This is a genomic window from Nocardia flavorosea, from assembly GCF_015477805.1.
Taxonomy (GTDB): Bacteria; Actinomycetota; Actinomycetes; order Mycobacteriales; family Mycobacteriaceae; genus Nocardia; species Nocardia flavorosea_A.
Genome location: NZ_JADLQL010000001.1, coordinates 1 through 57,319 on the forward strand (window position 1 = coordinate 1; position 57,319 = coordinate 57,319).

General features: G+C 67.4%; 53 protein-coding genes and 2 pseudogenes. 28 read left to right on the forward strand and 27 right to left on the reverse strand.

From position 1 onward, the window contains the following. Positions 1-447: 447 nt before the first annotated feature. Entirely contained in the window at positions 448-573 is a 126-nt protein-coding gene (locus tag IU448_RS28640) for a helix-turn-helix domain-containing protein (protein ID WP_324188469.1), read from the reverse strand. Next, positions 570-845, reverse strand: a pseudogene (locus IU448_RS00010) (recombinase family protein); the annotation flags it as partial. The pseudogene IU448_RS00010 and the gene IU448_RS28640, both read right to left, overlap by 4 nt. Positions 846-855: 10 nt before the next feature. Here IU448_RS00010 and IU448_RS00015 point away from each other — a divergent pair. Further along, on the forward strand, positions 856-1,674 hold the full coding sequence (locus IU448_RS00015) for an RNA-guided endonuclease InsQ/TnpB family protein (RefSeq protein ID WP_228811965.1): 819 nt from the start codon (positions 856-858) through the stop codon (positions 1,672-1,674). 217 nt (positions 1,675-1,891) lie between these two features. Here the strand turns inward: IU448_RS00015 and IU448_RS00020 are convergent, their stop codons facing one another. Beyond that, the gene (locus IU448_RS00020) at positions 1,892-2,335 is read right to left on the reverse strand and encodes a hypothetical protein (RefSeq protein WP_195053430.1); all 444 of its coding nucleotides are present in this window, start codon (positions 2,333-2,335) and stop codon (positions 1,892-1,894) included. 133 nt (positions 2,336-2,468) lie between these two features. Between IU448_RS00020 and IU448_RS00025 the strand changes: the two genes are divergently transcribed. After that, complete coding sequence (locus IU448_RS00025) at positions 2,469-3,272, forward strand: helix-turn-helix domain-containing protein (RefSeq protein WP_195053431.1); 804 nt, start codon at positions 2,469-2,471, stop codon at positions 3,270-3,272. 287 nt (positions 3,273-3,559) lie between these two features. On the opposite strand, the gene IU448_RS00030 is transcribed toward IU448_RS00025, so the two are convergent. Further along, a complete protein-coding gene (locus IU448_RS00030) occupies positions 3,560-3,745 on the reverse strand; it encodes a hypothetical protein (protein ID WP_195053432.1) in 186 nt (61 codons plus the stop codon). A 701-nt stretch (positions 3,746-4,446) separates the two neighbouring features. Between IU448_RS00030 and IU448_RS00035 the strand changes: the two genes are divergently transcribed. From IU448_RS00035 to IU448_RS00050, 4 genes are all read left to right on the forward strand, one after another. Then, the gene (locus IU448_RS00035; protein ID WP_228811966.1) at positions 4,447-4,866 is read left to right on the forward strand and encodes a phage holin family protein; all 420 of its coding nucleotides are present in this window, start codon (positions 4,447-4,449) and stop codon (positions 4,864-4,866) included. Next, the gene (locus IU448_RS00040; RefSeq protein WP_195053433.1) at positions 4,863-5,249 is read left to right on the forward strand and encodes a DUF3618 domain-containing protein; all 387 of its coding nucleotides are present in this window, start codon (positions 4,863-4,865) and stop codon (positions 5,247-5,249) included. The genes IU448_RS00035 and IU448_RS00040 overlap by 4 nt, the downstream gene beginning before the upstream one ends. Then, positions 5,246-5,503 carry a DUF4235 domain-containing protein gene (locus tag IU448_RS00045; protein WP_195053434.1) on the forward strand — a complete coding sequence of 86 codons (258 nt, stop codon included), beginning with the start codon at positions 5,246-5,248 and terminating at the stop codon, positions 5,501-5,503. The genes IU448_RS00040 and IU448_RS00045 overlap by 4 nt, the downstream gene beginning before the upstream one ends. Positions 5,504-5,970: 467 nt before the next feature. Then, entirely contained in the window at positions 5,971-7,461 is a 1,491-nt protein-coding gene (locus IU448_RS00050) for an MFS transporter (protein WP_228811967.1), read from the forward strand. On the opposite strand, the gene IU448_RS00055 is transcribed toward IU448_RS00050, so the two are convergent. Further along, complete coding sequence (locus tag IU448_RS00055) at positions 7,436-8,140, reverse strand: TetR/AcrR family transcriptional regulator (protein WP_195053435.1); 705 nt, start codon at positions 8,138-8,140, stop codon at positions 7,436-7,438. The two genes, IU448_RS00050 and IU448_RS00055, sit on opposite strands and share 26 nt — an antisense overlap. Before the next feature lie 512 nt (positions 8,141-8,652). On the opposite strand from IU448_RS00055, the gene IU448_RS00060 reads away from it, so the two are divergent. After that, entirely contained in the window at positions 8,653-10,149 is a 1,497-nt protein-coding gene (locus tag IU448_RS00060) for an acyl-CoA carboxylase subunit beta (RefSeq protein ID WP_195053436.1), read from the forward strand. A 280-nt stretch (positions 10,150-10,429) separates the two neighbouring features. On the opposite strand, the gene IU448_RS00065 is transcribed toward IU448_RS00060, so the two are convergent. Continuing rightward, entirely contained in the window at positions 10,430-11,101 is a 672-nt protein-coding gene (locus IU448_RS00065; RefSeq protein WP_195053437.1) for a TetR family transcriptional regulator, read from the reverse strand. 193 nt (positions 11,102-11,294) lie between these two features. On the opposite strand from IU448_RS00065, the gene IU448_RS00070 reads away from it, so the two are divergent. The 3 genes from IU448_RS00070 (at position 11,295) to IU448_RS00080 (ending at position 15,875) form a co-directional block, all read left to right on the forward strand. Next, positions 11,295-12,632, forward strand: a complete 1,338-nt coding sequence (locus IU448_RS00070) for a lipase family protein (protein WP_195053438.1) — start codon at positions 11,295-11,297, stop codon at positions 12,630-12,632. A gap of 149 nt (positions 12,633-12,781) precedes the next feature. Next, positions 12,782-14,377 (forward strand): GMC oxidoreductase, encoded by a 1,596-nt coding sequence (locus IU448_RS00075; RefSeq protein ID WP_195053439.1) that lies wholly within the window; start codon positions 12,782-12,784, stop codon positions 14,375-14,377. A gap of 238 nt (positions 14,378-14,615) precedes the next feature. Then, the gene (locus tag IU448_RS00080; protein ID WP_195054933.1) at positions 14,616-15,875 is read left to right on the forward strand and encodes a cytochrome P450; all 1,260 of its coding nucleotides are present in this window, start codon (positions 14,616-14,618) and stop codon (positions 15,873-15,875) included. Between the two features lie 136 nt (positions 15,876-16,011). Here IU448_RS00080 and IU448_RS00085 read toward each other — a convergent pair whose 3' ends face one another. Further along, positions 16,012-16,422: a DUF5997 family protein gene (locus IU448_RS00085; RefSeq protein ID WP_280457491.1), complete on the reverse strand. Its 411-nt coding sequence runs from the start codon at positions 16,420-16,422 to the stop codon at positions 16,012-16,014. A 61-nt stretch (positions 16,423-16,483) separates the two neighbouring features. Between IU448_RS00085 and IU448_RS00090 the strand changes: the two genes are divergently transcribed. After that, on the forward strand, positions 16,484-17,419 hold the full coding sequence (locus tag IU448_RS00090; protein ID WP_195053440.1) for a LysR family transcriptional regulator: 936 nt from the start codon (positions 16,484-16,486) through the stop codon (positions 17,417-17,419). 5 nt (positions 17,420-17,424) lie between these two features. Here the strand turns inward: IU448_RS00090 and IU448_RS00095 are convergent, their stop codons facing one another. The 4 genes from IU448_RS00095 to IU448_RS00110 all read right to left on the reverse strand — a co-directional run bounded on the left by IU448_RS00095 (position 17,425) and on the right by IU448_RS00110 (position 22,266). Next, on the reverse strand, positions 17,425-18,960 hold the full coding sequence (locus tag IU448_RS00095; protein ID WP_195053441.1) for an ATP-dependent DNA ligase: 1,536 nt from the start codon (positions 18,958-18,960) through the stop codon (positions 17,425-17,427). A gap of 76 nt (positions 18,961-19,036) precedes the next feature. Next, positions 19,037-20,449 carry a lipase family protein gene (locus tag IU448_RS00100; protein ID WP_195053442.1) on the reverse strand — a complete coding sequence of 471 codons (1,413 nt, stop codon included), beginning with the start codon at positions 20,447-20,449 and terminating at the stop codon, positions 19,037-19,039. Between the two features lie 244 nt (positions 20,450-20,693). Continuing rightward, complete coding sequence (locus IU448_RS00105; protein WP_228811968.1) at positions 20,694-21,686, reverse strand: Acg family FMN-binding oxidoreductase; 993 nt, start codon at positions 21,684-21,686, stop codon at positions 20,694-20,696. 94 nt (positions 21,687-21,780) lie between these two features. Beyond that, complete coding sequence (locus tag IU448_RS00110; RefSeq protein ID WP_195053444.1) at positions 21,781-22,266, reverse strand: DUF4383 domain-containing protein; 486 nt, start codon at positions 22,264-22,266, stop codon at positions 21,781-21,783. A 207-nt stretch (positions 22,267-22,473) separates the two neighbouring features. On the opposite strand from IU448_RS00110, the gene IU448_RS00115 reads away from it, so the two are divergent. The 4 genes from IU448_RS00115 to IU448_RS00130 all read left to right on the forward strand — a co-directional run bounded on the left by IU448_RS00115 (position 22,474) and on the right by IU448_RS00130 (position 25,845). Then, the gene (locus IU448_RS00115; protein WP_195053445.1) at positions 22,474-23,382 is read left to right on the forward strand and encodes an SDR family oxidoreductase; all 909 of its coding nucleotides are present in this window, start codon (positions 22,474-22,476) and stop codon (positions 23,380-23,382) included. Positions 23,383-23,746: 364 nt separating this feature from the next. Then, positions 23,747-24,997, forward strand: coding sequence for an oxygenase MpaB family protein (locus IU448_RS00120; RefSeq protein ID WP_195053446.1), 1,251 nt, complete (start codon positions 23,747-23,749; stop codon positions 24,995-24,997). A gap of 22 nt (positions 24,998-25,019) precedes the next feature. Then, the gene (locus IU448_RS00125) at positions 25,020-25,424 is read left to right on the forward strand and encodes a group I truncated hemoglobin (RefSeq protein WP_195053447.1); all 405 of its coding nucleotides are present in this window, start codon (positions 25,020-25,022) and stop codon (positions 25,422-25,424) included. Between the two features lie 70 nt (positions 25,425-25,494). Continuing rightward, entirely contained in the window at positions 25,495-25,845 is a 351-nt protein-coding gene (locus tag IU448_RS00130) for a hypothetical protein (protein WP_195053448.1), read from the forward strand. A gap of 137 nt (positions 25,846-25,982) precedes the next feature. On the opposite strand, the pseudogene IU448_RS00135 reads toward IU448_RS00130, so the two are convergent. The 3 genes and pseudogenes from IU448_RS00135 to IU448_RS00145 all read right to left on the reverse strand — a co-directional run bounded on the left by IU448_RS00135 (position 25,983) and on the right by IU448_RS00145 (position 29,426). Further along, a pseudogene (locus IU448_RS00135) lies at positions 25,983-27,061 on the reverse strand (hypothetical protein). Between the two features lie 747 nt (positions 27,062-27,808). Beyond that, entirely contained in the window at positions 27,809-29,011 is a 1,203-nt protein-coding gene (locus IU448_RS00140; RefSeq protein WP_195053449.1) for a lipid-transfer protein, read from the reverse strand. Continuing rightward, positions 29,004-29,426, reverse strand: coding sequence for a Zn-ribbon domain-containing OB-fold protein (locus IU448_RS00145; RefSeq protein WP_062980267.1), 423 nt, complete (start codon positions 29,424-29,426; stop codon positions 29,004-29,006). The genes IU448_RS00140 and IU448_RS00145 overlap by 8 nt, the downstream gene beginning before the upstream one ends. Before the next feature lie 154 nt (positions 29,427-29,580). Here IU448_RS00145 and IU448_RS00150 point away from each other — a divergent pair, with 154 nt between their 5' ends. After that, a complete protein-coding gene (locus IU448_RS00150; RefSeq protein WP_195053450.1) occupies positions 29,581-30,369 on the forward strand; it encodes a hypothetical protein in 789 nt (262 codons plus the stop codon). A gap of 260 nt (positions 30,370-30,629) precedes the next feature. Here IU448_RS00150 and IU448_RS00155 read toward each other — a convergent pair whose 3' ends face one another. Beyond that, positions 30,630-31,430 carry an SAM-dependent methyltransferase gene (locus tag IU448_RS00155; protein WP_324188471.1) on the reverse strand — a complete coding sequence of 267 codons (801 nt, stop codon included), beginning with the start codon at positions 31,428-31,430 and terminating at the stop codon, positions 30,630-30,632. A gap of 191 nt (positions 31,431-31,621) precedes the next feature. On the opposite strand from IU448_RS00155, the gene IU448_RS00160 reads away from it, so the two are divergent. Continuing rightward, positions 31,622-32,422, forward strand: a complete 801-nt coding sequence (locus IU448_RS00160; RefSeq protein ID WP_195053452.1) for an inositol monophosphatase family protein — start codon at positions 31,622-31,624, stop codon at positions 32,420-32,422. A gap of 76 nt (positions 32,423-32,498) precedes the next feature. On the opposite strand, the gene IU448_RS00165 is transcribed toward IU448_RS00160, so the two are convergent. Together IU448_RS00165 and IU448_RS29295 are read right to left on the reverse strand one after the other, a co-directional pair. Beyond that, the gene (locus IU448_RS00165; protein WP_195053453.1) at positions 32,499-33,428 is read right to left on the reverse strand and encodes an alpha/beta fold hydrolase; all 930 of its coding nucleotides are present in this window, start codon (positions 33,426-33,428) and stop codon (positions 32,499-32,501) included. Positions 33,429-33,529: 101 nt separating this feature from the next. Continuing rightward, a complete protein-coding gene (locus IU448_RS29295) occupies positions 33,530-33,658 on the reverse strand; it encodes a hypothetical protein (protein WP_267466981.1) in 129 nt (42 codons plus the stop codon). Between the two features lie 135 nt (positions 33,659-33,793). Here IU448_RS29295 and IU448_RS00170 point away from each other — a divergent pair, with 135 nt between their 5' ends. From IU448_RS00170 to IU448_RS00180, 3 genes are all read left to right on the forward strand, one after another. Next, positions 33,794-34,378 (forward strand): TetR/AcrR family transcriptional regulator, encoded by a 585-nt coding sequence (locus IU448_RS00170; RefSeq protein WP_324188472.1) that lies wholly within the window; start codon positions 33,794-33,796, stop codon positions 34,376-34,378. Positions 34,379-34,607: 229 nt separating this feature from the next. After that, complete coding sequence (locus IU448_RS00175) at positions 34,608-35,450, forward strand: mycofactocin-coupled SDR family oxidoreductase (RefSeq protein ID WP_195053455.1); 843 nt, start codon at positions 34,608-34,610, stop codon at positions 35,448-35,450. Positions 35,451-35,457: 7 nt separating this feature from the next. After that, entirely contained in the window at positions 35,458-36,429 is a 972-nt protein-coding gene (locus IU448_RS00180) for an NAD-dependent epimerase/dehydratase family protein (protein WP_195053456.1), read from the forward strand. A gap of 348 nt (positions 36,430-36,777) precedes the next feature. On the opposite strand, the gene IU448_RS00185 is transcribed toward IU448_RS00180, so the two are convergent. Both IU448_RS00185 and IU448_RS00190 read right to left on the reverse strand, forming a co-directional pair. Next, entirely contained in the window at positions 36,778-38,892 is a 2,115-nt protein-coding gene (locus IU448_RS00185) for an FAD-dependent oxidoreductase (RefSeq protein ID WP_195053457.1), read from the reverse strand. Between the two features lie 159 nt (positions 38,893-39,051). Next, positions 39,052-39,729 (reverse strand): DUF3592 domain-containing protein, encoded by a 678-nt coding sequence (locus IU448_RS00190; RefSeq protein WP_195053458.1) that lies wholly within the window; start codon positions 39,727-39,729, stop codon positions 39,052-39,054. A 348-nt stretch (positions 39,730-40,077) separates the two neighbouring features. Here IU448_RS00190 and IU448_RS00195 point away from each other — a divergent pair, with 348 nt between their 5' ends. Further along, entirely contained in the window at positions 40,078-41,268 is a 1,191-nt protein-coding gene (locus IU448_RS00195; RefSeq protein ID WP_228812091.1) for a cytochrome P450, read from the forward strand. A gap of 3 nt (positions 41,269-41,271) precedes the next feature. Here the strand turns inward: IU448_RS00195 and IU448_RS00200 are convergent, their stop codons facing one another. From IU448_RS00200 to IU448_RS00215, 4 genes are all read right to left on the reverse strand, one after another. Beyond that, positions 41,272-41,937: a TetR/AcrR family transcriptional regulator gene (locus IU448_RS00200; RefSeq protein ID WP_280458564.1), complete on the reverse strand. Its 666-nt coding sequence runs from the start codon at positions 41,935-41,937 to the stop codon at positions 41,272-41,274. Then, a complete protein-coding gene (locus IU448_RS00205; protein ID WP_195053459.1) occupies positions 41,934-43,541 on the reverse strand; it encodes a class I adenylate-forming enzyme family protein in 1,608 nt (535 codons plus the stop codon). The genes IU448_RS00200 and IU448_RS00205 overlap by 4 nt, the downstream gene beginning before the upstream one ends. Further along, positions 43,538-44,449, reverse strand: a complete 912-nt coding sequence (locus tag IU448_RS00210; protein ID WP_195053460.1) for a crotonase/enoyl-CoA hydratase family protein — start codon at positions 44,447-44,449, stop codon at positions 43,538-43,540. The genes IU448_RS00205 and IU448_RS00210 overlap by 4 nt, the downstream gene beginning before the upstream one ends. Before the next feature lie 72 nt (positions 44,450-44,521). Then, the gene (locus IU448_RS00215; protein ID WP_195053461.1) at positions 44,522-44,974 is read right to left on the reverse strand and encodes a nuclear transport factor 2 family protein; all 453 of its coding nucleotides are present in this window, start codon (positions 44,972-44,974) and stop codon (positions 44,522-44,524) included. A gap of 117 nt (positions 44,975-45,091) precedes the next feature. Between IU448_RS00215 and IU448_RS00220 the strand changes: the two genes are divergently transcribed. The 3 genes from IU448_RS00220 to IU448_RS00230 all read left to right on the forward strand — a co-directional run bounded on the left by IU448_RS00220 (position 45,092) and on the right by IU448_RS00230 (position 48,611). Further along, on the forward strand, positions 45,092-45,880 hold the full coding sequence (locus IU448_RS00220; protein WP_195053462.1) for an SDR family NAD(P)-dependent oxidoreductase: 789 nt from the start codon (positions 45,092-45,094) through the stop codon (positions 45,878-45,880). A 105-nt stretch (positions 45,881-45,985) separates the two neighbouring features. Beyond that, on the forward strand, positions 45,986-47,683 hold the full coding sequence (locus tag IU448_RS00225; RefSeq protein WP_228811969.1) for an AMP-binding protein: 1,698 nt from the start codon (positions 45,986-45,988) through the stop codon (positions 47,681-47,683). A 52-nt stretch (positions 47,684-47,735) separates the two neighbouring features. Beyond that, on the forward strand, positions 47,736-48,611 hold the full coding sequence (locus tag IU448_RS00230; RefSeq protein WP_195053464.1) for an LLM class F420-dependent oxidoreductase: 876 nt from the start codon (positions 47,736-47,738) through the stop codon (positions 48,609-48,611). A gap of 9 nt (positions 48,612-48,620) precedes the next feature. Here IU448_RS00230 and IU448_RS00235 read toward each other — a convergent pair whose 3' ends face one another. Both IU448_RS00235 and IU448_RS00240 read right to left on the reverse strand, forming a co-directional pair. Then, positions 48,621-49,643 (reverse strand): zinc-binding dehydrogenase, encoded by a 1,023-nt coding sequence (locus IU448_RS00235; RefSeq protein ID WP_195053465.1) that lies wholly within the window; start codon positions 49,641-49,643, stop codon positions 48,621-48,623. Next, on the reverse strand, positions 49,644-50,387 hold the full coding sequence (locus IU448_RS00240) for an SDR family NAD(P)-dependent oxidoreductase (RefSeq protein ID WP_195053466.1): 744 nt from the start codon (positions 50,385-50,387) through the stop codon (positions 49,644-49,646). It lies immediately after the preceding gene. 309 nt (positions 50,388-50,696) lie between these two features. Here IU448_RS00240 and IU448_RS00245 point away from each other — a divergent pair, with 309 nt between their 5' ends. Together IU448_RS00245 and IU448_RS00250 are read left to right on the forward strand one after the other, a co-directional pair. Then, a complete protein-coding gene (locus IU448_RS00245) occupies positions 50,697-51,503 on the forward strand; it encodes an SDR family oxidoreductase (protein ID WP_195053467.1) in 807 nt (268 codons plus the stop codon). Between the two features lie 118 nt (positions 51,504-51,621). Beyond that, positions 51,622-52,263: a LysE family translocator gene (locus tag IU448_RS00250; protein ID WP_195053468.1), complete on the forward strand. Its 642-nt coding sequence runs from the start codon at positions 51,622-51,624 to the stop codon at positions 52,261-52,263. 100 nt (positions 52,264-52,363) lie between these two features. On the opposite strand, the gene IU448_RS00255 is transcribed toward IU448_RS00250, so the two are convergent. Together IU448_RS00255 and IU448_RS00260 are read right to left on the reverse strand one after the other, a co-directional pair. Further along, positions 52,364-53,725, reverse strand: coding sequence for an LLM class flavin-dependent oxidoreductase (locus tag IU448_RS00255; protein ID WP_195053469.1), 1,362 nt, complete (start codon positions 53,723-53,725; stop codon positions 52,364-52,366). Positions 53,726-54,126: 401 nt separating this feature from the next. Next, complete coding sequence (locus IU448_RS00260) at positions 54,127-54,744, reverse strand: TetR/AcrR family transcriptional regulator (RefSeq protein WP_195053470.1); 618 nt, start codon at positions 54,742-54,744, stop codon at positions 54,127-54,129. 156 nt (positions 54,745-54,900) lie between these two features. Between IU448_RS00260 and IU448_RS00265 the strand changes: the two genes are divergently transcribed. Together IU448_RS00265 and IU448_RS00270 are read left to right on the forward strand one after the other, a co-directional pair. Beyond that, a complete protein-coding gene (locus IU448_RS00265) occupies positions 54,901-55,953 on the forward strand; it encodes a Rieske 2Fe-2S domain-containing protein (RefSeq protein ID WP_195053471.1) in 1,053 nt (350 codons plus the stop codon). A 40-nt stretch (positions 55,954-55,993) separates the two neighbouring features. Next, positions 55,994-57,076: a dihydrodipicolinate reductase gene (locus tag IU448_RS00270; RefSeq protein WP_195053472.1), complete on the forward strand. Its 1,083-nt coding sequence runs from the start codon at positions 55,994-55,996 to the stop codon at positions 57,074-57,076. Positions 57,077-57,319 lie beyond the last annotated feature (243 nt).

The following is a 57,319-nucleotide window of genomic DNA, read 5'->3' on the forward strand; positions in this document are numbered from 1 at the left end:
TACAACAGCCAGCGCATCCAGAAGAAGCTGGGTTGGCGATCACCGGACGAGTTCGAAGCGAGCTACCATCACCCGGTTCCGTCCGGAACCTGATTACTCCGCCCTCCAGCAATGCGGGGGAACCTCACTTCCTGGTCGAACGCTTGGATTTGAACGACGGAAACCCGACACGACGACCTTGACGTTTACCTTTGCCGCTCTCATCCCAGTTCTTCAACGCCGCCGCGAGATTCTTGCAAGCGTTCGCGTACGCCTCTTTCGAGTTCTCGGGCCACCACGGCGTCCCGTCTTCACGCACCGCCACCTGATGTTTACGGCGGTTGAAGTCATTACGCAGGGACTGGAACGACCACGACAGGCGCGGGGTGAGGTCAGCGGTGTCGATACCGTACGAGCGTTCGGCTCACGTTGGGACAGGTTGGCTTTCACCGCCCGCAGCATCGTGTTTTACGCGAACCTCGCGCCACCGGCATGCGACTCCAACGCGGCACGCTGAGCCGGAGTCGGGTCGAGCGCATACTGGTACGCCTGCAACACCCACCCGTCAGCAACCTCGAACTTCCCGGCCGTCACGCCGCCCCGGTTTCGGCCTTGGTCGCGGTGACCGCCCGCATCGCGCGGTTACGCGCGCCGCGCCGCCCGTAGAGGCGCGCGCACATCGAGGTCAGCACCTCGAGCATGTCCCGGACAAGATCGTCCTCGGTCTCGCCCTTGTCGGCCACCACGATCCGCCGACCCTGCGCCGACAGGGCAGCCTCCAACTGCTCGACACCGAAACGAGCCAGCCGGTCACGATGCTCCACAATCACCACCCTCGCAGAGGGGTCCGACAAAACTCGCCGGACGCCGACATCGATGCCGACTATCCGCGCGACGCGCTTCACGTGGGCGGGCCTTTGCGCTGCGCGTTCGACGACACAGGTGAAACTCACCAGCCAGCACCCGCGTTCGCACCGCACCGTCGCCTTCAACACCCGCGCGGTGCCCTGTTCTAGCCGCCGGGCGAGTTTACGAGTCGACTCATGCACCCGCAACGCCCCCAGCCGGGCACTGCAGCGCACGGCAGCCCGTCGGCGAGGCCCGTGGGACGTGCTGAGCAAGACTCGGCGCGAGCCCTCGGCCGGGTGGCTGCGTACGCAGCAGGCCATCGCGAAGCAGCATGTGCGGGTGGCGAATCTGCGCCGCGACCGACTACACAAGCTGACGACGGTGTTGGCGCAGTCTTTCGACGTGATCGGCACCGAGACCCTTGCGGTGAAGAACATGATGGCCTCGGGTGGTGCCCGCAAGAAAGGGTTGAACCGCTCGATCGCTGATGCCGGTTTGGGTGAGTTCTCCCGCCAGCTCGACTACAAAACCATCTGGTACAACTCCGTGCGTGTGCGGGCCGGCCGGTGGTCTCCGAGTTCGAAGACGTGTTCCGGCTGCGGTTGTGTGAAAGCCAAACTCACCCTGGCAGAACGGCTCTACGTCTGCGATAACAACGACTGCGGGTTGCAGATCGATCGTGATCTCAACGCCGCGATCAACCTCGCGCGTATGGCGCGGGCGGAGCAGAGTGCCTGCTTCGATAGTGGTGGAGCCGACCGTAAGACGACCGCTCCGGCGGTGCTGGTGGCTGCGAAACCTGAATCCAGCAATGGAAGCGCCTCACCGCAAGGCGAGGCTGCCTAATGGAACAGAGCACTCACGTTTGCTCACCAGAAGGCAACGGCTGCTACGCAAACCCGGCGCGTTGACCGGGGCGACCGCGCTCGAGCAGGCCCGGCTGGCGGGCAAGTTCACCCCGGTCCACGAGTTCCGCGTCGACGAATCGCGAGCCGCCGTCGGCGGTGTGCACGATCCGGGTATTACCGCAACGCTTTCGTCAACTCTCGCATGCTCGACACACTCACCGCACACCCTCGATGAACTGGTGGTCGAAGCTGATGCGGCCGTCGGCGTCGAGGCCGATGACCTCGTAGCCGCCACCAGCGACAGCGCCATCGGCGCGCGCGACCATCGACCACGGCAGGCCGATGAGGCCGGCGGGCAGTTCGGCGGCCTCGCCGACCTCGAAGACGTACTCGCCGGGTGCGACGAACATCTCGTAGGCGCGGGTCACCCGCGCCTGCATCGCGTCGTGGCCGCGCACTTCCAGTGCGGGCACGGCGAAGCTCAGTTGCGCGGCCGCCTGCCGGATCTCCACCGGCGGATCGACCAGGGTCTGCGCACCGGACGACGCCCAGATCTCGTGGATCAGCTTGCGGCGCAGCTCCGGGTCTGCCTCGTTCCACTGGGCCATGTAGCGCTCGGCGAAGGCGGTCAGGTCGTTGTCATCGAATCGCTTGCTCATGGCTCAGAGTTTTGCGAGCATAACGCCGCGGCGCGACTCCCTCCAGGGAATAACCCCGCTGTCGTGCCGATGCGTTTCGGTCATTCCCCGCGGGGAATGGCGCGGACGCGTCGGATCGGATATCACTGGAGTCATGACTACGGTGGTAGTGCCAAGTCCGTTCGCGCAGCAGTTGCGGCACTGGCGAACCCAACGGCACGTGAGCCAGCTCGAGCTGGCCATTCGCGCCGCCACCAGCCAGCGCTATCTGAGCTTCCTGGAGCAGGGACGCTCCCGACCGGGTCGCACCATGGTGGTGCGGCTGGCCGAATCGCTCGAACTGTCGCTACGCGAGCGAAACGCGCTGCTGCTCGCTGCGGGCTATGCCCCGATCTTCCCCGAATCCGACCTGGATACGCCGGAATTGGGTCCGGTCCGCACAGCGCTGGAGCGCATTCTCGACGGACATCTGCCCTACCCCGCGGTCGTCACCCGGCCCTACGGCCGACTGGTCGCCGCCAATGCCGCGATCGACCTCCTCACCGAAGGGAGCGCGGCGGAGCTGATCACCCCCCCGATCAATGTGCTCCGCTTGGCCCTGCATCCCGATGGGCTGGCCCGGCGCGTGCATAATCTGCCCGAGTGGGGCCGCCACGTCACCGAAAGCCTGCGCGGTAAGGCGCTGCGCAGCCCCGACACCCGCCTCGACGAGTTCATTGCCGAACTCGAGAGCTACCTTCCCGAGGCAGACCTGGGTCCCGACCACCTCGGCTTCGCCGTCCCCCTACGCCTGAGCAGCCCCGATGGCGAACTCCGACTGATCACCACGATCACCAGCTTCGCCACCGCCGTCGACATCACCCTCTCCGAACTCAGCCTCGAGGCCTTTCTCCCGGCCGACGACCAAACCGCCGAAATCCTACGCAGCCGCGCCGAGCAGCGCCGGACACGGGAGTAGAGGCTCATCAGGGTTGAGGGATATCTCTGCGAAAAGTGGCGTAAGGATTTATGGCAGATAGTCGACCACTATCTGCCATAACTCGTTACCGCCGGGTTTCTGGCGGATGAGCCTCTACCCCAGATCCGCCCGCGCGATGCGGCAAGGACCGTGCGCGGGCGGACACCTTCCGGTGGGTCTGGGTCCGGGCGGTGCGGAGTTCGTACTCGGACTGATCAGTTGGAGCCGTTGCGAACCGGCGCGCTGCTGCGGCCCTCGCGCGATAAGGATCCGGACCCGGAAAGCGACTAGTGCGGGAAAGACGTTGTAGCGAAGCGCACTTCGCTTCGACGCCGGGCGGTGGTGGCGATCGTGGTGTGTTCGGGGCCGTGCCATTCACTGATCCACAGGCCGCCGAACAAAGAGACCTGTGGCGTGGTTCCTTCGGAGAGGGTGACGGTGACTATTTCGCCGACGTATTCGCCCCAGACCATCCACCATCTCGTCTGCGGATCGGTCGTGAGAGCACCGGAGAGCCCTACTGCCAGGTCACCTCGCGCCGACCAGCGCTGCCATAGCGGTTCATGCTCGGAGTCCCCGGTTGCAGTGCTTGCGGGCTCCGGTCGCCGGATCCGGAAACACCGGTCTGCCGCGCGCCACTGCAGTTGGATCCGCGAGAGCGGCAACAGCTTCTGCACGACCCTCGCCTGGGTTGCGTGGGCCGACACCACGTACCTCCGGTTTCTGTCAGGCTTGGTTTTCGCTGCGCGGACGCAAGCGGGTATCGGTACAGACATTCCCGAAGACCTCGTTGCTAAACCGTGACCGGATAGCGGCGCCGATGTGACACGCGCTCCGTCGCCCGGAATCACACCGTAGACGGTGCGCTCCGGCACTGCGGCAGCTCCCGACGGCCGGGCCGGAATTCCCGTGCCGAATTCGACGAACTGGCCGATGCCGGCGCCCTCCCGGCCGGTCGGCGTCGTTTACCCCGCACAGCGACGGGTAGCCGACCGCCGGGCAGAAAGTCGGTCCGGCGGTGTGCCGGCCCGGTGCCCGGCGCAAAACCCTCCTGCCGGGGCGTGCGCGACCCATGGGCAGGAAGCGGCCGCGGGTGTCCGTGGCGTCGTCGCCGGCGGCCCGGGCACGGCGGAGCACTGCCGCACCGCGACGGACATGAATGAGGAGGTAGCAGATGACTGCGACGGCACAACCACGCATGCGAGAACCCGCGGAGCGGTCGGTTGGTGAACTCGTCGATGTGGCCACCATTCAGATGAGTCGGCTGATTCGTGACGAGATGCGGCTGGCACGGTTGGAAATGCAGGAGAAGTCGAGCGCGGCGGTCAAAGGCGCCGGTGCGGCGGGGATCGGCGGTCTGCTGGTGTTCTATGGTGGCGCGGCGTTGATGGTGGCTGCGGTGCTGGCGGTGGCGATCGTGTTGCCCGGCTGGGCCGCGGCTCTGGTGGTGGGGGCAGTGCTGATCGTGGCCGGCGCCGCGCTGACGATGGTGGGTAAGAAGACCATTACGGCGAACTCGCCGCCGGTGCCCGAAGACGCCGTGGCCGGGGCACGGGCCGATATCGACGCAGTGACTCACAGGAGGCAGCAGTGACCGAGGGAAACCGAGGAGCAGCCGACCGGGATGCGGTGCGCGAAGATCGCGACCGGGTGCGCGAAGAGTTGCGTGACACCGTGGACGCGCTGGCGGGAAAGCTCGATGTGCGGGCGCGGGCTACCGGTACCGCGCAGGCGGCAGCGGAGACGGTGAGCCGGAAGACCGGCGAGGTCGAACAGAAGGTGCACGGCCGTGTCGAACAAGCCCAGGACCACGCACACCAGGCGATCGAGCGGGTCAGGGCCGAGGCTCCGGGCCGGATGGCCGACCGCGGCCGGGATGTTGTGGAGTATGTGCGGCGGAATCCGGTGCCGGCGGTCAGCGCTGCCGCGGTTGCTGCAGTGGCGGCGTGGCTGCTTGTTCGCAGGAGTTCAGTATGAGCTTGCTGTACAAGCCATTCGGTACCGTGGCCGGTGCGCTGGGCGGTATCGCGGCGCACGCAGTGTTCCGGCAGGTGTGGCGACGTGTCGGCGGCGAGGAACATGCCCCGCGGGCGACCTCGCGCGATTACGGCTGGCGGGAAGTATTGATGGCTGCCGCGTTGCAGGGCGCAGTTTTCGGGGTGGTGAAAGCCGCGGTCGATCGCGCCGGTGCGGTGGCCTACCAGCGGGCCACCGGCCACTGGCCGGACTGACCCGTGCGGTCCGCAGGACCGGAGGAGAACGGCCGAAGCCTGCTGCCATTACACCGAACTGACCGTCCGGACGCATTACGGGCCGGTCCGGGTTCGACTCTCGCCGCAGCAGGACTGTTCATGAAGAGCACGGTGGGAGCGGTGCGGCCCGAGGCCGGCCGCGACTCGGGCGGCTGTGTTCGATGATCGGTGCGTCTGCCGACCGGGTATCGCCCCGGATCGACCGTATCGGGCCGGGGGTTGCGTCAGAATTCGCCAGCTCTCGACATGACAGTAGTGCTAACTATAATAAAAACACGCGTCATTAAATGTTGGGATCGTGCGGCCCGCAACCGATGCCGCTGTGGTCGGTATCAGGCCGGCCAGTGCCGAGGGCAGGGGTGAGTCCGTAGGTCGGTTCGTCAGGCGGGCCTCGGTCCTGCGTAAAACAGTGAAGCGCAGACGTTTTGCTGATTGTGGAGAAGTAGATGTCGCAAACGAACGAACCGGGCGCAGTGCCGGCGGCCGGCGATCCGCTCATGAAACCGCCGACGCTCGAGCCCGCCGCAGGCCGGGGACCGAACAAACCGGCCGCGGTGCTGGCGACTGTGGTGATCGTGCAGTTCATGGTCTCCTTGGACCTGTCCGTAGTGAACGTCGCGCTACCGGCGATCCAGTCCGAGTTCGCGATGTCGGCTACCGCGCTGCAGTGGATCGTCAACGCCTATGCCGTGGTCTTCGGCGGCTTCCTCTTGCTCGGGGGCAGGCTCGGCGATGTGATCGGCCGCCGCCGCACCATGCTGGCCGGTCTCGCGATCTTCGGCATCGCCAGTCTCGTGGGTGGCCTGGCCACCGATCCCGCGCTGCTCATCGGTGCGCGTGCGATCCAGGGGCTGGGCGCCGCCGCGCTGTCGCCGCTGTCCCTGGCGTTGATAACGGTGACGTTCGAGGAAGGTCCGGCCCGGAACAAGGCGGTGGGCCTGTGGGCCGGGGCAACCATGCTGGGTGGCGCCCTCGGTGTGGTGGCCGGCGGGCTGCTCACCGATTTCGTGGATTGGCGATGGGTCTTCCTGGTCAATGTGCCGATTGTCGTCGCCGCCGTGTTCACGGCCGCGACCGGAATTGCCGGCGTTCAGCAGCAGCACCGGCCCCGGCTCGATATCGCCGGGGCGCTGCTCGTCACGGCGGCAATGCTCCTGCTCATTCTCGGTGTGGTGCGAACGGAAGAACACGGTTGGGCGTCCGGCACGACTATCGGAACCATCGTGGTCGCCCTGCTCCTGCTGGCCGCGTTCGTCGTGGTGGAAACCCAGGTCCGTGAACCTTTGATGCGATTGCGTCTGCTCGCGCACGGAAGCGTCGCCGGCGCCAACGTGTTCGGGTTCATGATCACCGCGGGGCAGCTGACCGCCTTCTACTTCGTCTCACTGCATATGCAGACGGTGCTGCAATACACACCGGCCACCGCCGGTATTGCTTTCGTTCCGTTCGCACTCGGCGCGGTGGTGGGTATGCGCCTCGTGGCGGTTATCGTGAACCGGTTCGGGCACCGCGCCGCGCTGGTGGCCGGCGGGCTCCTCGGTGCGATCGGTATCGCCTGGTTCGGTGTGGGCGGGCCCGGCGGTTCGTTCCTCACCGATATCCTCGGACCCTCCATCGTGGGCAGCATCGGTATCGGCATGAGCTTCGTTGTCATGGGAACCGTTGCCATGAGGGGAGTTTCGGCCGAAGAGGCGGGAATGGCATCCGGGCTGCTCAACAGTTCCCGTCAGCTCGGCGGCGCGTTCGGCTTGGCCGTGCTGACGACGGCGGCCGCCGCGGTGATTGCGGACAACCGGTCGCCGGAAGCGCTGAGCGACGGCTATTCCACCGCCTTCGTCCTGGCGGGTGCGCTCATAGCGGCCGGAACGGTGGTCGCCGGACTGCTGATCCCGCGGGCCGGAGCGACGCCGGCTACTGCGGATGTGAGCTCGCAGTGATATCGGCCGCGTCCAGATTCGCCACGAGCCCGTCGACGACTACGCGGACGGCTCTGCTCGAATCGTAACTGTCCACAATGGCTTGCCACTGCGGGAGCACGCGCAGGACCGAGGGGAATTCGCCGAGATCGTCCTCGGCGGCGGTATCGGTCCAATGCGGCGTCGGCTCGCCGCGCCGGTCCGCGCTACGCCGGTCGGCGCTGGCTTTGCGGGCGATGAGTTCGCCGAGAGCGAAGCGCCACAACACCGAATACATGTAACCCGCCTCGATATCGCCGGCCCCCAGCCGGTTTGCGGTGGTGACGAATTCGTCGAGTATCCACATGGCCGCCCGGCCGTAGGTCTCCCCGGTGACCAGGAGATCGATGATCCAGGGAAATTCGTGCAGCGTGTCGATGAGATGGACAATGATCGCGGCGAGCCGATCCCGGGGGTCGTCGGGCAGTTCCGGCCGAGGTAACTTCTCGGCCCGGGCGTTCAGGACAGCGAAGAACAGGTCGGCTTTGGTCGGGAAATGGTGATAGATCGCGGCAGTGCTGACCCCCAGCCGATGAGCGAGCCGGCGCATACTGAACGCGGCGGCGCCGTCGGCGGACAGCATCTGATCGGTTGCCTCGAGAATTGTTGCGCGTTCGGCCCGAACCGGACGGCCACGCTTACGGGGGGCGGTATCCGGCACGGTCCTCCGTTCGGCGATCGAAGTACCCGGCAGTAGCGGGTTTGATATCGCCCATAGTAGACACACGTGTTCGTAAAGCTTTCGGACGGGACTCGGTCCGGGTGCGGAGCAATTGCCGCTCGCGCGGCCTCGCGACCGGAGTGTTCTCGGCGGGTAGTGCAGACCGGCCGGTGCGGTCACCGCACGCAACGCGACCCTTTTCGCCGCACCCGGCTACCTGATTGCCAGGTGCGGCGGGAGCCAGATCGGGCAGCAGGACGAACTCGGAGGTGTCGCCGTTCACCGCGCTGGCGCGGCGGCGCGATACGCGACGAATCGTTAGCGGGGGTCTCTCGCTGCCCGAAGACGGTGGGGGCCATCGGGCGAGAATGGGACGGCCGAACGTTTCCGGGTCGTACCGCATTACGGTCGGTAGCGTTGACGACGATCGGATCCACAGCCGGGGCGACGAAGTCGGATGACGCGTCCCCGACCTGCTGCGACGAGCCGACCATTGTTCCGAGAGGACGAGTATGACGAACGCGCGAGGCTGGAAAGAAACACTCGAGAACCTCGACGGGCGCCGGGAGCGGTCGGCGGCCATGGGCGGACCCGAGCGGGTGGCCGCACACCGGGCGAAAGGCAAGCTGACGGCACGGGAGCGGATCGCGCACCTGCTCGACCCGGAGTCTTTCCAGGAGTTCGGCGCCCTCGTCGGCGGTGAGGTCGCCGCCGATGCCGTCGTCACCGGTTCGGGCTTGATCCATGGGACGCCTGTCATGGTGGGTGCGGAGGACTTCACCACCATGGCGGGAACCATCGCGCCGGGTAGCAATGCCAAACGCTATCGTCTGGCGGAACTGGCCCTACGCAATAAGGTTCCGCTGGTGATGCTGCTGGAGGGGGCGGGTTTCCGGCCGACGGCCGCGCACTATGGTCGGACGCCTACCGATCTGCTCGCGCAGGCCCGGTGTTCGGGGCGGGTGCCGATGGTCACCGGTGTTCTGGGCGCCTCGGCCGGCCACGGTGCGCTCATCGCGCCGGTGTCGGATTTCGCGGTCATGACCAGGCAGGGCGCTATTTTCACCGCGGGACCGCCGGTGGTGCGCGAAGCAACCGGCGAGGACGTCGGTAAAGAAGATCTCGGCGGTCCCGGCGTGGCGGTGCCGAGCGGCCTGATCCACAATCTCGCCGACAACGACGAGGACGCACTCGACGATATCCGCAGGTATCTATCCTTTTTCCCGTCCAGCGCGTGGTCCTATCCGCCCGCTCGGCTCGCCGACGATTCCACCGAGCCGCGGCCGACACCGGAACTGCTGGATATCGTCTCGCGGGACAACCGCAACAGCTACGACGTCCGGACGGTGCTCGACGTGGTTTTCGATACTCCCGACTGGTTCGAGGTCCAGCCCGGGTACGGGACCGCGATCGTCTGCGCCCTGGCGCATCTCGGCGGCCATCCGGTGGCGGTGGTCGCCAACCAGCCACAGGTGCTCGCCGGCTCGATCGACACCGCCGCCGCCGAGAAGGCCGCCCACTTCATCTCGGTGGCCGATTCCTTCCACCTGCCGCTGGTGTTCCTCGCCGACAATCCGGGCATGCTGCCCGGTAGCGAATCCGAACGCGAAGGCATCCTGCGTGCGGGCGCCCGGATGTTCGTCGCCCAAACCACGGCGACCACGATCAAACTGCATCTGACGCTGCGCAAGGCGTACGGATTCGGTTCGATGGTCATGTCGCTCATCGGCTTCGACAACCAGACCGCGGCCTTCGCCTACCCCGGCGCCACCATGGGGGCGATGAGCGCGGCGGCCCTCGGCCTGGCTTCGGGCGCGGACGAGGATATCGCGGCGCAACTGCGGGAGAAAGAACTGCTGGCCTCCTACCACTCCGCCGAACGTATGGGTTTCGACGAGCTGATCCGTCCCGAAGAGACCCGCGACGCGCTGCTGACAGCCTTGCGGCGCGGAATCTTCGCCCGCCAGGAGGCGCCGGAACCGGTGACGCGCTCCGCAATCGTTCCGTGAGTCGACCGCGCTTCCCGGGAACAATCACTCCGGAAAGCGCGGCTGGAGATAGGGCGGGCTCACTGCGGCGTCGGGGTCGTGACCGGATGGTGTCGAGGTACCGGCCAAGGCGCGGCCGCGTGGTGCCCGCGATTCGGCACCGCCTCCACACGGCCACCTGAGACGGATCTGGTGACGTGCGGTCGGCGATACCGCCTGCGACGGGCGCGGTGCGCCGGCGTTCCTGCAGGGCCTCGGCCGGCGGCGATCCCACGATCGCGTTGTCGTCGCCGGCGTCGGATCAGTTCTGGGTTGGGGTGGTTCCCCGAAAAGGCGTTGCCAGCGAGGCGATCACCGTTGCATCCGCGGCAGAGTGTCCATTCGGCGCGCCGGCGACCGCGGTGGCCGCATCGTCGGCGTTGTCGTGGGTGAGGCGGTAGACCGCCCGGTCGAGGATGGGCAGGATTTCGGTGATCTCGAGATTGTGGTCGGCGAATCGGCCGATCAGCGCGTAGGTGAGGTTGGCCAGGACCAGTGCGATGTCCTCGATATAGGTGGGGTCTGCGCGTTCGAACAGTGTGGCCAGGATGGGTTGCATGGCCTCGATGCCTTGGGTGTCCAGCCGGTGTCCGGACGGGCCGGTGCGGGCGCGATGGTATGCCTCGAGCATTCTGGGATGGCGTTCCCACGGCTGGAATACGTACCCGAGGACTCGCATCAAGACCTCGTGCAGGGTTTCGCCGCACCGAGGCGGTTGCATGGCGGCGAAACTGTGGGTGGCCATCCAGTGTTCGACCGCGGTGACGATCAGTTCGTCGCGGTCGGCGAAATGCTTGTACACGGTGGCGAGGGATACGTGCGCGCGGCGTGCCACCTCGCGGAGTTGGACTGCCTCGTGGCCTTCGGTTTCCAGCAGGTGCAGGACAACGTCGACGATCTGATCGGTGGGCGCTGCCTTGGGTGCTGGACTCACGAGTCCACGGTAACGATTTCGGGTGTTCCGTGCGCGCCCGGCCGGTGCGGGGCTCGGGCACGACCGGATGGATACCCCGAGTAACTATGTTACTGTCCGGTGCGCCGCAGCTGTGACTCGCATCATCGGGACCGGGCTGGGCGACTCGGGACATTCGGTAACGGTCCTGGGCAGAGGTTATGGAGAGGTGTCGATGGACCAGCAGCATGGGCCGAATTACCGGCGGCGGCTGTCACGGGGCGTTCGAGCGACTGCGGCCGTAGTGGCCATCGCCTGCGCTGCCGCGGTGGCGGTGGTGGCCACCCAGCAGCCCGAGGCCGCGGCCGCGCCCGACGGGTTCTACAGTCCGCCCGAGCAGATCCCGGCCGAGCCCGGCGCGGTGATCCGGACCCGCCCGATGTCGCTGCTGGCCACGCTGCCCTCCGAGCAGGGGTGGCCGGCCAAGGCGGAACACATCATGTACACCACTCGGTTGCAGGACGGATCCCCGGTCGCGGTCACCGGCACCTATATCGATGCGGCGGGCCCGTGGCTCGGAGCGGGTCCGCGGCCGACCGTCGTGATCGGCCCCGGTACATCCGGCCAAGGCGACCGGTGCGCCATGTCGAAGGCATTCTCGACGGGGGTCACCATCACCACCGACCCCTCGCCGTCCTTGTCGGCGAACCAGGAGTTGCCGTCGTCGGCGGTGTGGAGCCGCCTCGGCGCACGGGTTCTGGTGACCGACTACATCGGATTGGGCACGCCGGGGATCCACACCTATGCGAACCGGATCGAGGAGGCGCATGCCGTCCTCGACGGGGCGCGCGCGGCCAACAACCTGGCCGGTACCGGTCCCGATACCCCCTTGGTGTTCTGGGGTTACTCCCAGGGCGGCGGAGCTGTCGCCGCCGCGGCCGAGATGGCGCCGGACTACGCGCCGGAATTGAATTTGAAGGGCACGTGGGCGGGTGGTCCGGTGGCCGACCTCGCCGCCATCCTCGAGCGTATCGACGGCGCCCTCATCGGCGCAGCGATCGGTTTCGCCGTCAACGGGCTGCTGGTCCGCTATCCCGACCTGGACAAAGCGGTCGATCGGGTGACCAGCCAATACGGCCGCGACACCCTGGCGGCACTGAGCGATGCCTGTATCGCCGACATCATCACCCGCTACCCGTTCTTGAAGACCAGTTCGCTGACCCACGACGGGCAACCACTCAGTGCCCACCTGCAGGCGAATCCGGAAGCCGCCCCCGCTCTGGCCGATCTCCGGGTGGGCACCCTCACCCCGGCCTCGCCGGTGCTGATCACCAGCGGACGCAACGACGACACGGTGCCCTACAACCAGGCCCGTCAGCTCGCCGACGACTGGTGCGCCAGCGGTGCCACGGTCGAATTCCGGACGAACGAACTGCCGCCGCTGCTGCCCGGGACCACCATCCCGAACCATTTCGGGCCGGAAATCATCGACGGATTCGGCCCCGGCAACGCGATCACCTATCTCTTGGACCGCCTGGCCGGCAAACCGGTATCCGGCTGCACCATCAACTGACTATCCGCCGCCGACACGCCTATTTGCGGGCTGCGGTCGGCGCGGCTTCGTAGTACCGAGCGCATCACCATCCGGCGGTGTGCGGTACAGCCGTGCCCAATTCGCGGGCCGTCTCCGGCGAGAACACCAACTCATCGAAGGACTGAACGATGACGGAAATTACGCGCCGATCACTGCTGGCCGGCGCCGCCGCGGCAGGCGCGGGGCTCATCGGGGCACGCGCGATCGGGTCACCGGCTCCCGCCGCGGCCCAGACCAGCACTGTGCCGCTCACTCGCGAAGAACATCGAGTGGTGGTGATCGGCTCCGGGTTCGGGGGCGGTGTCAGCGCATTGCGTCTGGCGCAGGCAGGTGTGCGGGTGACGGTGCTGGAACGGGGATTACGCTGGCCCACCGGACCGAACTCCGAGACCTTCCCGCGGGCCACCGCACCCGATAAGCGACTGCTGTGGTGCCGCTCCAACCCGAACCTGTTCGGCCGGCCGCTGGCCTTCGAGCCCTACACCGGTCTCGTGGAAGCGATCCCTGGTGAGAACATGACCGCCCTCTGCGCGGCCGGTGTGGGCGGCGGCTCGCTGATCTATCAGGGGATGTCGCTGCAACCGTCGGAAGAGGTGTTCAACACCCATTTCCCGCAGGGACTGGACTGGCAGGCCATGAACCGGGTGCACTATCCGCGGGTGGCGAAGATGCTGCGGCTGGCCGAGGCGCCCGATGAGCTGGTTGCTTCCGAAAACTATCGGGCAGCGCGAGTGTTCGCCGATCGGGTGCGACAGGCCGGGATGCCGCTGTCGAAGATTCCGATGCCGATCGACTGGGATTTCGCGCTGGCCGAATTGCGCGGCGAGATGAAACCCTCCTACACCAACGGCGACGGCGCGATGGGGGTCAACAACGGCGGCAAGCATTCCGTCGATGTCACCTACCTCGCCGCGGCCGAAGCCACTGGGCTGGTCCGCGTGGAGACCTTGCACGAGGTGACCGATATCGAACGGGCGCCCGACGGCCGGTGGACCGTCCGGGTTCAGCGTCTCGACACCACCGGTGCGGTGGTGGAGCACAAGGTGCTCACCGCCGGTGCCCTGATCCTGGCGGCCGGTAGCCTCAATACCACCCGGTTGCTCGTGCGGGCAGGCGCCAACGGGCTGATCCCGGATCTGCCGGACGATCTCGGCGCCGGCTGGGGTACCAATGCCGACCGGATCTACGTCTGGGCCGACCCGGCAGCGGGCTTCGGTGCGCCGCAAGGTGGCCCGGTGGTGTACGGCAGCCTGAACTGGGACGATCCGCGCAGCGCCCACACCGTGATACAGGCGTCGATACCACCGTTGGCGCTCGATCCGCGCAGTACGATGATGGTCGGCTACGGGGTCAGCGACGGCCGCGGGGAGTTCCGCTACGACGCCGCCCGCGACGACGCGGTCCTGCATTGGCCGAGCGCGGGTGACAGTGTCATCCAGAACGAGCACATCGGACCGGCCGTGCACAGAATCGCCGGGCCCGGCAGCACCCTGCTGGACACGAACGCACTGTTCCCCTCCACCTGGCATCCGCTGGGTGGCGCGAGTATGGGTACGGTGTGCGATCTGGACGGCCGCGTGCACGGCCAGCGTGGTCTCTATGTTCTCGACGGAGCGCTGATGCCCGGTAACACCGCCGCCTGTAACCCGTCGATGACCATCGCCGCAGTCGCCGAACGGGCGCTGGACAACCTGGTCGCGCGCGATGTCGGGACGCTCATCTGACCGACCGGGGCACCGCTGGAATGCCGGCGATGGCCTAACCGGCCGAGATCCATTCGGCGGTGCGACTTCGGTCGAGGACGGGGACGGCATACCAGGCGATCGGATACGAAGTGGCCACAAGCCGGGCGGTCGGTTCGGATCGGGCGTCTACCTCGAGTAGTCTCGCCTCGAGCGTCCGGTGGCCTCGGCAGAGGCGCTCCCGGGTGCCGCATTCGCCTCTACATATGGAGTGACACAGTTGTTTTCGCCGCCGTCCGACGACCGGTCCACCGTACTGCCGCTCATCCACGGCTCGCCCCAGAGCACCGACCAACCCCGGGTTCCGTTCTACGCCGAGGAGATCGCCCAGGCACCCCACCGCGCCTATCGCGAAATGCGCCGTCGATACGGCGCGTTGGTGCCGGTCGAGCTGGCTCCCGGCGTTCCGGCGACCCTCGTCGTCGGCTACCACACCGCGGTACGCATCCTCAACGACCCCGAGCATTTCCCGGCGGATTCCCGCACCTGGCAGCAGGGAATCCCGCGCGACTGCCCGGTCCTGCCGCTACTGGAATGGCGTCCGTCGGCGGTCCGGAACTCCGGTCACGTGCACGCCCGTTACCGGCAGGCGACCGTCGCCGGAGTGAACGGCGTCGATCTTTTCTCGCTCCACAGCCGAGTGGAACGGATCGCCGTGCCGCTCATCAATGATTTCTGCACCACCGGTTCGGCGGAACTCATCGAGCAGTACGCGTTTCCGCTGACCTTCGCGCTCATCAACGACATCCTGGGCTGCCCAGCCGAGATCAGTCGACGCGCGGCGGCAGGCATGGCCACCATGATCGAGGGATCGTCGGCGGCGGCCAGTGAAGGCAACGCCATGCTGGAACAGGCCATGGCCGATCTGGTGAACCTCAAGAAGCACCAACCCGATGAGGACATCGTCACCCGTATGGTGCAGGATCCGGCGAACCTCGACGACGAGGAAATGCTGCACAACGTCTACAGCTTCTTCGGGGCGGGGATCGAACCGCTGCAGAACCTGATCGTCAATTCGCTCCGGCTGATCCTCACCGACGAGCGATTCGCGGGCGGCGTCCTCGGCGGCAGCCTGTCGACCCGGGACGCCGTGGACGAGGTGTTGTTCACCGATCCGCCGGTGGCGAACTACGCGGTTTCGTTCCCACGTCAGCCGGTTCTGATCGACGGTGTCTGGCTCCCCGCGCACCAGCCGGTGATGATCAGCATCGCCGCGTGCAACAACGATCCGGCAATCGATACCGGGGCGTACACCGATAACCGCGCCCACCTGGCATGGAGCGTCGGAGCGCATATGTGCCCGGCCAAAGAGGTGGCCTACCTGGTGGCGCAGGAGGCAATCGACCAATTGCTCGACGCCCTGCCCGAACTACGCCTCGCGGTACCGGCCGAAGAACTCACCTGGCGCCCCGGTCCTTTTCAGCGTGCGCTGACCGCACTACCGGTCGCGTTCCCCGAATCCGCGCCGCTGAGAATCTAGGTCCGGCCCCCGTCCGGGGCGACGATCTGACCGTCCGGTACCTCGCCGGGCGTTCCGCGGCTGCCGATCGACGGCTCGGTAACAGTTGGGGGCGGCGCACGCCCACCCCCGACTACTGCTCGATTCGGCGCAGTGCCTAGTAGCCTTTCGGGGGCCGGTTGGTCGCTGCCCGGCGTTCGGCCTGCTTGGCCTGGGCCCGGTCTTCCTCGGCGCGGACGGCGGCATAGCTTTCGCGTTCGCGGACGAGCCACTCCGGCGGATCCGCCAGATAGGCGGCGATCTCGTCGGCGGTGAGCGAATCGGATACTCCGGCCCGGGCCAGGCCGCTGTTGGAGACACCGAGCTTACGGGCCACGATATCGCGCGGGAACGGCCCCGTGCGGCGCAGTTCGGTGAGCCACTGCGGAGGATTCGCCCGGAGCTCGTCCAGTTCGGTCCGGGATACCGGGCCGTTCCGGAACTCTTCGGGAGCCGCCGGAAGATAGATGCCGAGCTTGTTCGCCGCGGTCAGCGGCTTCATCATCTGCGATTTCTTGTCCGGGCTCACCGCTACAGCGTATCGGGCCGCCGAGCCGGGCCGGACGTCACGGTGCCATACGCTTGCCGGTATGAGCCGGTTTCCTTCGATCGATGTGCAACGCCTGCGCTGGTTTGCCGCAGTCGCGCAGGAGTTGCACTTCGCCCGCGCCGCGAAGGCCTTGCACATCTCGCGTCAGAAGCTCAGTCATACGGTCATCGACCTGGAGACCGAGCTCGGCACGAAACTGTTCGTGCCCGGGGCGCAGCCGACCCGGCTGACCGATGCGGGACGGGAGCTCCTGCGGGAAGCGCGCGAGATCATCGCCCGTACCGAGGGCGAGACAGCCACCACAGCCGATGCTGTCCCCGCTCCACTGCGGGTCGGGTTCGTACCCGGTGTCACCGTCACCAAATGGGAGCGGATCTGGGGGCAGCGGTTCCCGGACACCGCGCTCGAACTGGTCGCTGTCGCCCAGGCCGACCAGGAGGCGGCACTGCGCGCGGGCCTGGTCGATATGTGCTTCGTCCGCCTGCCGATCGACCGCACCGGCATGAACGCGATCCCGCTCTACCGTGAGCTACCCGTCGTGGTCGTACCCAAAGACCACGAGATTTCCCTGTTCGACGAGGTCGGTATGGCCGATCTCGCAGGCGAGCGCCTGCAGGACACCGCCGATATCGACGCTGCCAAATCTGCCCTCGAACTCGTCGCCGCCGGCGTCGGCGTCGCCATCGTGCCCCATTCGATCGCGCGCCTGCACCACCGGCGCGACCTCGTCTACCGCACCGTGACAGATGCCGACGACACCCAGATCGCCCTGGCCTGGCTGTCGGACCAGGCCGGCGATTCGATCGAGGAGTTCATCGGCATCGTGCGCGGCCGCTCCGAACACAGCTCCCGATCGCCCGCAGCCAAACGTGCCGAACCGGAGCCGCGGAAGCCGCAACCCGCGGGGAAGCGGCCGCATCCCGCGAAGAAACCGGGCACCTCCAAGAGGAAGCCGGCCCGCGGACGCAGACGATAACCCGTTCAGCCGCCCCGCTCGTAGAACGCGCGGACAGTGTCGACCGTATCGGCCTCGTCGGCGGATTTGTCGTCGCGGTAGCGCACCACGCGGGCGAACCGCAATGCCATACCGCCGGGATAGCGGGTGGACCCCTGCACCCCGTCGAAGGCGATTTCGACGACCTGTTCGGGCCGCAGCGTCACCACGTACCCGTCGGCCGGGCCGTCGGCGAGTTCGGTGAAGCGCTCGGTCTGCCACGCCAGCATGGCGCCGGTCATTCCTTTGAAGGTTTTGCCCAGCATCACGAAACCACCGGTGGCCGGATCGCGGGCGCCGAGGTGAATATTCGACAGCGTGCCGGTACGCCGGCCGGAACCGCGTTCGACGGCGAGTACCACCAGATCCAACGTGTGCACCGGTTTGACCTTGAGCCAGCCGGCACCCCGGCGCCCGGCCTCGTACGGCGCCGACAGTGATTTCGCCATCACGCCTTCGTGTCCGGCGGCGAGCGTGCGGTCCAGGAACGCCAGCGCCATCGCGCTGTCGGCGGTCACCAGGCGGTCGACGCGCTGGGCGGCGGGCACGAGTCCGTCGAGCGCGGCGAGCCGGTCCCGGGTGGGCAGATCGAGAAGATCGGTGCCGTCGAGATGGAGCAGGTCGAAGAAGAACACCGACAGCGGTTCCAGTTCGCCCGGGTGTTTGCGGCCGAACCGCGCGGCGGTGACCTGGAAGCGTTGCGGCCGGCCGTCGGGTCGTAACGCGATGGCTTCGGCATCGGCGATCAGATCGGTGGCCGGTAGGGCGAGGGTGGCCGCGACGACCTCGGGGAGGCGGGCGGTGACATCGTCGAGACTGCGGGTATACACCGAGACCGCCGATCCGGCGCGGTGGATCTGTACTCGCGCACCGTCCAGTTTGGCCTCGAATACGGCTGTTCCGCCGAGCCGCTGGAGGGCGTCGTCGACCCCTGTCGCGGTCTGTGCCAACATCGGCCCGACCGGCCGCCCGGCCCGGAGCCGGAACTCCGCCAGCGCGGGCCGGCCACCGATGAGCGCGGCGGCCGCCACGGTGGGCAGAGCACCGGCCAGCATCGCCGCGCGGCGAACCTCGGCGGCGGGTATCCCGGCAGCTCGGGCGATCGCGTCGGACATCACGCCCGCCAGTGCGCCTTGGCGCAACTCGCCACTGAGCAGCCGGCGCAGGAATACCTGCTCGGTATCGGTTGCCGTCGCGAACAGATCGCGCACCAGTTCGGCGCGCGCAGTCCGTGCACCCTTGCCGGCGACCGCCCCGATCCGCGAGAACCGCGCATCCACATCGGCGACCGTGAGCGTCGCTGTGGTAGCCGGTGGCGGCAGCGTCCGCAGTGCCGCCCAGCCCACGCCGATCTGGCGTTGCGGTAGTTCACCGGAAAGCCAGGACGCCGTCACCGTGACCAGGTGTGCGTCCCCGGCTGCCGCGACGCGGGTCAGCAGCGCGGCGAGGCGGTCGGTTTTGACCAGCCGTGCCGAGGCGGACGCGATCTCGGCGGATGCGGCGACGACCTCGGCTAACAGCACATCGACAAGCCTGGCACGGCCGTCGGCTCCGGGCAATCGTCGTTGCCGGCGCGGGGCTGTCCGCGTGGCGCGGCTTTCAGCATTCGCTGTGCGCCGGGATACCGCGCAGCCGCTCGTCCAGCCAGATCATGGCCTCGGGATAGCCGACCCCGGCCGCGATGACGTGTTCGCCGGGCACACTGCGGTACACCGCTGTGACGCCCAGCGCACACTGCTCACGGTAGAGATTGCGCGCGCCTTCGGCAGGGATCCAGAACTCCTGTTCACCGTTGTAGATGTAGAGCGGTGTCGCCGACGCGAGCCCCGCCATCCGGGTGACCTCGTAGATATCGCGAGCCAAAGCCGAACGCAGCGGGTCGGCGATATTCGCCGCGATATCGATCGGCAGGTGCAGTACACCGGGAAGCGCGAAAACGCTTATGCACTGATCCTTCATCGGCGAAGTGCTCACCCACTGGGCGAGATGGTTCATCCGGGCCAGGATCTGGGGCCGCTCCCGCGCGATACCGAATACGGCCGCCATGAACACGGCCGAGGCCAGATTGCCGTTCATGCTGCGGGCCAGGATCTCGTAGTCGGCGGGTACCCCGCCGAGCGCCGCACCGGCCAGCGACGGTGCGAGTTCGGGTGCGTAACCCGCGATCAGTTTCACCGCGCCGTGCGTGGCGATCGCACCGCCGGAGTAGCCGGTCATCGCGAAACGGCTCGCGCCGAACTCGTCCGGGCGCCAACTGCGCACCGCACGTACCGCGTCCAAGACCGCGTGACCCGCGACGTAGGGCTCGGCATAGGCCATCAGCGGCCCCTCGTGATCCGGGATGAGCACCGCATAGCCGCGCAGTACGGCCAGATGGGTAGTGGGTGGAACGAAATCGGTGACTGCGCTGTCGACCGAAATACCGTGCGCCAATGTGTAACCGGGCGTGCATCGACGGCCGAGAGCGTCGATCGGAAGATTGTTGACCACCACCGGCCGCGCCCCCGGTACCGGTGATGCCGTCGCCGGAATCACCAGCGTGGCCGTGGCGAAGGACGGTCGATCGTGCGCGTCGGTGGTTCGGTATTTGAACAGCACCGCCCGCCGGATCGGCACCACGATCAGCGGCGCGGCGGACGCTGTGACATCGCGGGCCTCGAGCACCGCACCGGGGGCGAAGCTCGCGAGGTCCGGCGGCCACCGGTCGAAAATCGGGTCGCCGACCGGCGTGGGCGACACTGCCCGATGCAACGCCGCCAGTTCCGGTGCCAGGTGGCCGGACTCGTCCCCGGGCGCCGGCTGGGGTAGCGGCGCGATCGGCGGCGGCGGAATCACCCGGTCGATCCACTGCTGGATACCGGGCAGGATCGTACCGCCGGTCGCCGCGGGCGGCGGTGACACCGGCAATCCGGGAATCGGGATCCCGGGCACCGGGGGCTGGGCGACGGCCGGCCCGGTGAGCAATGGCACGATGACGAGCAAGGCGAGAGCGCCGGCACGTAAACATCTCATGGCACACGCCCCTGGATGCGATGTCGAACTATGTGGCACCCGAGGAGATCTGGAGTGTGCTCCCCCGAAACGTCCCCTGTTGTACGGGGCCTGAGCTCAGGGTACGTGCCCGGCAGCCGGTTGCAGTGTTACGTCACAAGATTGAGACGCACTGCTACCGATTCGAAATAACGCGAGGACGCCACGGAATCGAACGAACAGCCCGACGATGGTTCGCAGTGCGTGGTCCGAGCGCCTCGGTCGATCAGAGTCCGGAACTCGTGGTGGACAGGATATCGCCGAGCGGTAGGCGCGGAGTTCGCTCCGGCGGGCGTTCGCGCTGCGGTGGTGCGCCGACCCTGACCAGCACCTGAGGCAGGTGATCACTGTCGAGCAGCCGGCGCACCGCGCGCCTGCTGTCCGGTACCTCGGTGAGGTGGGTGAGTGGACAGGTCGCATACCCCGCGCGGGTGGATTCGACGAGTACGGCCGAAAGGGTTTCGCCCGATCGCACGTGTTCTCCGGGGGTGTCCCCGGCGGTGGAAACGATCAGCACCTCGGCACGGTCGGGCGAGTCCGCGCCGGCCTCCGCGGCCGCCTCCGGTGTGGTCGGGAATTGGCGGCCGATATCGACCTGCTCATGTTCTCGCGGCGAAACCAGCGAAGTTTTCGGTACACCGGTGCCACCGATCACATGCCCGGTCCACCAGTGCAGCTCCGCGTGATAGTTCGAATCGTAACGCCGGCGCGCACCGGTCAGCCTGGTGGCATGGGCCAGCTCGGGGTGACTTTCTTCGGGCAGGATGCCCACGGTGGTATCCCGGGAATCGGTCGCCGCTCGCAGGATCGGCTCGAACTCGGGCCAGCCGGGCGGCGGTCCGAACGGGAGACGGTCCGTGTACCGCCGGTCGATGGCCGCCGCTCGATCGCTGTCGGCATCGGTGACGCCCGCGGACCGCTCGAACGTGATGTCCGCGATGTGGGCCCGGTTGCCGGGGTCGGGGAAACGCGCCACGGACGACCGCCACCCGGCGGCCGCCATGGCGTCCCGCAAGTGGCCCAGAGTGGCACCACAGCTGATCAGCATCTGACGGCCGCCCGGGTCGGTCGTGGTGAGCATCCGCTCGGGTACCGCGAAAAGCCGTAGTACTCCGCCGTCGAATTCCCACCGCCACGGCTGGCTGTTGTGCAGCGAGGGAGCCCGAGCCGCGAGACGGACGGCGTCCGCGATTGTCGAACCGCTGGGACCAGCGCTCATATGCTCGACCATACCTATCCGGAGGCGCCGGGTGTACGACCCACACGCGGTCCGTTCTCGTTCCTGCTGCGGCGGCCTCCGCGTTGCGGCGCAGCTATTCGATGATCCCGGACTGCCGCGCCGACAGGTGCCGGCCGGGGTTGTTCATCGCTCGGGGCAGGAATGCGCCGAGCGCGACCATGCCGAGCCCGAGCCCGAAGTGCAGCCAGTTGTCCGCGGTGTCGAGCGGAACGAAATTGGCGTCGCTGCTGTGATCGATCAGCAGGCCGTAGAGCCAGAGCAGCAGATAGATCAGCCCGCCCACCAGCAGGTACACGCGTGCCGCCACCGCGTTCACGCCCGCGGCCAGGCCCGCCACACCGAATACCAGGTGCACGACATTGTGCAGGATCGAAACGTTGAACAGGCCGAGCAGCTGCGCTTCGGAATGGTGCCCAGCCCATTCCATGCTGTCGTAGTTCGTGGTGATGCCCGGAATGAAACCGAGCACGCCGGCCAGGAGAAACACCGCGCCGACCGCCATAGCGGCGAGCTGAACCGGTGAACGGGCGGTGCGGGCCGAACTGGTGCGGTTCGACATGGTCTCGTCCTCCATTCCGCTGTCTTCGCAAGACCGTCTCGCGAATCGGCAACTGGCTTCGCCGCGAATGCCCACGCGAAGCCGTGACAAACCCGCCGGCGGCATTCAACGGCGGATCTGGACTGCGGCGGGTTTGCCCGCAGCGTTGCGGGGCATAGCCGGATGAGCCGTGGACCGGTCGCACCGCAAATGCCAGGAGGTTCTCGTATGCAGGACAAGAACGAGCACGGTGACGAGCCCCAGATCCTCTCCCAACCGCGGCCTCCCTACCCTGAGCAGCGGCAACAGGCCCCCGGTAACGAGCAGGAAGTGCGGCCGCGGCCGCATTACCGATCGGACCGCTACCGCGCGGCGGGCAAGCTCCGCGACAAGGTAGCGCTGATCACCGGCGGTGATTCCGGTATCGGCCGGGCCGTGGCCGTGCTCTACGCGCGCGAGGGCGCCGACGTCGCCATCGGGTACCTGCCCGAGGAACAGCCGGATGCGGAGGAAACACGCCGCGCGGTGGAGGCCGAAGGTCGCAGCTGCCTGCTACTGCCCGGCAACCTCGCCGAGAAGTCGTTCTGTTACGACATCGTCGAGCAGACAGTGCGGGAATTGGGGGGTCTCAACATTCTGGTGAACAACGCGGCCCATCTGAACAGTCAGTTGGACTTGTCGCAGCTGTCCTTCGAAGACTGGGATCGGTCGTTCAAGGTGAACGTGTACGCCTACTTCCATTTGGTGCAGGCTGCGCGCCCGCACTTGAAGGCGGGCGATGCGATTATCGCGACCGCTTCGGAGGAGGCCCTGAAGGGCAGCGATACGATGATCGACTACGCGGCCAGCAAGGCCGCCCTGGTCAATTTCACCAAATCCATCGCCTTCCACTTGGTCGCGGACGGAATCCGGGCGAATGTGGTAGCTCCCGGCCCCACCTGGACCGTACTCAATATCGCCGACCCGAACATGCCACAGGAGGGGCTCGCTCAGCTCGGCAGCAACGGTCCGATGGGTCGGGTGGCGCAACCGGAGGAGCTTGCGCCGGCGTATGTGTACCTGGCCTCCGATGCGGATTCCAGCTACACCGTCGGTGAGATCCTTGCCGTCACAGGCGGTTTGACCACTACTCGTTGAGCACCGCCTGCCGCGCGCCGTGGCGCCGGTTCCGTCCTGCCGGACGTGGCTGTATCGGTCGCCGAAGTCGACCGCGGGCTTTTCGATGTGATTAGCCATTCTTGATTGGTGACTCATAATCGGTGCGTACTGGCCCGGTCGTTTCGTGGGCGTGGGCGCGGTCGCCGATTCGGTGATGCGCGGTCGTACGGGCCGATAGTTCGCTGTTCGCCGCTGTTTTGCTGAGTCTTCGTCTGTCAAGGCCGTCGAACTCGAAAACCTGGACAGCTGTCTGGTACAGCTGGTAAGTTATGGACCATTCCGCTTCGGTGGAGTGACAGGTTTCACCGTTCGGTGGTGATCGAACTCAATGAGGAGTGGCGGCATGGACGGACTCAGTAGGCGAAACGCATTGAAGGCCGGTGGGGTAGCGGGGGCTGCCGGGGCGTTCGCGATGGTGGCGGCGACGTCTACCGGGCGAGCGCAACCGTGGACATGGTCACCGCAGGGTTCGGTAGCCGGAACCGGTTCCGGCGCCGACCCGATGACGGTCTGGGACCCCGAGGCCGACGAACTGGTCGCCGGGCTGATCGACCGGGGCGAAGTACCCAGGATCAACGACGCGTTGCGAACCTGGACCAAGAACGGACAACCCCTGCCCGCCGGTTTGCCGCCGGAACTGCGGGACTTCATGGAGTACGCCCGGCAACTGCCGCAGTGGACCGATCCGGCCAAGCTGACCACCGCCATCGAGTTCAACAAGAAGCGCGGACTGTATCTCGGTGTGCTGTACGGGTTCGCCAGCGGGATGATGAGCACCGTCATCCCCAAGGAAGCTCGCGCGGTCTACTACTCCAAAGGCGGGCACGATCTCGAGGACCGGATCTCCAAAACCGCCAAACTCGGCTACGACATCGGCAGTAACAACGCCTACGCCCCCGACGGTGAAATGATCGTCACCTGCGTCAAGACCCGGCTGGTGCACGCGGCGGTGCGCCACCTCCTGCCGCAGTCACCGCACTGGGCGCACTCCGCCGCGGAAGACATCCCGATCAGCCAGAACGACATCATGGTCACCTGGCACAGCCTTCCCACGACCGTCATGAAACATCTGACCAATTGGAAAGTGCCGATCCCGGTACACGAATCGGCGGCATTCCTGCACTCCTGGCAGGTGGCGGGACATATGCTCGGCGTTCGCGACGAATACATCCCGAAATCGTGGCCGGAAGCCGACTCCCAGGCGGCGCAGGTCCTCGATCCGATCCTGGCGCCGACGCCCGAAGGGATCAAACTGGCCGACCGGTTGCTCAGCTTGGGCGCCAATATCGACCTCACCATCCTCAGCAAGCCTGTTCTCGGCGCATTCACCCGCTTCCTGCTCGGCGACCGGATCGCCGACGGCCTGCACATTCCCCGGGAACCGGTTTGGGATCCGCTGCTCCGGTTCAGCTGGGGCCCGTTCATCGCCGTACGCGAGGGCATCCTCACCGCCGTTCCGCCGGCTGCCGATCCCTATTGGTTGCTCGACGAATTCCTCCGCAAGGCCGCCCTGATGTATCTGTCCGAACTGCGGATGCCGATCAGCATCGAAATTCCCACCATGAACCGCGATATGAGCGTGCCGCCGCGCTGAACCACCGGAAGGTGTAGAAACCATGTCATCCTCCGTATCGTCCGGGTCCGCGCCGGACCCGGCCGCGGCTGCGCCGATCTATGAGCGGATCGGCGGCCGGGAAGCCCTGGAGGCCGTGGTCGAGGACTTCTACGAGCGTGTCCTCGCCGACGAAGTCCTACTGCCGTTCTTCACCGGTATCAACATGTCCCGGATGAAAGGCCGGCAGGTCGAGTTCTTCGCCGCGGCTCTCGGCGGTCCCGATCCTTATATCGGGGCCCCGATGAAACAGGTACACCAGGGCCGCGGTATCATCCGCTATCACTTCGACCTGGTTGCCTGCCACCTCACCGATGCGCTGACCGGCGCCGGCGTGCCGTCGGACCTGGTCGCCGAGATCATCGTCGCGGTATCGCCGCTGGCCGACGAGATCGCGTCGAATTCGTGAACACACACCACACGGACCCCGGGTACCTGTATTTCCGGATGTGCCGTTCGACCACCAGCAAGGGAGCGCGATGACGCCCACCACTCTTCGCCTTGCCGTCGCCTCGATCGCGGCCGCGAGCCTCGTCGGCACCGCCGCGCAAGCGACGGCTCAACCGGTCGCGCTCCCGGCGCCCACGCCCGTGGCCGAGGGCGGATCCGGTACCGGCTCGTCGGCCGTGGACTCCGGGTCGGCAGCCGCGCGGACGGCCGGGATACTCGTCGGGAACGGCGATATCATCGGCATCATCGTCCTGCTCGGCGTCACCCCGTTCCAGATCCTGACCGATGGCGTCTGCGATCTGGCCACCCTGTCGGCTCTGCCGAGCCCCTGCTCCCCGGGACCCGCCCATTATCCCGGGGCGAGGGCCACCCAGCGGTGAGGAACCGTCAGCGGACGGCGCAGCTCACGCGGTGAGCCCGGAATCACGAATGGCTTCCCAGCGGCTCCAGCGAGTACAGGCTAGAAGTCGAAGTGCGGTCCGGGACGACATCGCCGCGGTGGATGGGCCGGGCCTGGTTACGCGACCGGCCGATCGGTTGCTGCCGGTGCGGGCATACCGACTCGTACGGAGATCTGATGGGACAGGACGGCCATCGCGAAGACACCCACCCCACGGCCGCTACTGCGCCGAATCCTTCCGTCGCGAAATCGGCGAATGCGTTCAGCACGGTGAATATCAGCGCCGCGACGCGCAATGTCTGCAGTGGCCAAAGTGGACCCGTGCGGCGATAACAGACCGCCGCCGGAGCCGCTGTAGAGAACGTCAGGCAGGCGCTGAGGAAGAGGATCAGTTCGGCGATACCCATCCGGTCCAGGTCGATAACGGTGTCGGCGGTCCGCAGGGTCAGCCCACCGGTCAGCAATGCGACGACCCCGGTGATCACCCCCGCCGCCGAGGCCGCGACCAGCACCCAGCCGATGATCGGCACCCATCGTGGGCTCCGCAAGAAGCCGGGAACCAGGCGTGGCGCGAATTGCTGGACCGAATACAGCCGGTCCACCCGATGTTCGGCCGCGTCCAGCAGCAGCCGGATACCGTGGACGGCCCGCGGATCGGCGCCTCCCGTCGCGGCGCGGTCCAGCATCGCGCGGGCCGCGCCGCGCCGGTGCGCGGGTAATCCGCCGGCCATCCCGGTCGCTGCGATCGCCGCGGCATTGGCAAGGTATTCGTCCACCGTCGGCGCCCGCACGACCCGCACCAGCCGGTTGGCGACCAGGATCACGAGCACCATTACATACATGATCTCGGCGGCGGGACCATAGAAGTAGTCGTTGTCGGCGGTGACGAATTTGCCGACTTCGTCGAGGAACAAACCGAACCCGATACCGCCGATCACCACAGTGATGGTCCGCGCGGTGAAACCGAGCAGAAGCCAGCCCATCAGCAGCGCTACCATCATGGCGGCACCACCGTACAGGGCGTGCGCAATATGCAGTGAACCACCGCCGACCTGCGGATAATCGGTGAGTGCGAGATAGGCACGAGTCACCAGGATGGTGGTGATCGCAATGATCAGGAATGTTTCGGCGGCCGCGTTGCCGTAGACATTGCGCACGAACCTCGTGCGTCGCCCGGTGGCACGGGGCGCGGGCAGTTCGTTCACGGCACCGTCCGGTTCGTCGACCGGCGCTGCGCGGTTTATCTGATGCCCGTTGTCCCGAACCACTGCCTGCCCCTGCCGTCGGACCTCGTGGTGAGCACTCCGGCATATGCGCCGGAAGGTGACCATAACTCGGTACCGGGGCAAAATCGGGTAGCCACTTTCGGTGGTGTGCGGTCGGCCGGGGCATCGTGCGCAACGTCGCGCCCACGCCGGAGACGATGTGGGAGACCTTTATCTCGCCGGCATACGGACCGCCCGCGGCTACCGCGTCCGCCCCGGCCGTACCGCGGAACGCATCCGTTCACCGTCGGAAAACGCGTGTACCGCACCGGCGATCACGCCCGCCGCGCCTCGTGCACGAGACGCCGCCGCGGTTTCACGGCCGGGCCGTGGACCGCAGCCTCCGGCCGAGCCGGCCTTGCCGCGACGGTACGAAGCGGCCGGCGACGAGCGGTGCCACCTGCGGCACCACGGGTTACCTCGGGGCCGCAGGCGAGGGTGCGCCGCCGGGCGCTATCTCTGCGCATGTCCGACTCCCGGCGGCCACACCGCCGACGGTGAAGCAGTGCCGTCCACCTCCGCTGTGCCGAACACCGTCCTACAACTGCCCGCGGCCCCAGTCGGCATCTCTTGCCGTCGAAGGGGCGACCACGGTCACGGACCGGACGGTTCTCACCGGTCGAGCCTCGCAGGCGCTACGGACCGGCGTTTTCGGCGGCTGAACGGGGTGGCCCCGGTTCAGCGGGTGGCGATGATCGCCGAACCGTGGCCGAAGAGGCCCTGGTTCACCGCGATACCCGTCCGGGCATTTTCCACCTGGCGGCCGTCGGCTTCGCCGCGCAGCTGCCAGGTGAGCTCGCAGACCTGCGCGATGGCCTGCGCGGGAATGGCTTCGCCGAAGCAGGCCAGTCCACCGCTGGGGTTGACCGGTATCCGCCCGCCCAAGGTGGTGGCGCCGCTGCGCAGCAGCTCCTCCGCACCGCCGATCTCGCAGAGCCCGATGTCCTCGTACCAGTCCAGTTCCAATGCGGTGGACAGGTCGTACACTTCGGCGAGCGACAGATCGGCAGGACCGATCCCGGCTTCCTCGTACGCGGCGTGTGCGACGGCGGAACGGAATTCGCGCGGTGGCGGCTGGACGGCCACGGCGGAATCCGTCGCGAAATCCGGCAGGTCGATCACGGTTTTCGGGAATGTCGGCGTCACCGTCGACAGTGCCCGGATCCGGACCGGGTCGGTGACACCGTGGCGGCGCGCGTATTCCATCGATGTCAGCACGAGTGCCGCGCCGCCGTCACTGGTGGCGCAGATGTCCAGCAGGCGCAGCGGGTCCGAGACGACCGCCGAGGCCGCGACCTCTTCGGCCGAGACCTCCTTTCGGTACCGGGCATACGGGTTGTTCAGGCCGTGCTTGGCGTTCTTCACCTTGACCGCGGCGAAATCGTCGAGCGTGGCGCCGTGCAACGCCATCCGCCGGCGGGCGTACAGCGCGAAATAGATGGGGTTGGTCGCGCCGAGCAGATGGAAACGCAACCAGTCGGGATCGTCGCGGCGTTCCCCGCCGACCGGCTGGAAGAATCCTTTCGGGGTGGCGTCCGCGCCCACCACCAGCGCTACATCGCACAACCCGGCCAGAATCTGGGCGCGCGCGTTGGCAACGGCCTGGGCACCCGACGCGCAGGCGGCGTAGCTACTGGAGATCCGCGCCCCGGACCAGCCCAGCGCCTGGGCGAACGTCGCACCGGAGACGAACCCGGGGTATCCGTTGCGGATGGTGTCGGCGCCGGCGATATAGCCGACGTCGCGGTGGTCCACGCCCGCATCGGCCAGCGCCGCCCGTGCCGCGACCAGACCGTACTCGACGAAGTTACGTCCCCATTTGCCCCACTGGTGCATACCCGCACCGAGAACGGCGATATCGCGGTCATTCGACTCAGGCATCGACCGGCCTCCACATCCACACCGTATGCTCCGCTTCCTCGTCTTCGTACAGCACGCCGAGGGTCAATTCGACCGGCATGCCGACGGCCAGATCGTCCACCGTGAGACCACGCACCACCTGCCCGAGAATCACCATCTGCTCGACCTCCAGTTCCACCGCCGCGACGACGTACGGCTCGAACGGTTCGGGCGAGACATACGGCGGTGGCGGCTTGTACCGGGCGTCCGCATACGACCAGATCCGGCCGCGCGTGGAGAACAGGTACTCGGCGAGTTCGGAGCCGTCCTTCGGGCCGGTGCACTGCGGGTTCCGGCAGGCCAGCGTGTTCCGTGGGAAGTACGGCGTGCCGCAGGTGGTGCAGCGACTTCCCTTCAAGCGCACCGTGCCGTCATCCGCGGTGAACCAGTCGGCCACGGCGGGGCGTTGTTCTTTCTGCACAAACCCGACCGTATAGGAACACGTTCTACTTTGGGTTCGAAACCCACTCCATGGGAGTGCGACCGAAGGTACGGTGAGGCCGGATCGGGAGGTAACGGCCTTCTCGAGTCGATCTGGAGTACCACACACGATGGGCAGCGAAGTCATCGAACCGCAGTCGATCCGCAACGTCACGGTCGTCGGGGATCCCGATGCGACCACACGAGTCGTGCACCGCCTGCTCCGCGATCTCACCCGGACCGGGACCGGCGTGCCGGGCACGGTCCACTGGACCACCGACCGCACCGAGCACACGATCCGTCTCGCCGAGTTGTCGAGCCAGGCCCCCATCGCTGTCCTGGAACGGTCCATCCGGGTTGCCGACGGTCTGATAGCGGTCCTGGACGCCGCCGCGAAACGCGACTCACGCCTCGAGACGGCGCTGCGCATCGCCGACGATCACCAGGTCGCCCGGCTGTGCCTGGTGACCGGCCTCGACGATCCCGTTGCCGACTTCGGCCGCTGCGTCCGGATGGTCGCGGACGCGCACGGGGCCGCTCCGGTGGCGCTGCAGATCCCGCACGGCACCGGCACCGGTTTCGACGGTGCCGTCGATCTGATCTCGATGCGGGAGTCCGGCCGGCAGGCCCCCGGCACTGCCGGCGACCGACCGAATATCGCGGGGGAGTGGTACCGCGACCTCGTGGACACTGTCACGGATCCGGACGACAGATATTCCGGCGGCGTTCCCGGAGTGTGGACGATCCCGGCCGGCCGATTGCACGACCGCCTCCGCTACCTCGCCCGTATCGGCGATATCGTCCCGGTCCTGTGCGATACGACGCCGCGGCGGCATATCGCCCCGATTCTGGACGCCATCGTCCGCTACCTGCCATCACCGCTGCATGTCTGCCAGCCGGAACACGTCCTCGACTATTGACGGCGTCGCCGCTGAGCAGCTGTTGCGACCCTCCGGCGCCTGCACTGCGGCCACGGTAACGAACGACCGTCTGCTCGGGCAGTCGGACGCCCGCGTATTCCTGTGTCCGTGGCTTCGACCATTACGCGCCCGGGGTCGCTGTGCGATCGAAGGCGCGCCGGACTCACTCCTCGGCGAACTTTGGTGCGCGGATCGGCGACCGCGGACCTTGCCGGCGGCTGTGTGCGCCGTGCCGAGCGCGACCTTCGAGATGGGGCCGGCTACACCGGCTTGCGGCCGACTGCCGCGTACAAGGGCAGGATGCGGTCGTAGGCGGCGGGCTGGTCCATCCGCGGCCGCCATCGGTGCAGCGGGACAATTCCCGGCTCGGCCATTTCGAGACCGGTGAAGAACCGCTCGAATTCGTCGCGGCTGCGCGGCTGCATGGCGATTCCGCTCTGGGTATAGGTCGCGACGGTGCCTGCGACGCCCTCGGGGTCGATCTCGGCGGTCAGATGCGTCATCGCCAGGTAGCTGCCCGGGGCCAGTGCGCCCAGCAGGGTTGCGACGGCAGCGTAGATCGCGTCACCCGGAACGAAGTGGGCGATCGCGATGAGGCTCAACGCGGTCGGTACGTTCGGGTCGAGGGTGTCGGTCAGCGCGGGCGCGGACAGAATCGATTCCGGTTCGGTGAGATCGGCGTTGATGTAGCCGGTGCGGCCTTCCGAGGTGCCGGTCATGAGTGCTCGCGCGTGCGCGAGGACCAGTGGATCGTTGTCCACGTACACGATCCGCGCGGCCGAGTTCACCTCCTGGACGACCTGATGCAGATTCGGGGCGGTCGGAATCCCCGTGCCGATATCGAGGAACTGCCCGATCCCCGTCTCGGCCGCGAACCGCGCGGCCCGGTGCATGAAGTCTCGATTGGCCCGTGCGACCTTTCGGGCATTGGGAACCGCCTGTTCCACCTTGGCCGCGGCTTCCTGATCGGCTGGATAGTTGTCCTTGCCGCCGAGCAGGTAATCGTAGATCCGGGCGCTGTGCGGCTTGTCGGTTTGCAGATCCAACGACTTTCCCGCCACAGCAGACTCCGATCCGAGAACAACACCGGTACAACACTGTCGACGATATCGCCGCTTCGCACACGGCCGCATGTGAGGTGTGGAGATCGGTGCATACCAAGTGGATTCGTCGCCGATACGACGGCGCGCAGCAACCCCTCTGCGCGGCGGGCCCGGTGGCGCTGTCCGTTTGCTGCGGATAGCTTCAATGGGTGCAGGACCACCTCGACGACCTCCGATTCGCCCATGTCCTCGCGGATTCCGCCGCCGCGGCGAGCATGGACCGCTTCAAGGCCCTCGACCTCGTGGTCGAATCGAAGCCGGATCTGGATTCGGTGCGCGAAGCCGCGACCGAGGTGGAGAAGCTCATTCGCGGGCAGTTGCAGCGGGCCCGGCCCCGCGATGCCGTTCTCGGCGCGGGGGAGGGGCTGGCGGGCACCGGGCCGCGCTGCTGGGTGGTCGACGCCATCGACGGTCTGGAGAACTACGCGCGCGGTGTACCGGTATGGGCCACGCAGATTTCCCTGATCGAAGCGTCGGAGGTCGGTTACCGGCCGGTGGCGGGGGTCGTCTCCGCCCCCGCGCTCGGCCGCCGGTGGTGGGCAGCGCAAGACCACGGTGCCTTCACCGGCCGCAACCTGTCTTCCGCCACTCGCATGCACGTCTCGGGTGTTTCGGCGTTGCCGGACGCGTCGTTCGCGTATTCCACCCTCGCGGGTTGGGAAGAGCGAGGCAGACTGGGTGGTCTGCTGGCGCTGTCCCGGGAGGTATGGCGCACGCGCGCGTACGGCGACTTCTGGCCCTACATGATGGTCGCCGAAGGTGTGGTCGATATCTGCGCCGATCCGGACCTTTCACCGCTGGAGATGGCCGCGCACGCCGTTATCGTCACCGAAGCCGGGGGCGTCTTCACCGGGCTCGACGGTAGCCCCGGACCGCTCGGGGACAGCGCGGCCGCGTCGAACGGCCTGCTGCACCACGAGTTGCTCGGATACCTGAGCCAGAGTTGTTGACGGGGCCCGGTATCGGTGGGCCGGCCGCCCGCAGGCGGTGCTGTCCGGCGTGACTCGCACCGGCCGTGGCGCGGACTCACCGGTCGTGGCGCGGATTCACCGAGTGGCCGTGCCTGACGCTGTCCCGGCTTCCCGCCGTATGTGCGAGGACGGCTGCCGCGACTTCCTCGTGTACCTGCGGCGGCAGTGTATGGCCCATACCGGCGACGATTCGAAGCTGTGCCCCTGGTATCAGCTCGGCGATCACCGCGCCGTGACCTGGTTTAACCGGTTCGTGGCTGCCTTCGATGACCAGTGTGGGGGCTTTGATCCGGGGAAGTGCACCGGTCGGTTCGAAGTCCGGGTGAGCGGCCGCGGCCAGCCGGTGGTTGGTGGCCGCCGCGAGGTCGCGAGCCCGGTCGTAGATCCGTTCCTGCAGTTCGCGTGCTGCCGTCTCGTCGAACGGCAGGCCGGTGCCGTGCAGCAGGCGCTGTTCGGCGACCATGCCGTCGATGCCGGTGGCGCGGTCCTGCGGGGGTGGTGCCGCCATGAGATCGCGGTAGAAGGCGACGAATTCGGGTGCCGGTTCGGGCAGGCTGCCCGGAGGCTGGGGTTCGCCGAGTAGAGCGCGCATGAGTACCGAGCCTTCGTGGCCCCCGAGCGGTGAGGAGCCGATCACCGTCAGTGAACGCACCCGTTCCGGCCGTTGCACCGCGACGAACTGGGCGAGCAGGCCGCCCGCCGAATGCCCCACCAGATGAGCGCTTTCGAGGCCGTGTGCGTCCAGTACCCGATAGACATCGTTCTTGATGTCTTCCCAGGTATAGGGCCGGGCCGCGAAATCGACGGTATCCGACATCCCGGTGTCGCGATGGTCGTACCGGATCACGCGGCGGCCGCCGGCGACGAGGCGCTCGATGAACTCCTCCGGCCACAGGATGCCCTGCGACATCGATCCCATGATCAGCAGGATCGGCGTATCCGTCGCGGCGCCGAACTCCTCGCTCCAGATCTTCACATCACGCATATCGTCTCCTCTGTGGCGCTACCGGGCGCCGATCGTGTTCCGGTGTTCCGATCCGGCCGCTTCGCCGGCGCCGGTGTAGTGCCGGCGGCTCGGATGTGGGGCTAGCGGCCGCCGCGCCTGCTGTGGCGCGGCAGGGCCTTCTTGACGATTGCCGCGCGCGGTGGTGCCGGCCGGGCGGCGAGACGCTGCTGATCGGCCGGAACGGGGAAGGTGCCGTGGAGCTTTCGCATATCGGTTCCGCCTTTCGACGAGGACGGTGGAATTCGAGAGAGTCGGGGCGGTGACCCGCTGCTCCTTACCGCCTCGCTTGTAGTACTCTGGATGAAGTGATTTGAACTGTAGTACTACAGATGGAGTGGTGTCAAGTGGTCCGTACGAATCCCCAGCGGCGCCAGGCGTTGCTGGACGCATCGATCGAGGTCCTGGCCCGGGAAGGCGCCCGTGGCCTGACCTTCCGCGCAGTGGACAAGGAGGCCGAGGTGCCGGCGGGCACCGCTTCGAACTATTTCGCCAACCGTGACGACCTGCTGGTTCAGGCGGGGCACCGGTACTACGAGCGCCTGGTCCCCGACGAATCGGTGCTGATGAAACTGCAGGGACCTCGTTCCCGTGAGACCGTCACCGAACTCATGACCGAAGTCGTCGGGCGCGTCACCCGGTTCCGCACCGGCTACCTCGCGCTGCTCGAACTCCGGCTGGAGGCCACCCGCCGACCCGAGCTGCAAGCCCTGCTCACCGAACGGGTCCGAGCGGATCTGGACTTCAATATCCGCAACCACGTCGACAACGGAATGCCGGGCGACGAGAACACCGTCGTCCTGCTGTTCCTCGCGCTCAACTGGCTCATCCTCGAACGTCTCACCCTGCCCGGTGTGTTCACCGAGGAACGGGTCGACGAACTGGTCCGCATGGCGGTCGAGCGCGCGATTCCCGCCACCGGCGGGGCTTGAACGGCTGCAGTCACGGTATCCGGCGAACTAGCCGGGCGGGGGCCGTCCGGCGCCGGTTCGTGCGCCGCCAGCGCCCTTGACTGTCATATGGACACCCGTCTAACTTCGATTCAGCCGCCGAGAGAAGTGGGCCGGTCGGAACCCGCTCGGGACCCCTCGGCGAATACCCCGTAGCGCGGGCGGCCGGAGCCGGTCATCCGCCCCGCAAACGATGATCGAAGGTGCCACGATGAGTAATCCGACCGAACCGCTGCTGGGACAGGTGGCCCTGGTGACGGGCGCGGCCCGCGGCCAGGGCCGCGCGCACGCGGTCCGGCTGGCCGAACAGGGCGCCGATATCATCGCCATCGATGCGTGCGCGCCTATCTCCGGCACCGTCACCTATCCCGCCGCCACCGCGGATGATCTCGCGGAGACCGCGCGACTGGTGGAGTCGGCGGGCCGCAAAATCCTCACCCGCACGGTCGACGTCCGGGATCTGGCGGCGCTGCAGGAATTGGTGGCCGACGGTGTCGCCCGGTTCGGCCGGCTCGATGTGCTGATCGCCAACGCGGGAGTGCTGAGCTGGGCCCGGCTGTGGGAGATGAGCGAAGAGCAGTGGGACACCGTCGTCGACGTCAACCTCAGTGGTACGTGGCGCACGATCCGGGCCGCGCTCCCGGCGATGATCGAGGCGGGCAACGGCGGCTCGGTCGTCATCGTCAGTTCGTCGGCCGGGTTGAAGGCGACACCGGGCAACGGGCACTATGCGGCGTCCAAGCACGGGCTGGTGGCGTTGACCAATACGCTGGCGCTGGAAGCCGGTGAATTCGGTATCCGGGTGAACTCGATCCACCCGTACTCGGTGGACACCCCGATGATCCAGCCCGACGACATGATGGCGATGTTCGGCAAGCATCCCTCGTTCCTGCACAGTTTCCCGCCGGTGCCACTGAAATCGGCCAACGACGGGCAGAGCGGTTTCATGCCGGTCGAAGACGTCGCCGAAGTGGTGGCGTGGCTGGCCGGTCCTGCATCGGTGGCCATCACCGGAACGCAGGTCCCGGTCGATGCGGGAGCGCTGAAGTACTGAGGGTGATATGCGGGTGCTGATCACCGGCGCCACCGGATTCGTCGGCGCCTGGACCGCCAAAGCCGTACACGACCGCGGACACCGGATGCGATTGCTGGTCCGCGACCCCGCCCGCCTGGCGCCGATCGCGGCGGCACTGGGATTCGACGCCACCGATGTGGTGCGCGGCGATATGACCGACCCGGATCGGGTCCGCGAAGCCCTCGACGGCTGTGATGCGGTGGTACATGCCGCCGCGGTCGTTGCGCTGCGGGCCGACGCCGCCGGCGAGATGATCCGGGCCAATCTCGCCGGCGCGCGGAATGTGCTGGGCCAGGCGGCCGCCTGCGGTGTCGATCCGGTCGTGTACGTCTCGAGTATGACGGCCCTGTGGCATCCGCAGTGTCCGCTGCTGCACGCCGATCTGCCGCCGGCGGGCGGCAGCGATGGTTACGCCACCTCCAAGGCGCGGGTCGAGCGGTACGCCCGGGAACTACAGCAGCAGGGCGCCCCCGTGGTGGTGACCTATCCCAGTTGCATCGTCGGCCCGGCCGCCGGGAATCAGTTCGGGGAATCCGGTGAAGCCGTCGCCGCGTTCGTCCGCGTCGGTATTCCGGGGCGTGGCGCGGCCTTCACCATCGGCGATGTACGCGATCTCGCCGAGGCCCATGTCCGGCTGCTCGAACCGGGCCACGGCCCGCGACGCTACGTTCTCGGTGGACACCACGTGACAGGCGCCGAATTGGCCGGTCTGCTCACGGATATCGCCGGCCGGCGGGTCCGCTACTACGGCGTTCCCGACAGTGTGCTGCTCTCCGCCGGAAAGCTCGCGGACCGGTTCCGGCGTGTGCTGCCTCCCGGTATGAGCCAGCTCAGCGAGACCTCGATCCGGTATCTCACCGACTCACCGCCCACCGACGACGGCCCCGCGGAGCGTGATCTCGGCATCACATTCCGGCCGGTCCGCGAGACGTTGGCGGATATGCTCGCCGATCGCTGAAGGGCCGGCCGCCGCGCCGGAATCGCGTCGACGAGCAAGCAGGTTGTTGCGGCCGCCGAAGACCGGACTGTGGACTCGACCGGGCCGCTGATCGCCACTATCAGGCCGGTCGAGCTGGGGATCTGCTGTGTCGATGTTGCCCGCGTCGCCGCCCCACGCGCAAGCCGGTGTCCGATCGCGCGGTGCGGCCGGTTCCCGCTCCGCTTGCGAGGTGCCGGTGTGGCACGCGATCCGGGGGCGGCGTGCGGAAGCCGCGTGGAATCGGCCGCGGCGCGGCGTATCGCGACCCGAGATGAACGCCGGCCTGCCCGTCGACCTGTACGGCCCGGTGCGCGACCGGCTATGCGCTCACAATTTCGTCGCTGCTTGCCACGCGGTATGAATCGCGCCCTGAATGTAATCGACTTTCGCGGCGTCGCCCACGATATGCACCTCGGGCACAACGTCCTTCAGCCCCTCGGCCAGTCGCGCCTGCGCGGAAACCTCCGAGGCGACGACGACCATATCCGCCGGAGCGGTCGAGGTCTTGTCGCCGACGGTGAACTCGACGTACTTCTCGGTGATGCGCTGAACTGTGGCCTGGCGGTGGATCCGCACACCCGACTCCTTCGCGTGCCGGACGGCGGTCCAGCGCCGCGGCAGCGCCATCGGTACGCCGAGCTGACCGCCTTCTTCGAGCAGGGTCACGGTGCGGCCGCGTTCGGCCAGGAACTCCGAGAGTTCCAGGCCGACGAGCGAACCGCCGATCACCACGACGTTCTTACCCATCGGCAGGAACTTGCGGGTGACCGCGCGGATCGCGGCGGCACTCCTGGTGATACCGGACAGCTTCCCCAGTTTGGCGATGACCCGCAGCAGCGGCGGCACTTGCGATACATCACCGGACCCGGTCATCAAGGCGCGCAAGGTATCGCCGGTGTGGACATGCGGCAGCTCGCTGCCGGGGACCGCGGGCCGTCCGCGGACAGCACCCGTGGCCACGACCACCGCATCCGGCTGCAACGCCTGGATCGAGGCCACTGTGGCCTCGGATTTCAAGCGGATATCGACGCCCAGTCGCTGCACCTGCACCTTCAACCAGTCCAGCAGCATCTGGTTGTCCGGCGTGGTGAGCCCGGAGAACCAGAGTGTGCCGCCGAGCCGATCGGATTTGTCCACAACGGTTACGCGGTGCCCGCGCTCGGCAGCCACTCGGGCGGCCTCGAGTCCGCCGGGGCCCGCACCGACGACGACCACATGTTTGCGCGCGGTGACCGGTGTCAAGGGGAGCAGTTTCTCGTTGCCCAGCGCGGGGTTCACCGCGCAGAGGGGGGTGTCGTCCCAGAAGTTCTCCTGCACGCACACATAGCAATTGATGCAGGGACGCACCTGTTCCGGCGTACCCGCCCGCAGCTTGTTCACCAGATCCGGGTCCGCAAGCAGTTGCCGGCCCATGGCCACGAAATCGGTACTGCCCGCCGCGATCGCCTGCTCGCCGACCTCCGGCAGTACCCGGCCGACGGCGATCACCGGGATGGATACCGCCTGCTTCACCGCGGCCGCCAGGCCCGTGTACGCGCCGACCTTGTCGGGTAGGGGCCCGTCGGTGAAATTGGAGAACGGATTACGACCCCACCCGGTGACGTGGATGGCGTCGGCGCCGGCGGCCTCGAACAGTGCTGCCGCCTGTGCGGCTTCCTCGGTGGTCAGTGCGCCGTCCTCGCCGAACTCGCGGCCGGCGACGCGCACCAGGATCGCGAGTGAACCGCCGACTTCCGCCGCGACCGCCCGGATCACTTCCACCGCCAGCCGGGCCCGGTTCTCCAGCGAACCGCCGTAGTCGTCGGTGCGTTTGTTGTCGGCCCGGCTCAGGAAGGCACCGAGCACATAACCATGCGCGACATGGATTTCGACCGCGTCCCCGCCGGCCGCGCGCACCCGGCCCGCGGCCTCGGCGAAGCTGCGCACCAGCCAGTCGATATCGTCCTGGGTGGCTTCGTGGAACGTGGGCTGCTTGCCGCCCGCGACGGTTGCCATCTTCTGCAGTTCGCCGGGAGTGTTGTCGGCCAACGCGGAGCGGTCCGGAGGTGCGGACGGCGCCGACGGAACCAGCAGCGGCCGGCCCTGCAGCGTATCGATCCGGGCGACCTTGCCGTGATGGGTCATCTGTACGCACAACTTGCTGCCGGCGGCATGGACCGCGTCGGCGAGCGCCTTCAGTCCCGGCAGGAACCGGTCATCGGAGAGACCCGGTTCCTTAGTGCTCGTGCAGCCGATCGGGAAAGCAACGGCGCAGGCACCGGTGATGATGAGTCCCGCCCCGCCGGCCGCGCGGGCGGCGAAATGATCGATATCGCCCTGTTCGATCTCGCCGTCCTCGCAGAGGTTCATATCCATTGCGGGCATGACCACACGGTTGGCAAGAGACATCGGGCCGATGGTGCCGGGGGAGAGCAGATGCGGGAAGGTCTTGGTGCGGGTCACGGGTAGAAGTTAGTGCGATACGGCGCTATCTCGAGTCGCCGTTCCCGATCACCGGGACTCGGCCGCAGCGAAGACCGACGGGCCAGGAATCGTGTCGGCTCCGTACTCGCTGCCCGGCTGCCGGGACTCGCCGCGCCGCCGGTGTCCCCGCGCCGATGATCAGTTCTCTCCCACGACCACGCCGGCCCTGCGGTCGAGGAACTCGGGTAGGTAGCGGACCTGTATGCGCGTGTTGACCACCGTGACCCCGTCCACCCAACCGGAAGTCCGGCGCGTGCGCCCCGCGTGGTCGGTGAACTCCACCGTTACCCGGGTGCTGCGGGCTCCGTCGTCGGAATCCCGCCGGGAAGCCCGGGTCACCGTGCCGGTCGTCGCACGCCCTTCGGTCCGCACGCGCTGCCGTAACCGGCGGTTCCGTGTCATGGCGCGGGCGATCACCTCGACGGCCACCATGGCCGCAGCTCCCGCAGCGGTGAACCCGACCGACAACACCGGCGGCGGCGTCGCGGTGAGCACACCGTGCGCGATTCCGCCGGCGCCGTGCGCCACGAACACCGCCGCGAGTGGGGAGAACACGATCCGCGGCTCGAACTCCGGGGATTCTGCTCCGGCGGCCAGTGCGAACACTCCCGCGACGAGTGCCATGATCCCGGTGGGCAGTGCCACCGCAACGACCCGGCCGGGCGTCGAGTACTGCGGTCCCGCACCGAGCGTTTCGCCTGTCGACCAGCCCACTGCCAGGAACGCACACACTGCGGCCCCGGAGCACACGTACCCGACGACGCGGCACAGCGTGGCGCCGGGGTCGCGCCGCGTGGTGGTCTCGATCGGGCTCACAACATCGCATCCTTCCTCTCCGCCGCGTGTATCTCGATCATCCCCTATCGAGTCGGGCCGGAGCTTGCCGGCGGTATCCGCCTGACCCGAAGATCACCGGAACACAGGTCACGAAACTCTATGCGGCGTATACCGGGCCGGGCCGGCGGCGGCCGGATGAGGGGATACCGCCCGTTCGCGTTCATCGGCGATCATGACGGTGTGCTGCCGGCTGTCTCGGCGGCTGCCGGCAGCACAGCGGCACTCGGCCGTACGACGAGAGAAATAGCCGGTCCTGTGCCTAGGATCCGTCCGGTGACGATTTCCGAGCAGCACTCGCCCCGCGCTCCGCACAGTACACCGGCCGATATGGACGGCCCGCGGATTCCCTTGTACGTACCGGAGTTCGCGGTCGACCCGCACAGCACCTATCGCGCGATGCGGGAACGTTACGGGTCCCTGGTGCCGGTCGAGGTGGCGCCGGGGGTGCCCGCGACGCTGGTGATCGGCTACTACACGGCGCTGCGGATCTACAACGACCCGGACCATTTCCCGGCCGACCCGCGCACGTGGCAGCGCGATATTCCCGCGAACTGCCCGGTGCTGCCGCTCATGCAGTGGCGGCCGAACGCCCGGCGCAACGACGGCAGCGCGCATACGCGCTATCGGCAGGCCATCGTCGCCGGGCTGGACGAGGTCGATCCGTTCGGCCTGCACGAGACCGTGGAGCGGGTCGCCGTTCCGCTGATCAACTCCTTCTGTGCCGACGGATCGGCGGACCTGATCGAGCAGTACGCGTTTCCGCTCACCTTCGCCGTGCTGAACTCGATGCTGGGCTGCCCTACCGAGATTGCACAGCGGGCCGCGACCGGGATGGCCGCCATGTTCGAGGGTGTCGGCGCCGAGGACGGCGCTGCGTTGCTGATGAAATCGCTGGCGGAGCTGATCGAGCTCAAACGCGCTCAACCCGGTGACGATGTGACGACCCGGATGATGCAGCACCCGAGCGCATTGACCGAACCCGAGATCGCGAACCAGGTGGGCACGATCTACGGGGCAGGTATCGAACCGCTGCAGAATCTGATCGTGAACGCGCTGCGGTTGATGCTCACCGACGAGCAGTTCGGGGACAGTGCGCTCGACGGCAGTCTGTCCACTCGGGACGCGCTGGACGAGGTGCTGTTCAACGATCCACCGATGGCGAATTTCTGTTTCACCTTCCCGAAACAGCCGATCCTCATCGAGGGGGTCTGGTTGCCGGCGCACCAGCCCGTGATCATCAGCATGGCGGCCTGTAATACCGATCCGGTGATCGGGTCGGACCGGCATGCGGGTAACCGGGCTCATCTGGCCTTCGGTGGGGGCCCGCATGTGTGCCCGGCCAGTTCGCTGGCCTACCTCATCGCGCAGGACGCCATCGACCAACTGCTCGACGGCCTGCCGGAGATCCGGCTCGCAGTACCGCCCGCGGAGCTGACCTGGCGGACCGGCGCTTTCCATCGCGCGTTGACGACGCTGCCTGTCGTTTTCCCGCCGTCACCACCGTTGTCGCCGATGTAGCCCTCATCTTTCGCGTAGCCGGGAGACGTTGTTCAGCCAGTCGTCGACGACCCGGTCGGCCAGGGTCGAATCGGTGCGTAGCAGCCGGGTGAGTTCCAGCCCGCGCACGAGCGCCATGAGCGATTCGAATGCTGTCCGGGCCGCTTCGGGATCGGTGATACCGGCATGCCGTTCGAAATGGCCGCGGAGTGCGGACCCCAGCCGTTTCTCGGCGGGCAGCAGCGCTTCGCGTAATTGTGGGTCGGTACGGGACGCGGCCCACAGTTCCATTGCCGCCTGAAAGGGGGGCCCGGTCATCGCCGACCGGACCGCGTGCACCATCTGCGGGAGGTTCTCGGGCCCGTCGCCCAGGCCGGCGACGTATTCGCCGAAATCGGCCAGGCGCCGGTCGGCGATATGGTGGATCGCGGCGACCAGCAACTCCGATTTCGACGCGAAATGATGCAGTAACGCACCCCGCGAGACGCCGGCTTCCTCTTGGATACGTTGTGTGGTCGTGCCCGCGTACCCGTGTTCGACCAGGCATCGGATCGTGGCGTCGAGCAGCGCGGCGTGAGTTTGCGCGTGCTGTTCTCGACGCGTCCGGCCGGTGGTGCGCGGCACCGGCCGCGCGGGCTCTCGCCGCTGCGGGCCGGCGACACGCCCGGAATGCGCCGATTTGCCGGTCACAGGGCTTCGAGTCGGCCGTCGGCGATCATATCGCGAAGCCGGAACTTCTGGAGCTTGCCCATCGCGTTCACGGGGAGGCTCTCGGCGACGTACCAGGATTTCGGGGTTTTGTGCGGAGCGAGACGTTCCCGCAGGTAATTCTGGAGATCGACCGGTGTGGGGGCCGGTTGTGCCGGGTCCGGCCGCACCACCGCGGCCACGCGTTCGCCCCAGGTCTCGTCGGGCAGGCCGAGTACGACCGCATCGATGAGCGCGGGATGTGCGGCCAGCGCTTCCTCGATTTCGCGCGGGTAGATGTTCTCGCCGCCGCGGATGATCATGTCCTTCAGCCGCCCGGTGATGCGGATATAGCCGCGGGCATCCATCGTCCCGAGGTCGCCGGTGTGCAGCCGGCCCGCGGGATCGACTGTCTGCGCGGTTTCGGCGGGCATATCGAGGTATTCGAGCATCTGCTGGTAGCCGCGGGCGCAGATCTCGCCCTCGACCCCGAGTGGTTGCACCGCCCCGGTCCCGGGATCCAGGATGGAGACTTCGACGCCGGGAAGGGGCCGGCCGGCGGTGGACAGGTTGTCCTCGCGGCTGTCGGCCGGACTCGTCTGGCAGACGATCGGCCCGAGTTCGGTCTGCCCGTAGACCGCGCTGGTGGCGGCGCCGCAGAGCTGCGCCCAGCCGTCGACCAGTGCGGGCGGCACGGCATCGCCCCCGGACATCACGACCCGCAGCGCACCGAGATCGAACCCGGCCGCCCCGGGGTAGGCGAGCAGGGCGTGCAGCATGGCGGGCACGCCACCGTAGATCTCGGCGCGGTGCTCCTGGAGCGCGGCCAGCATCGTCGCCGGGTCGAAAACTTCGGCGAGGACGAGTGTGGCCCGCTGATACACCGAGCCCAGCGCGGCCAGACCGCACCCCGCGGTGTGGAACAGCGGCAGAGCGGTGGCGAAGGTCGCTCCCGGTGCCGCACCGCAGCGGTCACGGACGAAGGCCGCGTTGGTCACCATCGACCGGTGCGCCAGTACCGCCGGTTTCGCGCGGCCGGTGGTGCCGGAGGTGAACTGGATCTGGGTTGCCGAGCGCGGATCGACCACCGGTAGTTCCGCGGGCTTCTCGGTGCCGCGGACTTCGTCGAGCCAGCCGTCGAAGGTGACGACCGCGCGCACCGCGGGGACTGCGGGCAGCACGGCGTGGATCTGGGCGGCCATATCGGTACCGCGGAAGCTGTCGGTGTAGAAAACGCCGGCCGCACGCGACCGGTCGAGTGCGTATTCGAGTTCGGGTCCACGCAGAGCGGGGTTGGCCGTGACGAGCACCAGCCCGGCGAACGCGGCGCCGTACTGCAGCACGAGCCATTCGGGGACATTCGGCGCCCACACCGCGATATGTTCGCCCGGCCGGAACCGGTCGAGCAACCAGGCTGCCGCGCGTTCGGCATCGTCGAGCAGTTGCGCGTAGGTCCAGGTGCGGGAGTTACGTTGCGGAGCCACCGAGACCAGCGCGACTTTCTCCGGCGCGTCGGCGGCCGCCTGCCGGAGCAGTTCACCCACCGTGACCTCGAGAACCGGCCTGCTGGTGTCGACCGGCCACACGGATTCGGTGAGCGCGGTCATCGCCGCTGCTCCGCCCGCTGCTCGAGCTCCCGCTTCATCCGCTCGATCTCGTCGTCGGCCGGGATCTCACCGCCGCCGTCCGGGATGAACCGGCCCGTATCGCGCCACTGGACCGCGGCCTCGAAACCGTGTTGCTGGGCGAAATCGACGAACCAGCGGCCCTCGGGGGAGTGGCGGGTGATGCCGTCGAAGAGGATCGCGAGGTTCTGTGTCGTCTGCAGGCCCATGTTGTCGTAGGCCTGGTTGATCATCATCTTCTGCATGACCAGCTGGTTGGTGGGGACCCCGGCCATCCGGTCGACGAGTTCTTCGACCGCGGTATCGAGTTCGGCCGCCGGGACCGCGTCGATGACCAGCCCCCACTCCCGGGCCCGGATCCCGTCGATGGTGTCGCCGGTGAGCAGCATCCGCTTCGCGCGTTCGGCGCCGAGGCGATACACCCACATCGCGGTGGTGGGGCAACCCCATACCCGGGCCGGCATATAGCCGATCCGCGCGTCCTCCGCCATGACGACGAGGTCGCAGGACAGCGCGATATCGCTACCGCCCGCGACGGCGTAGCCGTGCACTTTCGCGACGGTGGGTTTGGCCGAACGCCACAGCGAGAAGAAGTGGTCGGTATTGGTTTTCATCATCCGGAAATCCTTGATCGGATCCCAGACCGCGCCCTGATGTTCCGCACCGCCTTCGGCATAGAGCTTCAGATCGTAGCCCGCGCAGAAGGCGCGGCCCGCCCCCTGTACCACGATGACGCGTACCGAATCGTCGGCGTTCGCCGCGGCGACGGCGTCACCGATTTCGCGAGCCATCTCGCCGGTGATCGCGTTCAGCCGCTCGGGCCGATTCAAGGTGAGGTAGGCGCGGTGGTCGCGTACTGCGTAGTCGACCGTCGTTCCGGTGAAGGTCATCTCGGTGTTCCGATCTGGTCGGCGAAGGTACCGAGAACGGTTTCACAGTCCGATTGGACTGTCAATGGGAAGTCAGCGGCCCGAGCGGGTCACCGGCACATCCTCGGCGAAATCGACCACGAGTTCCCGGCGGGAGAACAACCAGGTGCCGCCGGAGAACTCGAAGGTGTCCTGATAGCGCAGCGCGATCCGGTTGTCCCGGTGCCCCTCACCGCGTGTGTAGATGTGGTGCGCCGTGCAATAGGTCTCGCCATGGGCGCGGCCGGTGGTGTCGGTCTCGACCACCTGCTGTCCGATGACGTGCCGGGTCGCCACCAGGTGCGATACCGCCCCCACCACCGACCGGGCCACTGTCTCCCGGCCGCGGAGTTCCGCCGGTGCGTCCGTTCGGTTCAGTTCGGGCGGCAGCACGACCACCACCTCGGAGGTACACAGGGCGGCGACTGCCGCGGTGTCCCGGCGGTCGACGGCTTGGGCATAGCGCGCGGCGAGTGCGCTCAGGGCAAGACGGTCGGCAGGGTCCATCGTTGTATCTCAGCCCTGATCGACGCGGATCCCAAGGGGGCCTCTCGGTGGGTGAGACTTCGGTGGCCGCACCGCCGGTGAGTACCGCACGCTGCCCTCGGAACAGGAGGCATACATATGGGTACGTTGACCGGTCGGGCCGCACTCGTCACCGGCGCCGGGGTGGGTATCGGGCGCGGTATCGCGGGTGCGCTGGCCCGGGAGGGCGCGGATGTGCTGGTCGCCGAGATCGACGCGGCCGCCGGTGCGGATACCGCGAAATGGTTGACCGAGACATGGGGTGTGCGGGCGCACTTCGTGTACACCGATGTCACCGAGCAACGTCAGGTCGAGGCGATGGTGGACGCTGCGGTGTCCGAATACGGCCGGCTGGACGTTCTGGTCAACAATGCCTGGCGCGGAACGGGTTACGCACGCCTGGAAAAGACGGCACCCGCGGTGATGTCCGCCGGTTTCGATATGGCGGTGATGGCCGCGTTCTGGGCCATGCAGCGGGCTTATCCAGCGCTGGCGGAACACGGCACCGGGCGGGTCGTGAACCTGGCCAGCCTCAACGGTGTCAACGCGCATATGTACTCGGTCGCCTACAACGCGGCCAAGGAGGCCCTGCGGGCCCTGACCCGTACTGCGGCGCGCGAATGGGCGCCGAAACAGGTGTGCTGCAATGTGATCTGCCCCGGCGCGCGCAGCGCGGCCTACCAGCGGATGGCCGATGCCAATCCGGAAATGGCGGCCTCGATCGATGCGGCGAACCCGATGGGTCGCGTCGGGGATCCCCTCGACGATATCGGCCCGGTCGTGGCCTTCCTCGCCGGCGACGGTGCGCGCTACCTGACCGGTAACACCCTGTTCGTCGACGGCGGCGCGCATATCAACGGCGTGCAGTGGGCGCCGCAGGTCGACTGAGCGCGCGCTTTCCACTGGCTGAGACCTGCCACGGCGGGTGCGGGCGGGACTTGGATAGCGTCGGATCGGCACATGCGGCGTTGCCGGACACGTGTGGCACGGGATATGCGGGCAGGAGTTGAGTTGGAACACGCGACCATTGCGGGAATGCTGCTCGACCGTCTCGGCGATTCGCACCTGGGAGTGCGGACCCGGGAACGGGATTGGACGTGGGACGAAACGGTGCGCGAAAGCGCCGCCCGCGGGGCGCTGGCCACGGCGTTGCGGGTCGACGGACCGTTCCATATCGGGGTGCTGCTCGAGAACACCCCCGAATATCTGTTCTGGCTCGGCGGCGCCGCCTTGAGCGGTGCGGTGATCGTCGGTATCAACCCCACCCGGCGCGGCGCCGAACTCGAGGCCGAGATCCGATACGTCGACTGCCAGCTGATCGTGACAGATACCGCCGGGATGGCGCAGCTGCGTGAGCTGGATCTCGGCCTCGACGAGGACCGTTTCGTCCTCGTCGACGCACCGTCCTATCCCGGCCGGGTCCGGGAGCACTGGGTGGACGAGCCCGTCGCCGCGCCGGCGGTGGACGAAACGACGCTGTTCCTGCTGCTGTTCACCTCCGGCACCACCGGTACCTCGAAAGCGGTGCGCTGCAGCCAGGGCCGGTTGGCCCGGCTCGCGTACGCCAACACCGAGAAATACGGGCACGTCCGCGAGGACGTCGACTACTGCTGTATGCCGTTGTTCCACGGAAACGCGCTGATGGCGTTGTGGGCGCCGGCGCTGTCCAACGGCGCCACCGTCTGCCTGACCCCGAAGTTCTCCGCCTCCGGTTTCCTGCCCGACGTGCGGTTCTTCGGCGCCACCTTCTTCACCTACGTCGGCAAGGCCCTGAGCTATCTGATGGCCACCCCCGAACAGCCCGACGATATCGACAACACCCTGGTCCGGGGATTCGGCACCGAAGCATCACCGGAGGACAAGGTCGAGTTCGCCCGCCGTTTCGGAGCCGAACTGTTCGAGGGCTACGGATCGTCGGAGGGCGCGGGATCGGTGAAGGCCGACCCGGATGCCCCCGAAGACGCCATGGGCCGGCCCGCGCACGCCGAGATCGCCGTCGTGCACCCCGACACCCGGGCCGAATGCGCCCGCGCGAAGCTCGACCGGTTCGGCCGGGTGCTGAACCCGGACGAGGCGATCGGCGAGATGGTCGACAAGGGCGGCGCGAAACGTTTCGAGGGGTACTACAAGAACGAGGCCGCGGTGGCCGAGCGGATCCGGCACGGCTGGTACTGGACCGGCGACCTCGGCTATATCGACGAGGCCGGGTTCATCTACTTCGCGGGCCGCAAAGGTGACTGGATCCGCGTCGACGGCGAGAACACCTCCGCGCTGACGATCGAACGGATCCTGCGGCGGCACCCGAAGATCATCGCGACCGGTGTGTATGCGGTACCCGACCCGCGTTCCGGGGATCAGGTGATGGCCGCGATCGAGGTCGCGCAGGTATCCGATTTCGACCCCGCCGAATTCGCGGATTTCCTCGGCGGCCAGGACGATCTGGGGACCAAGGCGGCGCCGCGGTTCGTGCGGGTATCGGCGAACCTCCCGGTGACCGGATCGAACAAGGTGCTCAAACGCGAACTGCAGGCGCAGTTGTGGCGGGTCGGCGACCCCATATACCACCGGGTGGGCCGCGGTGCGCTGACCTACGAACTGCTGACCGAAACCGGCAAACAGGAACTCGAACAGGAATTCCACACCTACGGCCGCGCGCGGTTCCTCCCCGACCCGGAGACCGCGCGTCGATGACGGCCGGCCGGTGGTGCAGGTGCAGGTGCAGGTGCAGCGAAGGAGACAGGGAATGAAGCTCGGTGTCGTGATCCCGGTCGAACTGGGCACGAGCGGGGAACCGGAGGAGATCCTGCGGTTCGCCCGGGCCGCGGAATCGCTCGGATTCGACGAGATCTCCGCCGTGGAACATTCGGTGGTCATCGCCGATACCGAGAGCGAATACCCCTACTCGCCGACCGGCAAATCTCATCTGCCCGACGATTGCGATATCCCGGACCCCTTGGAGCTGCTGTCGTTCGTCGCCGGCGCCACCACCACCCTCGGCCTGTCGACCGGCGTCCTGGTGCTGCCCAACCACAATCCGGTGGTGCTGGCCAAACGCCTGGCCACCCTCGACCGGCTCTCCGGCGGACGCCTGCGCATATGCCTCGGTGTCGGCTGGATGCGGGAGGAGATCGAGGCCTGCGGCGGTCGGTTCGACCGGCGCGGCCGGATCGCCGACGAATCCATCGCGGTCATGCGGGCGTTGTGGGCCGGTCGCGACGGCGTGGATTTCAGCGGTGAATACTTCTCGTTCACCGGCGCCTACAGCCGGCCCCAACCTGTCCGGGACACCGGGGTGCCGTTGTATATCGGCGGCCACAGCCTGGCAGCCGCTCGCCGGGCCGGCCGGTTGGGCGACGGATTCCAGCCACTGGGGCTGGCCGGCGACGACCTCGCTACGGCGATCGGCACCATGCGCGAAGCGGCCGTGGCGGCCGAGCGGGATCCCGCGGATATCTCCCTGGTCCTCGGCGCCACCCTGCCGCGCCTGGACGAGTCCAAGCTGGACCGGTCCCGCGCGCTCGGCGCCGACCGCCTCGTCCTGTCGGCGTCCCGCCACGCCACTTCCATGGATCTCGTGATCGACGAAATGGCGGAGTGCGCGAAACGTGTGGGCCGCTGATCGTCCGGGTTACGGGCGGACGACGATCTTGCCCACGTGCCGGCGGGTGCCGAATTCCGCTTGCGCCCGGTGGATATCGGCCAGGTCATAGGCGGCCGCGATCGGCGGTCGTACGGTGCCGTGGCGTGCCTGGGCCACGAGTAGATCGAAGTGGTGCGGGGTGTGCATCGAGGAACCGATGATCGCGATGTTGTGCAGATAGAGCCGGCGCAGGTCGAGCGGGACGGTGTGGCCGCCGATCGCTCCGGCGATCATCCACCGGCCGCCGTCGCGCAGATGCGGTAGCACCTCGGCCAGAACCGGGGCGCCGACCACGTCGAGGACGGCGTCGAGCCCGCCTCGGGCATGCTCGTGCACCGCGTCGCCGATCGGCCGGTGACGGTCGACGGTCACCGCGGCGCCGGCGGCGGTGACCTGGTCGCGCTTGGCCTCGGTGGTCAGGGCGATGACCTGCGCACCGCGTGCCCGGGCGAGCTGCACCAGGGCGATACCGACTCCACCCGAAGCCCCGGTGATCAGTACTGTCTCACCGGGTCCGATACCGCCCCGCTCGAGCATCCCCATCGCGGTGCCGTAGGCGACCGGCAGGCAAGCGAGTTCCTCGTCCGACAGGGGCGAGTCGGAGACGTCGTGCACCCGGCTGCTCTCGACGAGAACTCGTTCGGCGAAGCCGCCGTCGGCTTCGCTCCCCAGCAGCCCGACCGGGTGGTCGCGGGCATCGTAGAAGGCGGGGTCCACCAGGACGCGCCGGCCGATCAGGGAGCTGTCCACACCGTCGCCGACGGCCTCGACGACTCCGGCGATATCGCCACCCTGGACGCGCGGGAAATCGATCGGCCCACGCCACCCGGCCCGGGCGTCCGGGTCCTCCGCGGTTCCGTAGGCGCCTTCGCGGGTCCAGATATCGGTGTTGTTCATCGCCGCGGCGGTGACCCGGACCAGTACCTGGCCCGCCCCGGGGGCCGGATCGGGCACGTCGCGAACCTCCAGCGCCTCCGGTCCGCCGAAGCGAATCAGCACTGCCGCTTTCATCTATCGCAGCTTGATGCTGCCGCCGTCGACCATGATGGTCTGGCCGGTGATGTAGTCGGCGTCCGCGCTGGCGAGGAAAACCGCGACCCGGCCGATATCGGCCTCGGGGTCACCGAACCGGTGCAGCGGCGTCTTCGCCAGCAGAACATCCTCGATACCGGGGTTCGCGGCGATATAGGATTCGACACCCTCGGTCAGCGCGAGCGGCGAGATCAGGTTGACATTGATGTTGTCTACCGCCCACTCGTTCGCGGCGACCCGGCTGATCGCCCGGATGGCCTCCTTGGCGGCCGCGTAGGAGGCCTGGTTCTCCTGCCCCTCGATACCGGCCCCCGAGGCGAAGTTGATGACCGCGCCCTGATTGGTGGCCAGTTGTTCGTGTGCGGCCTTCATGAGCCAGAAGGTCGGATAGAAACCGGTCCCGAAGGACAGATCCAGCATGTCCTGGGTGGTCTCCAGCAGCGGCGCCTGCCGGGAGGCGTGCGCATTGTTGACGACGATATCGAGTTTGCCGAACGCCTCGATCGCTGCCTGCACAATGGCCGGCGCGCTCGCCTCCTTGGAGATATCGGCGTTCAGGAACTTCCCGGTTCCGGCCAGTTCGGTTTCGAGTGCCTTACCCGCGTCATCGTCGATATCGACGAAAAGGACTTGTGCGCCTTCTTTGGTGAAGGCCCGGACGATTCCGCGGCCGATACCGCCCGCGCCTCCGGTCACGATCGCGACTTTTCCGGCCAGCCTCATCGCACTCCTTCCGATCGGGTCGTTCGATACCTATGCGGTCCGGACCGGACCGCCGGGACGTATGCAGCGTATGCGACTGCCGGCCGAGCCCGGCTGCACCGCGTCGCGGGCGTGTACCACTACACCGCTCCTCGGCGTTCGCCAGATCACTGGTGCGATGTCCACTGAGCGGACGCCGAGACTGTGCGGCCGAGGGGTGGGGCGGTATGTCCTGAACATCATCCGAAGGATCGAGAGGATTTACCCCCCGAAGCGTGGTGCCGGCGAGGTCCTGCGGCGCACCCTCCCCATTCGACGACAAGGAATATCATGTCTACTTACGTTCTCACCGGCACAGCTTCCGGAATCGGAGCGGCCACCAAAGCCCGGCTGGAGGCCGGCGGTCACCGCGTAATCGGCGTGGATCTGCAGAATGCCGATATCGACGCCGATCTCGCGACACCGGCCGGTCGGGCGGCGGCCATCGCGGCGATCACCGACCTGGCCGATGGACCCATCGACGGGTTCGCGCCGATTGCCGGGGTCGGCCCGGCCACCGGGCGCCCGGCCGGACTACTGGTCGCGGTGAACTACTTCGGCGCCGTCGAGCTCCTGGCCGGGCTGCGACCTCTGCTCGCCCAGCGGGAGACGTCCTCGGTCGTTCTCGTCAGCTCGAACTCGACGACCTGCCAGCCCGGCTGGCCGACCGAACTCGCCGACGCCTGTCTGACCGGCGACGAAGCCGCGGCCTGCCGCCTGGCGGAGTCGTATGGCGAGTTCGCCTCGATGCAGGCATATCCCGCGACGAAGGCGGCCCTGGCATACCATGCCCGCCTGAACTCCGGTGAATACATCAAAGACGGCATCCGGATCAATGCTGTCGCACCGGGTTTCATTCATACTCCGCTGACGGACAGCAGCGTCGACGACCCGGCCGTCGGCGCCGGAATGAAGGAGTTTTTGGCCGGTATTCCGGTCGGACGCGGCGGCCGGCCGGAGGAGATCGCCTCGCTGATCGCGTTTCTGCTGGGACCCGAGTCGACGTTCCTGGTGGGCTCCGTGCTCTTCGCCGACGGCGGCACCGATGCGGCACTGCACGCGAAGGATTGGCCGAAGATGTGGGAGGCCGGTGAGTGATCCTCGCCCGGGTACACCGCCCCCGGCTTCGTCCGGCCTTTGGACGGAAGCCGCCGTAGTTGCCGGTGGCGTCGGAAATGCGTGTCGTGGCCATCCGGCCCGGTGCTAGCCTCGGAATGTGCCCGACGGCGATGCGCTGCTGACCTTCGGACTGGCTTCGCTGGTCCTGATCGTGATCCCCGGCCCCAGTGTGCTTTTCGTGATCGGCCGGTCGCTGTCACTGGGACGTAGGGGCGGGTTGCTCAGCGTGCTGGGTAACGAGGTGGGAGGCCTGGTGCCGATCTGTTTGGTCGCCGGCGGGGTGGGGTCGATCGTGGCGAAATCGATCGTATTGTTCACGGTCGTCAAAGTGTTCGGCGCACTGTACCTGGCCTACTTGGGAGTCCAGGCCATCCGTCATCGCCGAGACAGATTCGACGCGCCCGGTGCCGGCGATACCGCGGCGCTCTCTCCGTGGCGGGTGTTCGGTGAGGGTTTCACGGTGGGGGCGACGAATCCGAAGACGATCGTCTTCTTCGTCGCCGTCCTGCCCCAGTTCGTCGATTTCCGCGCGGGCAATGTTCCCTTTCAGATGATGGTGCTCGGTGCGGTTTTCACCGCGGTCGCGTTCGCCTGTGACAGTGTGTGGGCGTTACTGGCCGGTGCCGCGCGGGGCTGGTTCACCGGGTCGCCGCGGCGGCTTTCCATGGCGGGCGCCTCGGGCGGGGCGATGATGATCGGTCTGGGTGGCACTCTGCTGTTCGCCGACAACCGGCAGTAGCGGAACAGAAGCATCGAGTCGGTCGCGTAGCGCTCTTGCCCATGCAGCCCGTTGCTGTGCGCGCTTCCTGCCGAAGAGGTCGTACAGCGAGTCGTTCCCGCTAACCGGGTATCGGTACGGACGCGAACCGGCTCGCGGGTTTCGGCAGACCGAGATGGTCGCGCAGCGTGGTGCCCGTGTACCCGGTGCGGAACAGGCCGCGTTCCCGCAGGATCGGTACCACGGTTGCGGTGAAGGTCTCCAGGCCACCGGGGTAGTAGGGCGGCATCACATTGAAACCGTCGGCGGCGCCGGAGTAGAACCATTCCTCGATGGTGTCGGCCACCTGCTCCGGGGTTCCGGCGAATACGCGATGCCCGCGGGCCCCGGCGAGACGGTGCAGCAGGCCGCGCAGGGTGGGGCGTTCGCGGCGCACGATACCGGCCACGACCTGGCGCCGGCTGGCCGTGTTGTCGGTGACATCGCCGGCGTCGGCGAACAAGCCGGCCGGGACCGGCTCGTCGAGCGGCAGGCGACGCAATGATTCACCGGCCAGCCCTTCGAGCTGGTCGAGACCGTATTCGGGAACCGTGAGCTCGTTGAACTCGCGTTCGAGCTGTTTCGCCTCGGTTTCGGTGGCCGCGATGAACGGGCTGAGGCCGGGCAGGATCTTCACATGGCCGGGATCGCGGCCGAATTCGGCTGCCCGGCGTTTGATATCGGTGTAGAAGGCCTGGGCGTCGCCGAGTCGCTGATGTGCGGTGAAGATCGCCTCGGCGTAGCGGCCCGCGAAGGCCCGGCCCTCGTTCGAGGCGCCGGCCTGCACCAGCACCGGATAGCCCTGCGGGGTCCGGGCCGAGGTGAATGGGCCACGCACCCGCAGATGTTCTCCCGCGAAATGGATGGGATGGATCTTGTCCGGGTCGGCGTAGCGACCGGCGGCGCGGTCCAGCAGGACGGCGTCGTCCTCCCAGCTGTCCCACAGTGCCGTTACCGCGTCGACGAATTCACGGGCCCGTGCGTAGCGTTCGGTGTGGCCGGGATGGTGGTCGAGGCCGAAATTGGCGGCGGCCAGATCGGTTCCGGTGGTGACGATATTCCAGCCCGCCCGGCCGCCGGAGATATGGTCCAGCGAGGAGAACAGCCGGGCCAGGTTGTAGGGCTCGTAATAGGTGGTGGACGCCGTCGCGATCAATCCGATCCGGCTGGTGGCCGCGGCGATCGCGGTGAGCAGTGTGATCGGCTCCAGGCCGGGCGCGGCGTTGTAGGCCACACTGGTCCGCAGCGCGGGACCGTCGGCGAAGAAGACCGCGTCGAAGGCCGCGGCTTCTGCGGTCCGCGCGATCTCCTGGTAGTAGCGCACATCGTAGATCCGGTCCGGGCGGCTGAGCGGATGCCGCCAGGCGGCCTCGTGGTGGCCTGCGGGATAGATGAACGCGTTGAGGGCGAGTTGACGTCGCCCGGCGGGAGAAGAGTGAACCATAGCCGCATTACAGCAACGCGCTCACCGGTTGGGGAACGGTAATCCGCGCGCTGATCCGAACTCCGTACGGCGGTTTGCCCGATACCGAACGGAGTGCCGGGTGACGGTGTGGTCGATACCGCGCCCGTGAACGCCTCAGGCTCCCCGATAAGGTCCGGGTTGTCTCGCCGAAGCGACCGCGGGTTCGGCATTCCGTTCTTCCCGCCGGTCACAACTTCTGCACCGCCGGCGCGGACAGCGCCAGCAGGGGCTGGAGGAACTGGTTCGCGCCCAATGCGTAGTGCGGGCGAGTGCTCGCCGGCGGCCGCGGCACCGCCTCACCGAAGCCGGTGTGGACCCCGCACGAACTCGGCTTCGAGCCCGAGAACGACATTCGCGGTGCCGGAAAGGGTGCCGGTTCGTCAGGTTTCGAGGTAGCTGACTATTCCGCCGATCAGGGCATCGAGGGCGTCGTCGAGGTCGCCGTAGGTGCCCAGAGTGCGTTCGGAGGTGATACCGCGCATTGCCGCGGGGATGAGCGCAGCTACTTTGCGTACCTTGACCGGGTCTAGGTCCAGGTCGGCGAATGCCTTCTGGCAGGCGGTATCCCACTGTGGTTTCCACGAGGCCAGTTCGGCGGCGGTGAGCGGGAAATCGCGTTCGAGTTCGGTGTGGTCGCGGGGGAGCGCGGCGCGCAGCGTTTCGATCGCGAGCGATTCCCGGCTGCGCAGGCCGCGGGCCATGGCGGTGATCATGGCGGCGACCCGCTCCTGCAGGGTGCCGTCGGGTTTGATGCCCGCGGGCAGATCGCCGCGTTTGTCCGCGGTGCGGCGCAGTACAGCCGCCCAGAGACCGTCGATATCGCCGAACTGATACTTGATCACGCCCCAGGTCGCGCCGATATCGCGGGCGATGCGGTTACCGGAGACGGCGGCGGGATCGCCGGTGGCCAGCGAGACGATCGCGGCCTCGAGCATGCTCTCCCGAGATTGGATTCCACGCCTGTTGGCGCGCCGTTCACCTGCCGCCGCTTCTGTCACGAGCAGCGAGTCTACCGGCGCCGACCGATGCCGCGGAGTTCCGCGAACACCCCTTGTGTTCTTTCATAGAGGGTTCTATTATCAGTGCGCACGTGGGCCGGATCGGCCGATCCGTGCGTCGTGCCGAGCAGCTCACGAAGGCGTGAAGGGGTGCAGATGGCGAAACCGCCGCTGTCGATGGAGCCGACGGGCTGGTTCCAGGTGGCCTGGTGCAGTGAGATCACCACCGGGGCGGTGCAGAAGATGAAGTACTTCGGGCGTGAGATGGTGGCCTGGCGGTCGGCATCCGGCCGGGTCGCGGTATTCGACGCCTACTGTGAACACCTCGGCGCCCACCTCGGATACGGCGGCCGGGTGGAGGGGGAGAACCTGGTATGCCCCTTCCACGGGTGGGAGTGGAATCGCGAGGGGCGCAATGTCTGCATCCCGTACGAGAGTCATCCGAACAAGGGCCGCCGGATCCGTAGCTATCCCGTGGTGGAACGCAACGAGGCGGTGTGGATCTGGTTCGATATCGAGGGCCGGCCGCCGTATTTCGAGGTGCCGGATATGTTCACCGCGTTCGGTGACGGCCGCACCGCCGCCGACTACTACCCGCCGGTCCCCGCGGCGACCCTGTTCCGGACGGGACTGGAGATGCATCCCCAGTACGTCATGGAGAACGGCGTCGATTTCGCCCATTTCAAGTTCGTGCACAAGACCCCGTTCGTCCCGGAATTCACCCGCCACGATTTCTCCGGTCCCGTCTCCTACGTCGATTTCACCATCGCCTTCGACGAATCGGTGGCCGCGGACCAGGTCAACAGCGGTGTCGAATCGATCAATGCCGGGCTGGGTTGTTCGATCACCAAGAGTTGGGGCATGGTCGACAATCGCACCATGCCGGCGGTGACGCCGGTGGACGAATCCACCTCCGACGTCCGGTTCACGGTGTGGATCGGGCGCAAACCCGGCGACGACGGCCCGGAGATCACCCGGTACGGGCAGACGATGGCCGATTTCGTCATCGAACAGTTCGAGGCCGATATCGAGATCTGGTCGCACCAGCGGTATTCGGATCCACCCGCACTGTCGCGCAAGGAGTATCGGGGGTTCACCGCGCTCCGGGAATGGGCACGGCAGTTCTACCCCGCCACCGCGCCGTCCGCCGACCCGTACCGGCAGTACAGCGGTGCCGTCCGGCCCGCGGACCACCCGGCCGATTCGTGATCCCGCCTGCCCGCAACCCCGCCAGACCGAAAGGCCGCATATGAGCACCGACAAGATTCGGGTATTCCAAGTAGCGACCGGCAATCTCGGCACCGAGATGATCAGCCGGATCCGAAACCATCCCGACCTCGAACTCGTCGGGCTGCACTGCTACACCCCGGACAAGATCGGCCGCGACGCCGGCGAGATCGTGGGTATCGACCCGGTGGGCGTGATAGCCACCGGGACGGTCGCGGAGATCATCGCCGCCCGGCCCGATGTACTCACCTTCCACGGGGTCTTTCCGGACGAAGACCTCTACGAGAAGGTTCTCGAAGCGGGTATCAACGTGGTGACCACCGCGGACTGGATCACCGGATACCACCGCGACACCAACCATCCGCATCCTTCCGGCCGCAAGGTCAGCGAGGTCATCGCGGCCGCCTGCGAACGCGGTGACGCGACGTTCTACGGGACCGGGATGAACCCGGGGCTGGCGCAGATCCTCGGCATCGTGCACAGCGCCGATGTCGCCGATATCGAGAACGTCACCGTCACCGAATCGGTCGACGTCTCCTGCCATCATTCCGTCGACACCTGGAAGGCCGTCGGATACGGGCGCCCGGTCGACGATCCGGCCATTCCGGAATCGTTGCACAAGTACACTGCCGTGTTCGCCGATTCGGTGTACCTGATGGCCGACGCCTTCGGCCTGGAACTCGACGAGGTCACCTTCGGCTATGAACTCGGCGCCTGCACCGAAGACGTCGATCTCGGCTGGTACTTCCTGCCGAAGGGGTCGCTCGGCGCCAACTACATCAAGTACCAGGGTCTCGTCGACGGTGTGCCTCGGGTCGAATCGCATCTCGAATGGCAGATGACCCCGCATACCGATCCGGCCTGGAAGATCAAGGGCTGCTATATCACCCAGATCACCGGCGATCCCAACATCTACAGCAAACATATGGTGTTTCCGCGCAAGGGTGTCGATCTGTCCGACCCCGCAAGTTTCGCCTCGATCGGGATGACCGTCACGGGTATGCCCGCACTGCACTCGCTGCGGTCCGTGGTTGCGGCGCGGCCGGGCATCATCACCAGCGCGGACCTGCCCCTGCGCAGCTTTGCCGGGCGTTTCAAGCTCTGAATCCGATACTCGCCCGGGTTTCGGCTCGGGTGCAGGGATCGGGAAGAATCCGTAGTGGCAGACGGCCGGGCCCGCCGAAGCGCAGGCCCGGCCGACGTGTATCGGGAAAGGGTACTGCGGGCGGTGTGGCGGCGACCGCGGCGGCTATCCGCGCCCACCGGTGAGTCGGTGCGATTCACCCGCCCCGCGACGGTGCGGTAGGCCCGGGGCCGGGCGCTGTCCAGGCCCCGGCTGCGGTGTGCA

Coding starts and splice junctions, on each gene's coding strand:
- IU448_RS00015 (WP_228811965.1), top strand. CDS start 856: ATGCCGACTATCCGCGCGACGCGCTTCACGTGGGCGGGCCTTTGCGCT.
- IU448_RS00020 (WP_195053430.1), bottom strand. CDS start 2,335: ATGAGCAAGCGATTCGATGACAACGACCTGACCGCCTTCGCCGAGCGC.
- IU448_RS00025 (WP_195053431.1), top strand. CDS start 2,469: ATGACTACGGTGGTAGTGCCAAGTCCGTTCGCGCAGCAGTTGCGGCAC.
- IU448_RS00030 (WP_195053432.1), bottom strand. CDS start 3,745: ATGGTCTGGGGCGAATACGTCGGCGAAATAGTCACCGTCACCCTCTCC.
- IU448_RS00035 (WP_228811966.1), top strand. CDS start 4,447: ATGACTGCGACGGCACAACCACGCATGCGAGAACCCGCGGAGCGGTCG.
- IU448_RS00045 (WP_195053434.1), top strand. CDS start 5,246: ATGAGCTTGCTGTACAAGCCATTCGGTACCGTGGCCGGTGCGCTGGGC.
- IU448_RS00050 (WP_228811967.1), top strand. CDS start 5,971: ATGTCGCAAACGAACGAACCGGGCGCAGTGCCGGCGGCCGGCGATCCG.
- IU448_RS00060 (WP_195053436.1), top strand. CDS start 8,653: ATGACGAACGCGCGAGGCTGGAAAGAAACACTCGAGAACCTCGACGGG.
- IU448_RS00070 (WP_195053438.1), top strand. CDS start 11,295: ATGGACCAGCAGCATGGGCCGAATTACCGGCGGCGGCTGTCACGGGGC.
- IU448_RS00075 (WP_195053439.1), top strand. CDS start 12,782: ATGACGGAAATTACGCGCCGATCACTGCTGGCCGGCGCCGCCGCGGCA.
- IU448_RS00090 (WP_195053440.1), top strand. CDS start 16,484: ATGAGCCGGTTTCCTTCGATCGATGTGCAACGCCTGCGCTGGTTTGCC.
- IU448_RS00100 (WP_195053442.1), bottom strand. CDS start 20,449: ATGAGATGTTTACGTGCCGGCGCTCTCGCCTTGCTCGTCATCGTGCCA.
- IU448_RS00105 (WP_228811968.1), bottom strand. CDS start 21,686: ATGAGCGCTGGTCCCAGCGGTTCGACAATCGCGGACGCCGTCCGTCTC.
- IU448_RS00110 (WP_195053444.1), bottom strand. CDS start 22,266: ATGTCGAACCGCACCAGTTCGGCCCGCACCGCCCGTTCACCGGTTCAG.
- IU448_RS00115 (WP_195053445.1), top strand. CDS start 22,474: ATGCAGGACAAGAACGAGCACGGTGACGAGCCCCAGATCCTCTCCCAA.
- IU448_RS00120 (WP_195053446.1), top strand. CDS start 23,747: ATGGACGGACTCAGTAGGCGAAACGCATTGAAGGCCGGTGGGGTAGCG.
- IU448_RS00125 (WP_195053447.1), top strand. CDS start 25,020: ATGTCATCCTCCGTATCGTCCGGGTCCGCGCCGGACCCGGCCGCGGCT.
- IU448_RS00130 (WP_195053448.1), top strand. CDS start 25,495: ATGACGCCCACCACTCTTCGCCTTGCCGTCGCCTCGATCGCGGCCGCG.
- IU448_RS00140 (WP_195053449.1), bottom strand. CDS start 29,011: ATGCCTGAGTCGAATGACCGCGATATCGCCGTTCTCGGTGCGGGTATG.
- IU448_RS00150 (WP_195053450.1), top strand. CDS start 29,581: ATGGGCAGCGAAGTCATCGAACCGCAGTCGATCCGCAACGTCACGGTC.
- IU448_RS00165 (WP_195053453.1), bottom strand. CDS start 33,428: ATGCGTGATGTGAAGATCTGGAGCGAGGAGTTCGGCGCCGCGACGGAT.
- IU448_RS29295 (WP_267466981.1), bottom strand. CDS start 33,658: ATGCGAAAGCTCCACGGCACCTTCCCCGTTCCGGCCGATCAGCAGCGT.
- IU448_RS00175 (WP_195053455.1), top strand. CDS start 34,608: ATGAGTAATCCGACCGAACCGCTGCTGGGACAGGTGGCCCTGGTGACG.
- IU448_RS00180 (WP_195053456.1), top strand. CDS start 35,458: ATGCGGGTGCTGATCACCGGCGCCACCGGATTCGTCGGCGCCTGGACC.
- IU448_RS00195 (WP_228812091.1), top strand. CDS start 40,078: ATGGACGGCCCGCGGATTCCCTTGTACGTACCGGAGTTCGCGGTCGAC.
- IU448_RS00205 (WP_195053459.1), bottom strand. CDS start 43,541: ATGACCGCGCTCACCGAATCCGTGTGGCCGGTCGACACCAGCAGGCCG.
- IU448_RS00210 (WP_195053460.1), bottom strand. CDS start 44,449: ATGACCTTCACCGGAACGACGGTCGACTACGCAGTACGCGACCACCGC.
- IU448_RS00215 (WP_195053461.1), bottom strand. CDS start 44,974: ATGGACCCTGCCGACCGTCTTGCCCTGAGCGCACTCGCCGCGCGCTAT.
- IU448_RS00220 (WP_195053462.1), top strand. CDS start 45,092: ATGGGTACGTTGACCGGTCGGGCCGCACTCGTCACCGGCGCCGGGGTG.
- IU448_RS00225 (WP_228811969.1), top strand. CDS start 45,986: ATGCGGGCAGGAGTTGAGTTGGAACACGCGACCATTGCGGGAATGCTG.
- IU448_RS00230 (WP_195053464.1), top strand. CDS start 47,736: ATGAAGCTCGGTGTCGTGATCCCGGTCGAACTGGGCACGAGCGGGGAA.
- IU448_RS00235 (WP_195053465.1), bottom strand. CDS start 49,643: ATGAAAGCGGCAGTGCTGATTCGCTTCGGCGGACCGGAGGCGCTGGAG.
- IU448_RS00240 (WP_195053466.1), bottom strand. CDS start 50,387: ATGAGGCTGGCCGGAAAAGTCGCGATCGTGACCGGAGGCGCGGGCGGT.
- IU448_RS00245 (WP_195053467.1), top strand. CDS start 50,697: ATGTCTACTTACGTTCTCACCGGCACAGCTTCCGGAATCGGAGCGGCC.
- IU448_RS00255 (WP_195053469.1), bottom strand. CDS start 53,725: ATGGTTCACTCTTCTCCCGCCGGGCGACGTCAACTCGCCCTCAACGCG.
- IU448_RS00265 (WP_195053471.1), top strand. CDS start 54,901: ATGGCGAAACCGCCGCTGTCGATGGAGCCGACGGGCTGGTTCCAGGTG.
- IU448_RS00270 (WP_195053472.1), top strand. CDS start 55,994: ATGAGCACCGACAAGATTCGGGTATTCCAAGTAGCGACCGGCAATCTC.